The organism is Acinetobacter sp. YH01006, assembly GCF_013420445.1.
GTDB lineage: Bacteria > Pseudomonadota > Gammaproteobacteria > Pseudomonadales > Moraxellaceae > Acinetobacter > Acinetobacter pseudolwoffii.
On sequence record NZ_VOYB01000007.1, the window covers coordinates 115,344 to 156,499 of the forward strand.

General features: G+C 42.0%; 30 protein-coding genes (1 of these 30 only partly in view). 19 read left to right on the top strand and 11 right to left on the bottom strand.

The annotated features are described in order from the left end of the window. Both acs and FTT73_RS08285 read left to right on the top strand, forming a co-directional pair. Positions 1-1,458 carry the 3' portion of an acetate--CoA ligase gene (acs, locus tag FTT73_RS08280; protein ID WP_074383876.1) on the top strand. 489 nt of this gene lie to the left of the window's left edge, so only the last 1,458 of its 1,947 coding nucleotides appear in the window; its start codon lies beyond the left edge, outside the window; the stop codon is at positions 1,456-1,458. Between the two features lie 138 nt (positions 1,459-1,596). Further along, the gene (locus tag FTT73_RS08285) at positions 1,597-2,778 is read left to right on the top strand and encodes an acyl-CoA dehydrogenase family protein (protein WP_159516478.1); all 1,182 of its coding nucleotides are present in this window, start codon (positions 1,597-1,599) and stop codon (positions 2,776-2,778) included. A 65-nt stretch (positions 2,779-2,843) separates the two neighbouring features. On the opposite strand, the gene FTT73_RS08290 is transcribed toward FTT73_RS08285, so the two are convergent. The 4 genes from FTT73_RS08290 to msuE form a co-directional block, all read right to left on the bottom strand. After that, positions 2,844-4,259: a deoxyribodipyrimidine photo-lyase gene (locus FTT73_RS08290; protein ID WP_180191269.1), complete on the bottom strand. Its 1,416-nt coding sequence runs from the start codon at positions 4,257-4,259 to the stop codon at positions 2,844-2,846. Between the two features lie 120 nt (positions 4,260-4,379). Next, positions 4,380-5,000, bottom strand: coding sequence for a riboflavin synthase subunit alpha (locus FTT73_RS08295; RefSeq protein ID WP_180191270.1), 621 nt, complete (start codon positions 4,998-5,000; stop codon positions 4,380-4,382). A gap of 210 nt (positions 5,001-5,210) precedes the next feature. Continuing rightward, positions 5,211-6,293, bottom strand: a complete 1,083-nt coding sequence (gene sfnG, locus FTT73_RS08300; protein WP_180191271.1) for a dimethylsulfone monooxygenase SfnG — start codon at positions 6,291-6,293, stop codon at positions 5,211-5,213. Between the two features lie 29 nt (positions 6,294-6,322). After that, on the bottom strand, positions 6,323-7,057 hold the full coding sequence (gene msuE / locus FTT73_RS08305; protein ID WP_180191272.1) for an FMN reductase: 735 nt from the start codon (positions 7,055-7,057) through the stop codon (positions 6,323-6,325). Positions 7,058-7,434: 377 nt separating this feature from the next. Between msuE and FTT73_RS08310 the strand changes: the two genes are divergently transcribed. Next, on the top strand, positions 7,435-8,085 hold the full coding sequence (locus FTT73_RS08310; RefSeq protein ID WP_180191273.1) for a response regulator transcription factor: 651 nt from the start codon (positions 7,435-7,437) through the stop codon (positions 8,083-8,085). Positions 8,086-8,165: 80 nt separating this feature from the next. On the opposite strand, the gene FTT73_RS08315 is transcribed toward FTT73_RS08310, so the two are convergent. After that, positions 8,166-8,927 carry a hypothetical protein gene (locus FTT73_RS08315; RefSeq protein ID WP_005173201.1) on the bottom strand — a complete coding sequence of 254 codons (762 nt, stop codon included), beginning with the start codon at positions 8,925-8,927 and terminating at the stop codon, positions 8,166-8,168. Between the two features lie 410 nt (positions 8,928-9,337). Next, positions 9,338-12,829, bottom strand: a complete 3,492-nt coding sequence (locus FTT73_RS08320) for a PAS domain-containing hybrid sensor histidine kinase/response regulator (protein WP_100356969.1) — start codon at positions 12,827-12,829, stop codon at positions 9,338-9,340. 181 nt (positions 12,830-13,010) lie between these two features. Between FTT73_RS08320 and FTT73_RS08325 the strand changes: the two genes are divergently transcribed. The 4 genes from FTT73_RS08325 to FTT73_RS08340 all read left to right on the top strand — a co-directional run bounded on the left by FTT73_RS08325 (position 13,011) and on the right by FTT73_RS08340 (position 18,139). Next, complete coding sequence (locus FTT73_RS08325; RefSeq protein WP_005095096.1) at positions 13,011-13,343, top strand: DUF485 domain-containing protein; 333 nt, start codon at positions 13,011-13,013, stop codon at positions 13,341-13,343. Position 13,344: 1 nt separating this feature from the next. Further along, positions 13,345-15,051, top strand: coding sequence for a cation acetate symporter (locus FTT73_RS08330; protein WP_005095098.1), 1,707 nt, complete (start codon positions 13,345-13,347; stop codon positions 15,049-15,051). Between the two features lie 228 nt (positions 15,052-15,279). Beyond that, positions 15,280-15,993, top strand: a complete 714-nt coding sequence (locus tag FTT73_RS08335) for an ion channel (protein WP_005095099.1) — start codon at positions 15,280-15,282, stop codon at positions 15,991-15,993. Positions 15,994-16,168: 175 nt separating this feature from the next. Continuing rightward, positions 16,169-18,139: a choline BCCT transporter BetT gene (locus tag FTT73_RS08340; protein WP_180077985.1), complete on the top strand. Its 1,971-nt coding sequence runs from the start codon at positions 16,169-16,171 to the stop codon at positions 18,137-18,139. 68 nt (positions 18,140-18,207) lie between these two features. On the opposite strand, the gene omp33-36 is transcribed toward FTT73_RS08340, so the two are convergent. Then, complete coding sequence (gene omp33-36, locus FTT73_RS08345) at positions 18,208-19,122, bottom strand: porin Omp33-36 (RefSeq protein ID WP_257232862.1); 915 nt, start codon at positions 19,120-19,122, stop codon at positions 18,208-18,210. Between the two features lie 1,114 nt (positions 19,123-20,236). Here omp33-36 and FTT73_RS08350 point away from each other — a divergent pair. Beyond that, the gene (locus FTT73_RS08350; RefSeq protein ID WP_100534515.1) at positions 20,237-21,943 is read left to right on the top strand and encodes a diguanylate cyclase; all 1,707 of its coding nucleotides are present in this window, start codon (positions 20,237-20,239) and stop codon (positions 21,941-21,943) included. A 392-nt stretch (positions 21,944-22,335) separates the two neighbouring features. Here the strand turns inward: FTT73_RS08350 and uvrA are convergent, their stop codons facing one another. The 3 genes from uvrA to tenA all read right to left on the bottom strand — a co-directional run bounded on the left by uvrA (position 22,336) and on the right by tenA (position 26,827). After that, entirely contained in the window at positions 22,336-25,167 is a 2,832-nt protein-coding gene (gene uvrA, locus FTT73_RS08355; RefSeq protein ID WP_180077987.1) for an excinuclease ABC subunit UvrA, read from the bottom strand. A 181-nt stretch (positions 25,168-25,348) separates the two neighbouring features. Continuing rightward, positions 25,349-25,717, bottom strand: coding sequence for a hypothetical protein (locus FTT73_RS08360; RefSeq protein ID WP_005095110.1), 369 nt, complete (start codon positions 25,715-25,717; stop codon positions 25,349-25,351). A gap of 438 nt (positions 25,718-26,155) precedes the next feature. Next, the gene (tenA, locus tag FTT73_RS08365) at positions 26,156-26,827 is read right to left on the bottom strand and encodes a thiaminase II (RefSeq protein WP_180077989.1); all 672 of its coding nucleotides are present in this window, start codon (positions 26,825-26,827) and stop codon (positions 26,156-26,158) included. Between the two features lie 222 nt (positions 26,828-27,049). Here tenA and FTT73_RS08370 point away from each other — a divergent pair, with 222 nt between their 5' ends. The 7 genes from FTT73_RS08370 (at position 27,050) to FTT73_RS08400 (ending at position 35,718) form a co-directional block, all read left to right on the top strand. After that, positions 27,050-28,138, top strand: coding sequence for a DUF475 domain-containing protein (locus FTT73_RS08370; RefSeq protein WP_180191275.1), 1,089 nt, complete (start codon positions 27,050-27,052; stop codon positions 28,136-28,138). A 163-nt stretch (positions 28,139-28,301) separates the two neighbouring features. Further along, positions 28,302-29,666, top strand: coding sequence for an MFS transporter (locus FTT73_RS08375; RefSeq protein ID WP_034608840.1), 1,365 nt, complete (start codon positions 28,302-28,304; stop codon positions 29,664-29,666). Between the two features lie 51 nt (positions 29,667-29,717). Beyond that, positions 29,718-30,308 carry a single-stranded DNA-binding protein gene (gene ssb / locus FTT73_RS08380; protein ID WP_005095120.1) on the top strand — a complete coding sequence of 197 codons (591 nt, stop codon included), beginning with the start codon at positions 29,718-29,720 and terminating at the stop codon, positions 30,306-30,308. A 216-nt stretch (positions 30,309-30,524) separates the two neighbouring features. Then, complete coding sequence (locus tag FTT73_RS08385; RefSeq protein ID WP_087554244.1) at positions 30,525-31,697, top strand: site-specific integrase; 1,173 nt, start codon at positions 30,525-30,527, stop codon at positions 31,695-31,697. A 4-nt stretch (positions 31,698-31,701) separates the two neighbouring features. After that, the gene (locus FTT73_RS08390; protein WP_180191276.1) at positions 31,702-33,279 is read left to right on the top strand and encodes a site-specific integrase; all 1,578 of its coding nucleotides are present in this window, start codon (positions 31,702-31,704) and stop codon (positions 33,277-33,279) included. Next, complete coding sequence (locus tag FTT73_RS08395; RefSeq protein ID WP_180191277.1) at positions 33,276-35,249, top strand: integrase; 1,974 nt, start codon at positions 33,276-33,278, stop codon at positions 35,247-35,249. Before FTT73_RS08390 ends, FTT73_RS08395 begins: the two co-directional genes overlap by 4 nt. Further along, on the top strand, positions 35,242-35,718 hold the full coding sequence (locus FTT73_RS08400; RefSeq protein ID WP_087554594.1) for a protein kinase: 477 nt from the start codon (positions 35,242-35,244) through the stop codon (positions 35,716-35,718). The genes FTT73_RS08395 and FTT73_RS08400 overlap by 8 nt, the downstream gene beginning before the upstream one ends. Before the next feature lie 7 nt (positions 35,719-35,725). On the opposite strand, the gene FTT73_RS08405 is transcribed toward FTT73_RS08400, so the two are convergent. Further along, positions 35,726-36,205, bottom strand: coding sequence for a hypothetical protein (locus FTT73_RS08405; RefSeq protein ID WP_087554593.1), 480 nt, complete (start codon positions 36,203-36,205; stop codon positions 35,726-35,728). 102 nt (positions 36,206-36,307) lie between these two features. Between FTT73_RS08405 and FTT73_RS08410 the strand changes: the two genes are divergently transcribed. From FTT73_RS08410 to FTT73_RS08425, 4 genes are all read left to right on the top strand, one after another. Beyond that, the gene (locus tag FTT73_RS08410) at positions 36,308-36,514 is read left to right on the top strand and encodes a helix-turn-helix domain-containing protein (RefSeq protein WP_180191278.1); all 207 of its coding nucleotides are present in this window, start codon (positions 36,308-36,310) and stop codon (positions 36,512-36,514) included. Between the two features lie 69 nt (positions 36,515-36,583). Then, on the top strand, positions 36,584-36,925 hold the full coding sequence (locus FTT73_RS08415) for a hypothetical protein (RefSeq protein ID WP_087554592.1): 342 nt from the start codon (positions 36,584-36,586) through the stop codon (positions 36,923-36,925). Between the two features lie 19 nt (positions 36,926-36,944). Further along, positions 36,945-40,178 carry a hypothetical protein gene (locus tag FTT73_RS08420; protein ID WP_180191279.1) on the top strand — a complete coding sequence of 1,078 codons (3,234 nt, stop codon included), beginning with the start codon at positions 36,945-36,947 and terminating at the stop codon, positions 40,176-40,178. 189 nt (positions 40,179-40,367) lie between these two features. After that, entirely contained in the window at positions 40,368-41,141 is a 774-nt protein-coding gene (locus tag FTT73_RS08425) for an XRE family transcriptional regulator (protein WP_257232863.1), read from the top strand. Positions 41,142-41,156: the final 15 nt, after the last annotated feature.

Below are 41,156 nucleotides of genomic sequence, written 5' to 3' on the forward strand. Positions count from 1 at the left end.
TTTTCACCGGATTCTCTGGCCAGCCGGATTGAAGACTGTCAGGCCAAAATGGTGATTACGGCCGATTCCGGTATGCGCGGCGGGAAACCGATTCCGCTGAAAGCCAATGTTGATGAAGCCCTGAAACTGGCTGGTACAGACTCCATTCAAAATGTAATAGTGGTGCATCGCACCGGCAACCCGATTGAAATGCAAGAGGGGCGCGACCTGTGGTATCACATGGAAATCATGTCGGTGAATGACATTTGCCCACCGGAACCGATGAATGCCGAAGATCCGCTATTTATCCTGTATACCTCAGGTTCGACCGGCAAGCCCAAGGGCGTGATGCATACCACGGGCGGCTATCTGACTTATGTGAATTGCAGTTTCCGCGAAGTGTTTGACATCAAACAGGATGATATCTTTTGGTGTACCGCAGATGTCGGCTGGATTACCGGACATTCCTATGTGCTGTATGGCCCATTGTCGAATGGCACCACGACTCTTATGTTCGAGGGTGTTCCGCAGTATCCGAGCTGGGCGCGTACCGGACACATTGTCGATAAGCATAACGTCACCATTCTCTATACCGCACCGACAGCCATCCGCGCCATGATGCGTGAAGGTGATGCCTTTGTGCGGGAAAGTGACCGCAGCAGCCTGAGAATTCTAGGTTCGGTGGGTGAGCCGATTAATCCTGAAGCCTGGAACTGGTATTACACCGTGGTCGGTGAAAGTCGCTGTCCCGTCATTGATACCTGGTGGCAGACGGAAACCGGCGGTTTTATGATTACGCCATTGCCAGGCGCGACTGATTTGAAACCGGGTTCTGCAACACGGCCTTTCTTTGGGGTACAACCTGCGATTGTCGATGCGGATGGTAAGGAGCTGGAAGGCGAAGCTGAAGGCAATCTGGTGATTAAAGATTCCTGGCCGGGCCAGATGCGAACCATCTGGGGTGATCCGGAACGTTTTATCGAAGCCTATTTCTCGACTTATCCGGGTACTTATTTTACCGGAGATGGCGCGCGTCGCGATAAAGACGGTTATTACTGGATTACTGGCCGGGTCGATGATGTGCTGAATGTGTCCGGACACCGTTTAGGCACAGCTGAAGTTGAAAGTGCGTTGGTGGCCCATGAAGCAGTGGCTGAGGCTGCTGTGGTGGGTATGCCGCATGACATTAAAGGGCAGGGAATTTGTGCCTTTGTCACCTTACAGGCCGACGTGACCAGTTCAGATGAATTGCGTGCTGAACTGGTGAGCTGGGTGCGCAAGATTTTGGGGCCAGTGGCGACACCTGATGCACTGTACTGGGCACCCGCTTTGCCCAAAACCCGTTCAGGGAAAATCATGCGCCGGATCTTGAGAAAGATTGCAGCCAATGAGCTGGATAGCCTGGGCGATACCTCGACATTGGCTGAACCACAAGTGGTGGATCATCTGATTGCAGAAGTACAAGCCAATCCTCGTTAAATAGCTAAAGTCCACAAGCAAAATACCGGCTGCACGCAGCCGGTATTTTTAGATCAGGAATAAGCTCTGCATGCTTTCGAATATAGCGCAACGTCTTGATCTGCTAAGCTGCCCACATGCTGAACATGAGTTAAAATAATGAATGTACGATCACCATATTTAGATCAATCTCCTGTCGATATTGCCCAGAAACTGGCAGAACAATTTGCCCAAACTGCCGCAGTGCGAGACAAGCAGGGCGGTAATCCCAAGCATGAACGAGACCTGATCCGTAACAGTGGTCTGCTCGGCTTGTCTATTCCTGTTGCCTATGGTGGACAGGGTGCAGACTGGCGGACAATTTTTAAAACCATTCAGACCCTGGCGCAGGTCGATAGCTCTCTGGCGCATATTTATGGATTTCATCATTTATTGATTGCCACCGTACAGCTATTTTCCCAACCCGAGCAATATGGCAAATGGTTTGCACAGACTGCGCAAAATAATTTGTTCTGGGGCAATACTCTCAATCCGCTGGATCGTCGTACCACGGCAACTCAAGTCTCAGAGCATGAATATATTTTCCATGGTGATAAAAGCTTTTGTTCTGGTTCGATCGATTCGGATATGTTGCTGTGTTCAGGTTATAACGAAGCAGGAAAATTGCTGATTGGCGTGATTCCTACCCAGCGACAGGGTGTGAGCTTTCTAGGCGACTGGAACAATATGGGCCAGCGCCAGACTGACAGCGGCACCAGTCATTTTGAACAGGTCAACATTCACCGGGATGAATTGCTGCTCAATCCGGGGCCACTGAGTACGCCGTATTCCAGTTTACGTCCATTGATTGCGCAGCTGATATTTGTGCATATGTTTCTCGGTGTCGCCGAAGGGGCTTTTGAAGTTGCCAAACAGACCGTACAAACCCAAAAAGCCTGGTCAAAATCCTTGGCTGAACATGCAGTGAATGATCCTTTTACCCAAAAGCATTTTGCCGAGTTTTATGTGCAGCTGGAAAGCGTGCGTTTATTGGCAGATCAAGCCATTCAGACCTTGCAGAAAGCTTGGAATATCGGCCCTGATCTGACTGCCGAGCAGCGTGGTGAAGTCTCGATTGCGATTGCCACCGCCAAAATTGCCGCCACCAATAGCTCTTTATATATCACCCAGAATATTTTTCAGGTCATGGGTGCACGAGCAACGACTGCACAACTGAATCTGGACCGGTTCTGGCGTAATGTTCGGACTCAAACCTTGCATGATCCGGTGGATTATAAATATCAGGAAGTGGGAGAATGGGTGCTGACCGGAAAAGTGCCTGATCCAAGTTTTTATTCCTAATCCCAATATTAAAACAGCCTCTATATGAGAAGCTGTTTTATTATTTTTAAGATGATGGGTCTTTTTTAAAGCTGCTTAAAAGCCTCAATTGCCCGGACACGGGAAGATTTTAAATCCACAAGCGGTTTTGGATAGTTCAGTTCACGGTCAGGGTTTTTGGCATAGGGTTCATGAATGCTTTTGGCATCCAGATGCGCCAGTTCAGGCACCCACTGACGGATATAATCCCCATTCGGGTCGAACTTCTGTGACTGGCTGACCGGATTGAAAATCCGGAAATAAGGCACCGCATCCATACCCGTCGAAGCACACCATTGCCATCCGCCATTATTGGCTGCCAGATCACCATCAATTAGCTGCTGCATGAACCAGCTTTCTCCCAAACGCCAATCGATCAGCAGGTTTTTGCACAGGAACATTGCGGTAATCATGCGCACCCGATTATGCATCCAGCCGGTGGCCAGTAGCTGCCGCATCCCGGCATCTACAATCGGGATCCCGGTTTGGCCCTGTTGCCAGGCTGCCAAATCTTCAGGTGCATGCCGCCACTGGATTTTATCGGTATTTGCTTTAAACGGGCGATGTCTGGAAACGCGGGGAAAATCGAACAGGGTATGCTGATAAAACTCACGCCACAGCAGTTCATCCAGCCAGGTTTGTTGACCGAGATCATCGATCTGGAAATAGCCATGATGTTGTTTAAACAGCGCCTGAATGCACTGGCGGATCGAGAAAATGCCGATATTTAAATAAGGCGAGAGTTGACTGGTGCCATTAAGCGCTGGAATATCACGATCTGTTTGATAGCTGCTTAAGCGGTCTTCGATAAAATCATCCAGCATCTGTAGGGCATGAGTTTCATCTACGGGCCAAAGTTTTTCAGAATTTTCTATTGAATAGCGACCCGCAAACTTTTCCAGATCAAAATGTGTCAGCTCTGCAGGCAATTCGAGCAAGTCCTGAGACGCAATCACAGGATAAGCAGAAGGCACATCGAGAATCAGCCGCTCATAGCATTTTTTCTTAAAGGCACTATAGACTTGATAGGGTTGATTGGACTGATTGCGGATACTCGCCAATGGAAAGAGGGTACGATCATGATACAGCTCGACCCGAATCTGCTGCTGTTCCAGTCGTTGCTGAACCTTGAAATCACGCTGTAGTTCATTGACCCCAACTTCAATATGCGCATGCACGCTATCAATCTGCAAGTTTTGGCAGAGTGCTAACATCTCATCAGCAAGATTACGCCACAAGCCGACTTCTCGCACAATTAAAGCAATATTCAGTTGTTCTAGTTGCTGTTTAAGAACCTGTAGCCGTCGCAGATAAAAATCGATTTTAATCGGCGCATCTTGATGTAACTGCCATTGCTCAGGAGAAAGCACCACCAAAGCCACACAGGGGCCTTGTTGAGTGGCATGCCACAAAGCGGCATGGTCTTGAATTCGAAGGTCTTGGCGAAACCAGATCAGATGCATGGTACTTTCTTAAATCAGGGAGTTAGCCTGCATTTTAGGCAATCTGCTACCGATGGAATAGTATTAAAATATTAATATGATAGGAGACTGATTTTTGCACGTACCAGTCTCTTTATACCATTAAGCTTTGGCTTGATAAATATTTTCCAGAGTATCCACCAAAGTACGGGTCATCTGGTCAATTTCATAATTCACTGTATCGCCCACCTGGATGTGCTTCCAGGTGGTCAGACGCAAGGTTTCTGGAATCAGGTCAATCGAAATTTCACTGTGGGCACGATCGACACGGTTCACGGTCAGGCTGCAGCCATTTAGCCCAATAAAGCCTTTTAGGAAGAAGTACTTGATATTACCCTCTGGAATCTGTAAATCGATATGCAGGGTTTCACCGCGAGCTTCAACCTGGATGACCTTAGCCCTGCCTTCAATATGACCATACAGATTATGTCCACCGTTTTCTGCACCGACTTTGGCAGAGCGTTCAATATTCACTTCATCACCAATTTTTAAGGCTTTCAAGGTGGTAAGCGCCAAGGTGACATTGGAAATATCAAAATGAATCTGTTTCTGCGCCCGGTCAATCGTGGTCACCGTAAGACAGACACCATTTACTGCCACACTGGCGCCAATAAACACATCTGCAAAAAAGCTGTGCTGATCACTGACCAACAGAGTAATAAAACCATCGCCTTTGCGAATCTCGATGACCTGTTCCAGGCCTTGGACAATACCGGTATACATAGTTAAACGTCTATTCTTGCAATTGCATCCCATTGTAGGCAGGAAAGCTAAATCCGGCTAGCGCTTTACTGGACTGCTTGGTTTCTGTCCGGATAAAAAATCCCTCAAGCCGAGCCTTGAGGGGAAAATTTGCAATGTGCCGTCATTATTATAATATTTGGGCATAAGCACCACTTAGATTTAAGCGGATTTAGCCTGCACAACCTGCTGTTATTGTGCTTCTAGCTCACGCACCAATGGCAACACCTTTTCTCCAAAATATTCGACTTCTTCAACACAGTGCAAGAAACCGGAAAGCACCAGATCGACTCCAATATTTTTTAACAGCACAATACGTTCAGCAATTTGTTGCGGTGTGCCAATTAAATTGGTCTTGAAACCGTCGTTATACTGGACTAAATCTTCAAAACTTGATTTTGCCCAGTTGCCTTCGCCTTCAGTTGTCGAGGCACCGGCTTCACGTGTCGCTTCAGCAAAATTTTTCACTGCTTTGATATTGGCCTTATCAATAATTTCCTGTAAAACCGCTTTGGCTTGTTCTTCAGTATCACGTGCGATGATAAAGGCATTGACCCCAATTTTCACAGTGTGATTATTGGCTTGGGCTTTTTCGCGAATATCATCAATCTGTTTTTTCAGCTCTTCAGGCGTGTTGCCATTGGTGAAATACCAGTCTGAAACACGTGAAGCCATATCACGCGCCGCACGTGAACTGCCACCCTGAAAAATCTCGACCGGTTTATCCGGGAGCGGTTGTGGGCGTAAGGTATAGTCTTTAAATTGATAGAACTTGCCATCAAAATTAAAGTGATCCGTATTCCAGATTCCGCGCAAACTGCGAATAAACTCTTCTGAACGGGCATAACGCTGGTCATGCTCTGGCCATGCTTCGCCAATCGCATCAAATTCGCCACGGAACCAGCCACTGACCACGTTAATCGCAATCCGGCCATTGCTGAGCTGGTTAATGCTGGCCAATTGTTTTGCCGCAAGCGCAGGTTTCCACGGCCCGGGTAAAATTGCTGCAATTAACTTGATCTTGCTGGTTTGTGCGAGCAAGGCATGACTGAAGCTGACAGATTCATGCTGGTTTTCTGCACCATAGCTTGACGCAAAACGAATCTGGGTCAGGCCATATTCAAAACCGCTTTTTTCTGCTGCTTGTGCCAGACGCACGTTATATTCATAGCTCCAGTCGGTACGCTGTTCGATGGTACTGACGACAAAACCGCCACTGACATTCGGAACCCAATACGCAAATTTGATGTCTTGCTGTATTTGCTGTTGTGACATATTTCAACCCTCGAAGTGAAAATCGCTGATCAAGCAACTTGCGTTTGCGCTGATTTTTTACTGTGCAAGCGGGATTCTGCTGCATCCAGACTTGGTACAGCCGCAGAGGGCAAGACTTCTTCTTGTTCGATTTGTTTATTGATGCTCAAGTTCTGGTTGGCCTGTTGGGTTTTTGCTTTAACGACTTCGGCACGTTGTCCTTTGGCCGGTGCCCATTCCAGAATAGGCAGGGCACGTGCTACTGCCAGGGTAATACGATCGCGGAGCAATTCACTGTGAATGGTATATTCAGTAGTGAAATCACGATCAGTCGCATACACGCCAATCGGTAAAGTCTGAGCCTGGAAGAAGCTGAATAATGGACGTAATTGATGTTCGAGCACCAGCGCATGTCGGTCACTACCACCTGAAGCTGCTAAAAGTACCGGTACATCGACCAGTGCAGTCTGCTCGACAAAATCAAAGAAATGTTTAAACAAGCCGGTAAATGAAGCGCGATATACGGGTGTACCAACAATCAGCGCATCTGCAGCTTCGACTGCGGCCAGATCATCCTGAACGCGCTGCGGTAATTGATTACGATAAATCGCACCACCCAGGAGCGAACCAATTTCACTAAATTTAATAAAATGTACATGAATTGGTGTCGCTTCACCCAGTTCATCAATAATGGCCTGAACCAAGGCTTCTGTTTTAGACGGATGATTTAAACCACCCGATACGGCAACAATATTTAAGGGTTTTTGCGCATTAAAATTAGACATGTTTAGAACCTGAAAAATAGGAGTAATCTCGGAATGTCCTTATTAATCCCGATTCAGTGCCGGGCTGTAAAATAACGAAAAGCTGAAAAGTTATCTGATTTTTCGATATATGAAAAAAGCCTGGTTTATAAGCATTAATTTTAATATAAGTTTTTGATATGTAGATTTATATTGAATATAGCTAAGCTTTTTAATTTAGGAATACGTTATATATAAAAAAGTGATGAGAATTAAATAATTATTGAAATACCGCGAAAAATGGTGATTTTGAAGAAAAACTGCATATTATTTTAAAAATTGTAGAGTCTTGCATATCCTTAACCGGGTTGTGTGGTTAGAATAGGGGCTACCGTGCCAAGATCTCTCTCACGTTGCCTATGAATATTTTAATCGTTGATGATCATCCACTATTTCGTCATGCCTTGATTCAGGCTGTACGTTATAGCCTGCCACAAGCCCAGATTCATGAAACTGCGGCAGTCAATGAATTTTATGAACGTCTAGAAAATGGCCCCGAGCCTGATCTTGTGCTGCTGGATTTAAATTTGCCAGGCGCATCAGGTTTTTCTGCCTTGGTACACGTCCGCGCGCAATATCCGTCGCTGCCGATCATTGTCGTGTCTGCGCATGAAGAAGTCAGTATTATCCAGCGTGCCATTGCGCATGGTGCCATGGGCTATATTCCAAAATCTGCCCATCCAAGCCATATTGGTGAAGCGATTCGCGAAGTGCTGGAAGGTGAGATCTGGTTACCGCCAAATCTGCCAGCCAACACGAACTTTGACCCGCGTGCTGCCGATGAAACGGCTTTGGCGGAACGGATCCAGTCTTTGACCCCACAACAGTTCCGAGTATTGATGATGGTGGCCGAAGGCTTGCTGAATAAGCAGATTGCTTATGAACTGGACGTGTCAGAAGCGACCATTAAAGCGCATGTGACTGCAATTTTCCGTAAGCTTGGCGTACAAAACCGGACACAAGCGGTATTGGCCATTAATGCACTGAATATTGAAGACCGGAAAATGTAAGTTCTGTATATCCGCATGGAAAAAGGCCTCCTTGGAGGTCTTTTTTTATCTGAATAATTCAGTGAAAAAGCATGCATATATTAAGCAATATAATCCTGCTTGCGGGTGAAATCATCGCAGAATAACGGATTTAAAGCACATTGCAATTCATCGATCTGATCTTCGGTGACATAACCCTTGGATTTCAGATATTCGGCCACGCGATCATCTCGCAGGCTCAGGAAAGTCGCATCATAAACACCCAGATCGACAAAGAGTGCAGCCGTTTCCAGACTGTTAAAACGGTCCAGATAGACTTCATTGTCATACATCAGGAAGATATGATCATCGCGCGTGTTCGGATCGACATGTAAACGCTGCGCCAGCTCATGCGGGCAGGTTTTGATAAATAGTAAATCAGACAGCTCGTCAAACTGGCTGGTATCCAGACAGTTATCCTCGTTTTTGACTTTACCCAGCCAGGCCTTAAACACCAGGACGGCACCACCACGCAGCAACATGCTCCAGATCTGATGACGAGTTTGCACCGGCAGATCCGCCGTTTCAGCTTCTAAAGACTGAAGCAGTTTGTCTTCCTGCTCGGCAATCCGTTCAAACAGACCCAGTCCTTGCGGCTTGTAAGCATAAGGTTCAAAGACATCAAAATGTAATTCATCAAAGACTTGCAGTGCCAGGGGGACTGCACTCTGATACAGCGTTTCCAGCGCCTGATACTGTGCATCATTCAGCTTGCTGTATTTAAAGATCTGTGCCCAGTCAATGCTTGGCAATAAGGCATTGGCGCCATATTGACGGTGGAACTGCTGGGCCTGATTCAGGCCATGGTTTTGATCTATGTTCATGTAAAGAACTCCGATATGCAGAAAGATCAGCTACCCAAATAATCAAGGCATGTATGAGATGGAAACTGATCGTTTCTTATTCCTCTATTTTTAGAGCCAAGCATAGCTGATAAAAAATACGACTAAAGTTATAGTGCTGGAAAATTACCCTTTAATTATGAGTTAAAACAAATAGATAATTAATTGTAAATAAGTGTACTGCTGTACAGGTACAGATTGGTCATTTTTTGCCATGGTGAATTAGAAAATGAACATTTTGGTCAATTTATTCGGCTGTATTTTCGGCATATTTGCTGCTTTTAGCACATTAGAATAAATTTTATGCAAGCTAGGTAATTTTCTGTGGCAGTTGAGTATAAAAAATGCCCATTTTAAGCTTTAAAATGGGCATTCATGAATGCAATACAATCTTAGGAATCAGAAATTTTCAGTCCGGATAACCATGATCGTAAGGATGCAGGTTTCAGTGGTTTTTTCAGCAATACAATATTCAGCTCTTTCAGGCGCTGTGGCAATTCCGGATCGGAATCGGCAGTAATCAGCGCCACCGGAACATCATTGCGGCGCTGTTCCAGAATAAAGTCTAAACCGATCTTGTTCTGATTGAGATGCTGATCGACCAGCCAGACCTGAATATTTTCCTGCTGAATTAGCCTCAATGCCTGCTCTGGTTCGGTGGCTTTAAAGACTTGATAACCCCATTTGCTCAACAAGGTCGCCATCCCTTCCAGAATGGTTTCATCATTATCCAGACACAGGATTTTAAACGCCTTGGTTTTTAGTGGTACGGCCTGAACAGGTGCATCGACGACTTTGGGTGCTGCAATGACAGGCACTTCAATCATAAAACAGGAGCCTTTGCCCAGCGCCGAATACACATGCACAGGATAATCCAGCATGCTGGTCATGCGTTGCACGATGGCCAGACCCAGTCCAAGGCCCTGTTCACCCCATGGAGAGGTATGGCCGCAACGTTCAAACTCCTGAAACAGCTTGATACGTTGTTCTTCGGCAATCCCCGGTCCGGTATCCCAGACGCCAATGCGGATATGATTCGGTTTGGTACTGGAGCGTAAGACACCGACCATCACTTTACCTTTGGCGGTATAACGCAGCGCATTACTGACAAAGTTCTGGATAATCCGGCGAATCCATTGTGGATCGGTATCAATCCAGAACTGCGCATCATGCACACTGAATTGAATGCCACGTTGTGCCGCAATGGATTTAAACTGCAGTTCCAGATCACTGAGCAGGTCATGTAGCGGATAGGCCTGACGTTTCGGCTGAATGGTACCGCCTTCCAGTCGGGCAATATCCAGTAGCGCAGACAGCATGCTTTCTGCGCCATGCAAGGCACGATCCAGTTGCTGCAAGGTCTTGCGGTCTTCGTCATTTTGTACACTTTGTTCCAAGGCAGTACTGAACAGACGCGCCGCATGCATCGGCTGCAACAGGTCATGACTGGCGGCGGCAATAAAGCGGCTTTTCGACATATTGGCTTTGTCGGCCTGTTCACGCGCCAGTTGCTGTTCGGACAAGGCATCGGCCAGCTGTTGAGTACGATCCTGAACCCGGGCTTCCAAGACGGCTTCATTTTCACGGAAGGCAGTAATATCGGCGAAAGTGGTAACGAAACCACCCCCTTCGATCGGATTACCACGCATCTGAATGACCCGGCCATCTTTACGAATCCGTTCAAATTCATGGGCACTGCCGACCTGCATCCAGTGAATCCGCTTGCGGACATGTTCTTCGACCGAACCTGGTCCACATTCACCACGCTCGGCGTTATAACGGATCAGATCCGCGATTGGACAGCCGACATAGACAATATCGGTCGGATAATCGAACAGTTTTAAATACTGATTGTTCCAGGCCACCAGACACATGTTTTCATCGACTACGCTGACCCCTTGGGTCATGTGATCAATCATGGTCATGATCAGATTCTGGTTAAAACGTTGCCATTGCGAGGCCTGATCGAGAATATTGGCGACCTGACCCAAGGCCAGACCATTATTGACCATGGCCGTGGTCAGCAGGGTACGGGCCGAAGCTGCCCCGATGGTGCCGGCCAGATATTGTTCGGTAAAACGCCACCACATGCCATTGGCGCTGCTGTTTTCATTCAGTTCGACACTGTTTTGGGTGCAAAATTGCTGAAAAGCGCGTGTGGTCGGTCCTTCACCGGTAATCCGTTTGGCCAGGGTAATCAGATCGCCAACTTTTAAACGGGCCACATCCTGATGCGAATAACTGACTTCAGTTGAGGGACTCTGCGATGGCAGTGGCTTGGTTTCATAATAGAAGAAACTTTCAGCCTGAATCTGTTCGGCAATACTCGGACGAAAAATCCGCGAAACCCAAATATATAGGATTGTATTCAGGCCCAGTGCCCAGACCACCCCATGCGTCAGCGGATCAAACGATTCGAAACCGATCAGTGCTTCAGGACGTAACCAGTTCCAGCCAAAAGGGCCGTTAGTGAGCAGACTTTGGCTAAAGCGGTGATAGGCTTCTGGCAGGCTGCGCAGAATGGTGGGAAACAGCAGGGTATAGGACCACAAGGCAAAACCGGTCAACAGACCCACATATACGCCCTGCTTACTACCACCGCGCCAGTACAGGCCACCGATCAGGGCAGGGGCGAATTGTGCTACCGCACTAAAGGCCAACAGGCCAAAAACAGAAAGCTGATCAATATCATTAAAGAAGTTGAAGAACAGGAAGCCCATTAACATCACGCCCAGAATACAGATCCGGCGGGTAAATTTCAGTACCAGCGGCAAGCGTTTATCATGTCGGGAAATCAGTTTCAAACGCCATAGCGCTGGCATAATCAGATCATTACTGAGCATGATGGAAAGTGCCACAGAAGACACCAGCAGCATCCCGGTAGATGCGGAAAAGCCGCCCAAGAATGCCAATAAAGTGAGCCAGTCCTGATTATAGCTGAGGGGTAAGGACAGGACCGCCACATCTGGAATTGCCAGATATTGCGGCGCCGCATGCAATGCCCAGCTGGCAATCGGAATAATCGCCAGCGTGGTCAGAATCAGATAAACCGCAAACCAGCGCCGTGCACCGCGGATATGTTTTTCATCACGCAGCTCCACCACTGCCACATGGAACTGGCGTGGCAGGCAGATAACTGCCAGGGCTGCCAGCAAGGTCTGAACCCAGAAACTTTGCGGAACCCCAAACAGCTGGACATCACGGAAGGTGGTACTGATATCTGTGCTGATCTGTGCCATATTTCCTGGTGCTTCAAACATAAAGAAACAGGCGACTGCCAGCAGGGCAAAGAGCTTGACAAAGGATTCAAAGGCCACGGCCAGCATCAGACCGCCATGCTGTTCAGTATTGGCAATCTGCCGGGTGCCAAAGATCATCGCCAGAATGGCCAGTACACCGGTCAAAAACAGCACCCCATTGGTGGTGTTGGCAATTCCGGCAGATGGTTCCAGAATGACTGCGGCACTCAGGGCAATGGCGCGTAGCTGTAAAGCCAGATAAGGCACAATCGCGACCACTGCCAGAATGGTGACCAGCGATGCCAGCGGGCCACTTTTACCATAGCGCGCCGCGACAAAGTCCGCGATTGAGGAAATCGCATGATGCTGTCGTACCCGTCCTAATCGGCGCCAGATATCATAACCGACGGCAACGAATAACAGCGGGCCAAGATAGATCGGCAGGAAAATAATGCCTTCCCGTACTGCAGCGCCGGTAGCGCCATAAAAGGTCCAGGATGAACAGTACACCCCTAAAGTTAAACTAAACAATAGCATGCGCCCACGGGTACTCAGCCGGCTGGCATGTTTTTCCCCGTAAAAAGCGCAGATAAAGAGCAATGCGATATAGAGGGCAAGTACCCCTATGATGAGCCAACTGTTCATATAGCCTGATGTGTGCTGAGCATGCCGCTATGATAGCGCATCATGAACGCTGCAGTTTAAATTGGTCATTTTTTAACGACCAAAGTCTAAATTACAAGAACATAGGATTCTTGTTAAGTTGTAATAGTGATAATTCGAATTAAAAATAGTTAGCCCATGGTTGGGCTACAGGAGTGTAACTATGGATGAGGCACAAGTAGATCGAATTCTACAAAATCCAAAATTCAAAGAAATGGTCCGCAAGAAAAGTATGCTGAGCTGGACCTTAACCGGCATTATGCTATTTGTCTATGTGGGTTTCATGTTGCTGGTCGGCTACAACAAAGAGTTTTTATTGTCTTCGCTTTCAGGTGGTGTAACCACGTGGGGGATACCGCTGGGTCTGAGCATCATTGTCTTGTCATTCATTTTGTGTGGCGTGTATTCCTATATTGCAAATAACACTCTCGACCAACTGACGGCAGAAGCCATACGTGAAGTAGAAGCAATTGCTCATGAAAAAGGACCACATTAAGATGAAATGGAATTCTCTTATCGCCCTTGCTGCAACCACAATGACCTCAGGTCTGGCCCTGGCTGGACCTGATCTGGGTGCAGCAGAACAGCAGGCAACCAACTGGCCTGCGATTATCATGTTCCTGATTTTTGTTGGGGCAACATTGCTTATTACCAAATGGGCAGCCAAACAAACCACCAGTACCAAAGACTTCTATACGGCCGGTGGCGGTATTTCCGGTTTCCAGAATGGCCTGGCGATTGCCGGTGACTATATGTCAGCAGCCTCTTTTCTGGGTATTTCCGCGATGGTATTCCTGTCCGGTTTTGATGGCTTGCTGTATTCACTGGGTTTCATGGTGGGCTGGCCGATTGTATTGTTCCTGGTCGCAGAGCGTTTGCGTAACCTGGGTAAATACAACCTGTCAGACGTAGTGTCTTTCCGCTTGCAGGAAAAACCGGTACGTACCTTGGCTGCTTTAAGTTCACTGGTTGTGGTCGCGTTCTATCTGATTGCACAGATGGTGGGTGCAGGTCAGCTGATCAAACTTCTATTCGGTCTGAACTATAACATTGCAGTCGTGATCGTTGGCTTGTTGATGATGGCCTACGTAATTTTCGGCGGTATGTTGGCGACCACTTGGGTACAGATCATCAAGGCGGTAATGTTGCTGTCTGGTGCGACCTTTATGGCATTCATGGTCATGAAAGGCGTGGGCTTCAGCTTTACCAACATGTTTGAACAGGCGATTGGTGTTTATTCAAAAGTACATGATTTAAGCCTGACAGATGCCACCAAGATCATGGGGCCGGGTAGTCTGGCGTCTAATCCGATTGATGCGATTTCTTTAGGTCTGGCATTGATGTTTGGTACAGCAGGTCTGCCACATATCCTGATGCGTTTCTTCACGGTAAAAGATGCCAAAGAAGCGCGTAAATCAGTCGTGGTTGCTACAGGCTTTATTGGTTATTTCTACCTGCTCACCTTCATCATTGGTTTCGGTGCGATTCTGTATGTATCGAACAACCCGCAATTCCTTGATGTTGCGAAAATGGCAGTGACTGGCAAGCTGGAGCTGGTCGGTGGTAATAACATGGCGGCGGTGCACCTGTCTGATGCAGTGGGCGGTGACCTGTTCATGGGCTTCATTTCTGCAGTTGCATTTGCCACGATTCTTGCAGTCGTTGCTGGTTTGACCCTGTCAGGTGCTTCAGCAATTTCGCATGACTTGTATGCCAACGTCTTGAAGAAAGGCCAAACCACGCCTGAATCTGAACTACGTATGTCTAAAATTGCAACTTTAGGTCTTGCGATCTTCGCGATGATTCTCGGGATTCTGTTCGAGAAACAAAACGTAGCCTTCATGGTCGGTCTGGCATTCTCGGTTGCGGCATGTGCCAACTTCCCGGTACTGGTATTGTCTATGTTCTGGAAAGGCTTGACGACACGTGGTGCCGTGATTGGTGGTGTTGCAGGTCTGGTAACCGCAGTAACCTTGATTGTGCTGTCTAAAGCAGTATGGGTCGATACTTTGGGTATTTCTGATACGCCAGTGAACCCGTTCAATGGTCCTGCAATTTTTGCGATGCCATTGTCATTCCTTTGCTGCTGGTTGTTCTCTGTGACAGATAATTCAGCACAGGCTCAAGCAGAACGCAAAGCCTTTGATGCTCAGTTTGTACGTTCACAAACCGGTATCGGTATCTCAGGAGCATCAGATCACTAAGATTTGATATCCTGCAAAAAAAGTCCCGTAAGGGACTTTTTTTATGCCCTTATGCTCCAAATTTTTTAGAGCAAGCGCCGTACTGAATTTGGGTGCGCTAGATTTTACTTTGATTTTTTCAATCTTTGCATATAAATCGTACAGCTATATACTGCTTTAATCATGCTATGTTAAGCCTGATAAAATAACAATACATGCGTGCATGACTAGACAAACAAGAAGGGCAGTATGAAGCAATCTTTGCAGCAGTTCTGGCACAGTTTTACCCATCTGCCCTCAGCATGGCTGCTTTGTTTACAATTGCTGATTTTGATCTTGTCCATGTTGAGTTATGAAAACCTGCCCTATCGGGCAATCACCTGGATGCTCGGTGTCCTGGTGTTACTGGTCATTGCCAAGGTCATTCGCCAGACGCCGATGTTTACCATTTTAGGACTCAGCTTTGTGGCCGGCGCAATTCTATTTTCTTCACTGATTGTTTTGGGCCTGCGCTATACCTGGGTCTATGTGACGGCGAATCTGTTTGAAGCCAGTGCATATTTTAGTGCTGCTTATGGCCTGTTGCGTTATATGTTTCATGACCGCTATCTTACCAAAGATGAACTCTTTGCAGCTGGAGCGGTATTTACCTTACTGGCCTGGGGCTTTGCTTTTCTTTATAGTGTCTGCCAGTTATGGGTGCCTTACAGCTTTTCAGATCCTGACTTGCAAGCCCATCAGCCTTGGCTAGATTTGATCTTTCTCAGCTTTAGTGTCCAGTCCGCCACGGGCTTGTCGGATGTGATGCCGGTCAGTCCGCTGGCACGGATGCTGGCAATTATCCAGATGTTTGTCGGGGTGATGTATCTGGCGCTGATTGTATCCCGCTTAATTGCCTTGCAATATATCGCACGTCTACCTCATAAAAAGAACGTGAAAAATAGAGAAAACCCGCCTGAGTAATGAAGTTCATCCTTTTATTGTATTGGTTACAGTAACTTAACGGCTTTATTTTGTGTAACATCCTAAAATAGCAGGAGATCTAGCTTCCATAGACTGAATCTGTCTGATCATTTTGACCTTACCAATAATTATTTGACGCTGTTTGTCGATCCAATTTTTAAAAAATGGAGGAGGTATGCCTTCCACAAAACCATCCTGGTTTGCCAATATCAATCCAAATGTTTTTATTAGTACTGTCGCCATTATTGCGATATTTTTAGCGTTGGTCGTATTTGCACCCGATGCTTTTTCAGTTTTCACCCAGCAACTGAACCAGTGGATTACCACCTCCTTTAGCTGGTTCTATGTATTGTCGGTGGCGATATTTCTCATCCTTCTGGTTTATATTGCCCTATCGGATATGGGCAAAATCAAACTGGGACCCGACCATAGCCAGCCGAAATATAGCAGTGCCTCCTGGTTTGCGATGTTATTCACCGCAGGAATGGGGATTGGACTGATGTTCTTTGGCGTGGCCGAACCGGTGATGCATTATGTCACGCCACCTGCCGGTGAACCGGAAACTGTACTGGCTGCACAACAATCTATGCGGGTCACCTTTTTCCACTGGGGCTTACATGCCTGGGCTATTTATACGCTTGTTGGCCTATCCTTGGCTTATTTTGCTTACCGGCATCAATTGCCTTTAAAAATCCGTTCGGCCTTGTATCCACTGATTGGTCAAAAGATCTATGGTCCGATTGGAGATGGCGTCGATACCTTTGCCACCATTGGTACGGTATTTGGTGTGGCCACCACGCTTGGTTTCGGGGTGACCCAAATCAATTCAGGTTTGAACTATTTGTTTGGCATTGAACAGGCACCCAGTACTCAGGTCATTTTGATTATTGTGGTCAGTGCCATGGCGGCGACTTCCGTATTTTTTGGATTAGACAAAGGAATTAAACGTTTATCTGAACTAAATTTGGTACTTGCACTGCTGTTGCTGATTTTTGTTTTTGTGGCAGGTCCGAGTATTTATCTGTTACAGACGACTATTCAGAATGCCGGCCAGTATGTTTCAAATCTGTTCAGTATGACCTTTAATCTGTATGCCTATCAGCCAAGTGGCTGGATTGGGGGCTGGACCATCATGTACTGGGCCTGGTGGATTTCCTGGTCGCCATTTGTCGGGATGTTTATTGCCCGGGTCTCGGAAGGGCGCAGTATTCGTGAATTTATCGTGGGTGTATTGCTGATCCCGACTGGATTTACCCTGATCTGGATGGGCTTTATGGGCAATGCTGCGCTGTATAGCATTATGCATGAAGCCAATACCAGCTTGCTAGAAGCAGTTCAGCGTGATTCATCTGTGGCTCTATTCGAATTTTTAGCTAATCTGCCTTTTAGCTCAGTAACCAGTATCATTGCGACTTTACTAGTGATGCTGTTCTTTGTGACTTCTGCCGATTCAGGGGCATTGGTGACTGATTATCTGACAGCAAAAAGTGAAAATTCACCGACCTGGCAGCGTCTATTCTGGACCGTGCTCATGGCTTTGTTAGCCATCATCCTCTTGCTGGCGGGTGGCTTAGAAGCCTTGCAATCGGCCACGATCATGAGCGCCTTGCCATTTACCTTCATTATGCTGCTGATGTGCTGGGGATTAATCAAAGCCTTACATCTGGATGTTACCAAAATGCATGCGCTGCAAGCCGCACGGATTACCCCGCGTGCAATTCAGAATCCGCGTAGTTGGCAACAGCGATTAGGCCTGATTATGCATTATCCGCATACCCAGGAAGAGGTGCAGCAGTATATTCACAATACGGTGAATAACGCATTTCTCAGCTTTCAAAGTGAATTGAAACGGCGCCGATTACATGTAGCGATTAGCCCGCTAGAAGACGGTATACAGCTCCGTGTTGATCATCAGGATGAAATTAATTTTATCTATCAGGTCAATGCCACTCAGACTTTAAGTCCAAGTTTTATGTCTGAACTGGAGAATGCGGGCGTAGATTCCTATCAGGCAGAAGTCTTTTTAAGAGAAGGCGGGCAGGGCTATGATGTGATGGAATGGACGCAAGAAGATCTATTGCAGGACATCATTGACCAATATGAACGTCATTTGCACTTCTTGAGTCTGGTACGTACGCCTGAGTAAATGAAGTCATAAAACAATAAAAAAGGACGCAATATGCGTCCTTTTTTGATTCAGAATCTAATCAGAAATTAGAAACGGAATTTGGCATTTACGCCGATCGTTTGAGTATCACGAACTTGAGCAGTTTGCGCAAGATTTGCTTCGTAGTTAGCATTTACATAAGATGCGCCAACTGCAACAGCAGGAGTAATGAAGTAGTTTACGTTCGCGCCCCAAGCTTTGTCTGGAGAACCAGCAAAGCTAGATTCCATATAAGAAGCACCAACGCTTAACTGTGGGTTAAGGAAAAGAGTTGTACCTAAGTTGTAGGCAGTATCTTCACCATAAACTAAACCGCTTTCAAAACCAATTGACATGTTAGTACCGTCGATTGCACCAACGTATTTAGTACGTGCAGTGATCGCATCTGTCTTATCAGCAATTGTTGCAGATTCAAGAGCAGCTTTAGCAACGCCGTTAGACACAATATTGAATGCATCTAAAGAAGCTTGGTCAGCAACGCTGGTATAACCAACAGCAACTAATAAGTTAGGAGCAACTAAAGCACCAAGTTCTAATGCATAACGGTCGCCTTGATCGTCAGTTGCGTTAGCAGTTTTGCTATCAGCAATGGTATGGCTATAAGAAGCGCTTGCATAAACAGGCACAACTGAAGTTGGAACGTAAGCTTCACCTTTTACGCCGTAAGTATGATTTACAGTACGTGAACGTCCAGCTTCTTCTTGACCATTTTCGCCATAGCTATACGCTAGAGCAACATTAGACGCTTGGTTTAGGAAGGCAGCTTCAGCTAAAGGACCTTTAGACGCATCTACATCTTTGAAGTAATAAGTACCTTGAACAGCACCAGTGAAGTCTTTGTCATTTGCAGTGTTATCGATGTACTCTGACTGACCTTGAACTTCGAATTGATATGCTTGAGCACCGGTCATCGCTAATAATACAGCAGTGGCTAAACCTAGTTTTTTCATGATATTTACCATTTTGTTACAAAAGATGTACAACATAGAACGTATTGTATTGTAACAATTTATTAAGTCAATCCGCTTTGAATTTAGTATTTTTTCGTCTTAAAATAATGTATTAGTTTTGTGTAATATTCATCTATTTAGCTTGAAATTGAATTTTATGTAAAATTTGTTTTATAACAAAAAGCTAGAGCTTAAAAATAGAACACTACGTCAAAGATTAAGAAGAAAATGTGTGGATATTATTATTCATTAATTAAATTGATTATTGATTTTTTATCGTAAAATTCAATTTATGTTTTAAGGATAAATTCATAAATATGTCAAAAAATATAAGATGAATTATATAATTCATCACGCTTTATTATAAATTGTACAAATTTAATGCAGAATTTCTCTAGAATTGTAATAGGTGTCTCTTTTTTGAACCAAAATGTGATGCTTTTTAATCTCGACTAGGCCAATCGGCTTTACATTGTTAATAGATTTTTACATAATATCAGTATCAGGTTAAAGTTCATGTTTCATTATGATTTAACGTGATTCTCCACAATTTTTTTATTGGCCCAGCTTTCCCCAAGGTTGGGCTTTTTTTTATCCGCATTTTTTATTTACTTTCTATTCATCTTCTAAGATAGAAACTGTTCTGTAGCAATGAACTTCAGCAATAAAGATAGTAAAAATAAAGCACTAAAATGGTGCATATTAATTCATTAATAGATGACCTAAAAATATAAGCACTAAAAAAAACCCCAGTTTTCATAGAAAACTGGGGTTTTTTCGCCAAAATTTGCGGGTAAACTAAAATATCTGCTGAGGAATAATTTAACTCGCCCTAATGCGGTGCATTATGCACCCAATTGTTGCATGTGTAAATAGTGCGGAAAGCAAGTTTTGATATTTTTTTTAATGCTTAAAAGTCCTGTATTTGTGTTGTATTTTTTGTAGGATAAAACCCATAAAACTTTAGCCTGAATTTAAAAAGTAGCGCTTTTAAAAATTAAAATCAAAAAAATATAGAAAAAACATTAACTAAGTTGAATTACCTACTTTAAGAGTATTTCATTTTATTTGTATAATAATCAATCTATTTAGCTTTGCTTGTCATATTGGGGCGTAATACAACAGCATGAATACCTTACGCTCTGAGTGGATCAGTAAACGTTTGTACTGGTCGATGTCGATTATTATTTTATGTTTACTTTGTATCTGTATTCCCTTAATTGTGAGTAGCAGTCAAAGTTATTTAAAATCCAGACAAACCTATCAACAATTGAATGCATTGCAGCAGGTCGCTGACCTGGCAAATAAAATTTCGCGTGAGCGTGCGCCTGCCAATAAGGCCATGTCCAGTTCGGTGCAGGAATTTGCCCAGCATCAGCAAGAGTTAATCAGCTACCGTCAACAGGTGGATCGGCAGCTCTCCCAGACGGCTGATGTCTTGACGGAGGTCGGTTTTAACAACCTGAGTCAGCAACTTTCACAGCTTGAGAATAGTTTGAAAAAAGGGCGTGCACAGGTTGATGCTTATACCCAGATGCCGCGTCAGCTGCGCAGTGCTCAGGAACTTGATCAGGCGATTCTGGCGATGTTTGCTGCCTGGGAAAGTTGCCGTGAACTTTTGCGTGACGTGGCGGTGGCTTCAGATAGCTCATCGACCCCTCTGAATAACTATATTAGCCAGATTCTATTTTTATCAGATTTACGTGATCAGGCCGGTCGTGTGGCCTCGTCTATCATGGCACATGTGACTTTTGAAGCTCCGCTTCCCACTGAAAATATTACCCGCTCTTTACAGACCCAACATCAGGTGCGTTATTTGTGGGCCTTGATTGATACCATTCAACCTGTTCAAGATAAGACTGAGGAATTCATCCGTTTACATCGGCGGGTAGAAACCGAGTTTATTCAGCAAGGCTTACCGATTGTGAGTGAGCTGATCAGTGACAGTCTGGAGCAACGTGACTACCGTTTGAGCGGAACAGAGCTGACTGAAGCGATCGTAGATAAATTTGCGACTGTGGTAGACCTGCAAACTTACCTGCTGCAATATAGCAGAGATGCCGCTATTCAAGAGATGAACAGCAATATGCAGCGTTTGATCTGGAGCGTGTTGGTATCGCTGATTTCATTGCTGACCGCGATTTCAACCATGATTTTTGCACGTAAACAGGTTTTTCTGCCGCTAATTCAGGCACGCCGCATGTTGTTGAGTTTGTCTAAAAACTCGGGTCGTCAGAAAATTGATATGCGGCTGCGTGAAGTGAATCATTCTGATTCTTTATTCGCTGCCATTCAGAAATTGCAACAGATGTTGCAAGAACGTGATGCGCTAGAGTTCCGTTTAAAGAATATTGCCCATTCCGATTCTTTGACCGGATTATCCAACCGTTTCGCGCTAGAAGAATATATCCGTTTTCTGGAAAATCAGCCGGGCCAACTGAGCCAAACCTGTTTGATGATTATCGATATTGATCATTTTAAACAGGTGAATGATCGGTATGGGCATATTGTGGGTGATCAGGTGATTCAACTGGTGGCCGAACGTTTAAAGGCCAATGTTCGGGCGACGGATTTGCTGGTGCGCTATGGTGGCGATGAATTTCTGGTACTGATTGAAAATATTGAGATGGATCAGGCACTGATCGTTGCAGATAAAATCCGGGCTGAAGTGGCTGAGCGCTATATTCTGACTGCGCTAGGAGATGAGATCCAGATTTCGGTCAGTATCGGGGTGGCGATTGGGGCTGTTTCCTGGATGGCTTTGTTGTCAAATGCCGATGATGCTTTGTTTAAAGCCAAAGCGAAGGGACGGAATGTGGTGGCTGAGGTTTAGTCTAAAAGATTCCTTCTCTACTTTTGACTGCACAAAAGTAGCCAAATGCATTTGTTCGACTGATGCTAAGTCCCTTTAGCACAGTCAAACGGGCAACATCCATGTTGCCAGTCATGTGATTTAATTTGGATGATCTTTAGACTTAAGTTGGTCATGTTCATGCCAAATTATTTCCAATGCATCAGACTAAAAAGACGCATGAAAACTGGCAGCCAATTCATTCTTCAATAGATAAGTATTTTGATGCCTATGAAGGTTATATCTCATCTCATGATGCTAAAAAGGTAGATGATCAAATATTGGCACAATTGGCTGAAGAAATTCGTTCAATAGGATCATGAAAAATAAAAAGCCCTCCTTGATAAAAGAAGGGCTGATAAATCTTGGATAGCTTATTTCAATAACGCTTTCAAAAACTTACCCGTATGTGACGCTTTGACTTTCACGACTTCTTCAGGTGTACCTTCCGCGACAATCATACCGCCACCAGAACCGCCTTCAGGGCCAAGGTCTACGACCCAGTCTGCGGTTTTAATTACATCCAGGTTGTGCTCAATCACCACAATGGTATTACCTTTGTCACGTAGCTGATGCAGGATATCCAGCAGTTTGGCAATATCATGGAAATGCAGACCCGTGGTCGGTTCATCCAGAATATACAGGGTTTGACCGGTATCGCGTTTGGCCAGCTCACGCGCCAGTTTGACCCGCTGTGCTTCACCACCAGAAAGAGTGGTCGCAGACTGACCCAGACGGATATAACCCAAACCTACCTGATGCAATGTTTCCAGACGACGGTGAATGACGGGAATGGCATCGAAGAAATGCATGGCATCCTCAACGGTCATCTGCAACACATCGGAAATATTCTTGCCCTTATAGTTCACTTCCAGCGTTTCACGGTTATAACGTTTGCCATGACAGGCATCGCAAGGCACATACATATCCGGCAGGAAATGCATCGCCACCTTGATCATGCCGTCGCCTTCACAGGCTTCACAGCGACCACCTTTCACGTTAAACGAGAAACGACCCGCGGCATAACCACGTGCTTTGGCTTCCGGAGTTTGTGAAAACAGTTCACGAATCGGGGTAAATAAACCGGTATAAGTGGCCGGATTGGAACGTGGGGTTCGTCCAATCGGACTCTGGTCAATATCGACGACTTTGTCGAGGAACTGCAAGCCATCAATCGATTCAAACTTTTCCGATGTTAAAGTGGTTGCACCATTCAGTTGGGTCGCCGCCAAAGGTAACAATGTCCGGTTAATCAAGGTCGATTTACCCGAACCCGATACCCCGGTAACACAAGTCATAATGCCCAAAGGAATGGTCAGATCGACTTTTTTCAGGTTATGCCCAGATGCACCCATCAGCTTGATCTGTTCTTCAGGTTTAGGTGGCTGAATCCGTTTTTTCGGCACTTCAATTTTTAACTTGCCAGACAAATATTGTCCGGTCAGCGAGTCAGGATTGGCCAGAATTTCATCATAAGTCCCTTCAGCAATCACATGTCCACCATGTACACCTGCACCCGGGCCAATATCAATAATATGATCGGCGGCACGAATTGCATCTTCATCATGCTCGACCACCAAGACGGTATTGCCCAAGTCTCGCAGACGGATCAGGGTTTGCAGCAGACGGTCATTGTCACGCTGATGCAGACCAATTGAGGGTTCATCCAGCACATACATCACGCCCATCAGGCCGGCACCAATCTGGGAAGCCAGACGAATACGCTGTGCTTCACCGCCCGACAATGTTTCGGCAGAACGCGACAGGCTGAGATAATTCAGACCGACTGAGACCAGGAAGTGCAGACGTTCACGGATTTCCTTGAAAATCTTGTCGGCGATTTCTCCGCGTGCGCCTTCTAGGTTAATGTCCTGATAATAGCTTTCGGCATCACCAATCGACATGCGGGTAATGTCGGCAATGGTCTTGTCCAGAATTTTCACATTCCGCGAGATTTCATTCAGCCGTGAACCATCACAGGCATCACAGGCAGCATTGGACAGATACTGCGCCAGATCATCACGCACATAATTACTTTCAGTTTCACGGTAGCGGCGTTCCAGATGCGGCAAAATCCCTTCAAACGGAATCACCCGATTATGACGACGGCCACGCTCATCGATATAACTTAGATCAATTTTTTCTTTGCCGGTGCCGTACAGGAATTTTTTCTTGGTGTCGGCATCCAGTTCATTCCACGGCGTTTCTAAAGAAAAACCAAAATGCTCGGCGACTTTCTGGATCATGCCGTAATAATAAGGACGCTGACGGTCCCAGCCACGAATCGCACCCTGACTGACACTGACTTCAGGATTGGGAATCAGTTTATCGGCACTAAAATGACTGCGGGTGCCGAGACCATCACAGACCGGACAGGCACCAAAAGGGTTATTGAACGAGAATAAACGCGGTTCCAGTTCTGCGACAGCGCGGTCACATTCCGGGCAGGAATGCTTGGCAGAAAATACCCGATCATCATGTTCATCCTTCATCCAGGATAAAATCGCAATATCGCCACCGAGGCGCAGTGCAGTTTCAAAACTTTCTGCAATACGGTTGCCCAGATCATCACGGACTTTAAAGCGGTCGACCACGACTTCAATGGTATGTTTTTTCTTTTTGTCCAGTTCTGGTGGCGGATCAATTTCCATAATCTCGCCATCGACGCGGGCACGGACAAAACCTTGACTCTGTAACTGCTCAAATAAGGCGGTATATTCACCTTTACGCTCACGCACCACCGGGGCAAGCAGCATCAAGGCTGTGCCTTCTTCCAGCACTTTGACTGCATCGACCATTTCCGTGACGGTTTGTGCCACCATCGGCAGGTCATGTTCTGGACAGAAGGGCGTACCGACACGTGCATACAGCAGACGTAAGTAGTCATAAATTTCGGTAATGGTACCCACGGTAGAACGCGGGTTATGGCTGGTCGATTTCTGTTCAATCGCGATGGCTGGACTGAGACCTTCAATCGAATCGACTTCCGGTTTTTCCATTTGTGAAAGGAACTGGCGTGCATAGGCAGACAGCGATTCCACATATCTGCGTTGACCTTCGGCATATAAGGTATCAAAGGCAAGCGAGGACTTACCTGAACCAGACAGTCCCGTAATCACCACAAACTTGTCGCGTGGTATATCAAGGTTCACATTTTTCAGGTTATGGGTACGTGCGCCTCGAATACGGATGTGGCTTTGGCTCATGCAAGGATCCTAGAATATTCATCAAAAACCCTTATATGATACCGGATGAAAAATGTTCAAGTGCAAATAAAAGTATTTTAAACGTCAAGTTATGTCGGTGATTGGTCAATTCATCACAATACCGAGAAATATCACAGTAGATCGCTTCACTGTTCAGAATGACTAGACGTGAGGGAAGTTCTTAACAAGCTGCTGCATAGCGGCGTTCAAAGATCGATTCAACATCCTCAAAGCAGGTGTCACGTGGTATATCATGATGCAGACGTGCATAGAAATTAACTTCATTTTCCAGAATTTGCAAAAAGCCCTCATAGTCTTGTTCGAAAAAATCCAGGTCGAGCAAATCATTACGACGGGCCTGATGACAGCGGTACTTTTCAATAAATTTCAGCAGATGTTTCTGGATATGCGTGTTGGTATGGTAAATCAGGTAAGTTGCTGCTGAACCACAATCCAGACAGCCCTGTTCCAGATAAATTTCTTCATTATTCAACCAGCAACATTGCACCGTAAAAAATGCCCGAATCGCCTCGGTACCTAAAGTGTCCATATCTGATGCCTCTTTCTGGGACTAAACCATTAAATGATAATTATTCTCATTTATTATGCGGCAATTTGTGGCGAATAGCTAGGTTTAGCTTACTCGCCACTCAGCAGTTTTGTTGTTCTTTTCCCAGACTAAGCCGTTTTTATGATCAATTGATGACAATAGATCCGATTTTAATCGATAAGATAAAGAAGCCCAATCTTCAACAGTAATACTGATCAGTTAAGGCGTTTAGAAATAGACTCTTTAATTTTTTAGTCATCCACGACGGAGTCTTAAGGTTTTAAATTAAAAAACCTGTAAATCAGTTGTTACTTTGGTTTTGCCCAGTGGGTGACTTTTCCAGCTATTAAATATAATTATGAATTTAAAAAAGAAAATGCCAGTCAATTTCTTAACTGACTGGCATTTCGGTCTTAAACAGGACTTTTTTTGTGCATCTTATTGGTCCAGACCAGGCCACTGGCGTTGCTCAAAGGCGCTGTCCCAGAATAACCATTCCAGACGGGCCGCATGCGTATAAGCTTGGTGCATTTTTTCCAGCGTATCGGCATCAACGCGCGCCGCAACACGGTCAATGGTCGCAATTACATTACGCACAGCCGTGTGGAATTCTTCGCCTGAATAGGTATCCACCCAGGCCTGATAAGGATTATTCAGTGCAGAATTATCGACTATATCTTTGCCGACTTCTGCATAAATCCAGAAACATGGCAGTAACGAGGCCAGCACCACCGGGTAGCTTTCTGACCAGGCAGTTGAAGTGAGATAAGAGGTATAATGATGGCAAGCCAGCGTCAGAGGAGTAGTTTCGAACTGGTCTTTGCTAATGCCAAAATCCTGCATAAAACCGTCATGCAGGCTACGCTCCACCACAATCGCAATTTTGGCGGCTTCAGCAAACTGAATCACATCATCTGCCTCAAATGCTTTGGCGGCACAGACTGCCAGTGCACGGCCATAGGCCAATAAATAATGTGCATCCTGAATCACATAATGACTAAAGGCCTCACGGCTTAATGTGCCTTGTGCCAGTTGCTGATTAAAGGGCAGAGCCAGGGTCTTCTGATAAAGCCCTAGATTACGTTGCCATAGCTCTTGTGAAAAACTCATGCGGAAATCCTTCGCAGTTCAAGTTAAACCATGCAGCACTATAGCAAAGATCGGGCTGTTGAAAAGAACGGCAGATTTTAGAAACAGAAAATAAGCTAAAACAGCTCAGGAAGTGCTTTGGTTTATGCGCTAAAAGTTTCATAATTATCCCAACTTTTTTCCATTCATATTGCTGTCCTCTGGTCGCAATATATTTATTTAATTTATCCAAGGTCGTTGTGTATGTTGAAACATTTTGGTTTCTCAATTGTATTTACGATCGTGTGTCTTGGTTTGTCTGCATATTGGGGCTATACCCACGGGCCTGAAGCAGGCTTAAAGACCATGTTTACGGTACTGACCATTACAGCCATTCTTGCTGTTATGGAAGTGTCGTTATCGTTTGATAATGCTGTGGTCAATGCCTCGGTACTACGTCATTGGGATCATTTCTGGAAAATGCTGTTCCTGACCGTGGGGATTTTGATTGCTGTTTTCGGTATGCGTCTGATTTTCCCGATCGTGATTGTGGCGGTAACGGCAGACATGGGCTTTGTTGAAGTGATTCAACTGGCATTGAATGATCCGAAAGAATATTCCACACGTTTAATGGAACATCATCCGGAAATTGCGGCATTTGGTGGCGCATTCTTGTTAATGGTGTTCTTAAACTTCTTCTTAGATAATGAAAAAGACACCCACTGGTTCCGTCTGATTGAACGCCGTTTAGCAAATTTAGCCAGCGTCCCGGCTTTGTCAGTATTCGTAGCATTGGTGGCTTTGCTGATTATGGCAGCCAATGTCGACGAAGCGAAGCGTCTGGTGGTGACCATGGCAGGAATCTGGGGTATCGTGATTTATATTGGTGTTCAGGTCTTGAGCCATTTACTCGGTGGCGAGCCAGAAATTGATGAACATGGTAATGCCGTTGGTCATGACAGCAATGGCGTTCCAACAGGTGTCGTCAAAGCGGGTATTGGTGGTTTCCTGTATCTGGAAGTCCTCGATGCCTCTTTCAGTTTTGACGGCGTGATTGGTGCCTTTGCGATTACTTCAGATGTTGTCGTGATCATGCTCGGTCTGGCCATTGGTGCGATCTTTGTCCGTTCGATTACGATTTATCTGGTCGAAAAAGGCACTTTAGATGCTTATATCTACCTGGAGCATGGTGCGCACTACGCGATTGGTGCACTGGCATTTATTATGATTGCCAGCGGTACAGGTTTACATGTTCCTGAAGTGGTGACCGGTTTGATCGGTGTGGCATTTATTGTCTGGGCGGTTATCGCATCCATTCAGTACAAAAAACGTCAGGCAGCTCTGGGTCAATAAGTCCATTTGACTGAAATGGCAGTATAAAAAGCGTAGCTCCGGCTGCGCTTTTTTTATTTTTAGATCAGCATCATCTTTATTTCAAATAAAATTCATGTCTTCTTCATGAGCTGAATGTCCTATAATCTGGGCTCCAGATTAATTAACCCAATCGCCATAATTTATGATGAATGCTTTAGAACGTCGTTCAACCTTTGCCCTGAGCAGTATTTTTGCACTGCGCATGTTGGGGTTGTTTATGATTATCCCGGTGTTTTCTGTGGCAGGGCAGGCCTATGACGATGCAACGCCTGCACTGATCGGTTTGGCGGTCGGGGTCTATGGTTTGACTCAGGCCTTATTACAGATACCATTTAGCCTGATTGCAGACCGCTACAGCCGTAAGCCTTTGATTGTTTTAGGACTGCTGCTGTTTGCCTTGGGTGGTGCGATTGCAGCCATGTCTGACAGCATTTATGGCGTGATTATCGGTCGTGCCATTGCCGGCGGTGGCGCAGTATCCGCTGTCGTCATGGCCTTACTGGCCGATGTCACGCGTGAAGAAAACCGCATGAAAGCCATGGCAATCATGGGCATGAGTATTGGTCTGTCTTTTGTGGTGGCATTTAGTCTCGGGCCTTGGCTGACAGGTCTGGTTGGCATTTCGGGATTGTTCTGGGTCACCACGGTGATGGGATTGGCTGCCATTGCGATGCTGTTTATGGTGCCTAAAGTCACGCGGCATCATAAAAACTTTCAACAGGGTTATCTGACCCAACTGAAACAGGTGCTCCAGATTGGCGATCTGAATCGTCTGCATGTATCTGTGTTTACCCTGCATTTATTGCTCACAGCCATGTTTATTTATGTGCCTTCGCAGCTGATCGAGTTTGCAGATCTGCCACTTTCTAGTCATGGTTTGGTCTATTTACCCCTGTTGGTGCTAAGTCTGTTCTTTGCTTTTCCGAGTATTATTCTGGCAGAAAAATACCACAAAATGCGCGCGATTTTTCTGGTGGCGATTAGCGGTATTATTCTGGGTTTAATGGTGATGGTCTTTGGTTTTGAATCCAAATATATCTTGCTCATTGGCCTGGGTCTGTTCTTTATTGCCTTTAATGTGATGGAGGCCTTATTGCCTTCCTGGCTGTCTAAAGCTGCGCCAATCCAGTCTAAAGCGACGGCAATGGGCGTGAATGCTAGCAGCCAGTTTTTGGGTGCCTTCTTTGGGGGAATGATCGGTGGTCAATTGTTGCTGCTCAATAATACCTCGATGGGCTGGAGTATCCTGACCGGGATTGCGATTGTTTGGCTGCTGATGAGTTTCGGGCTAGCTCAGCCACGCTATCTTTCATCACTGGTGCTGCGTTTGCCGGAAAGCAGACAAACTGACGAATGGACTTCTCAGCTTTTGGCGATTCGTGGTATTGAAGAAGTCGTGGTGATGGCTGAACAGCAAGTTGCCTATATAAAAGTCGATAAACAGCAGATTGATGATGCTTCGCGACAACAATTAACGCACTTGTTAGGTAAAGAGGTAGCCATTTAAGCATAACTCTTATAAAGTAAAATACAGAAATATATAGGAAGTAAACAGCAAATGCGTGGTGTAAATAAAGTCATTTTAGTGGGTACTTTGGGTAAAGATCCGGAAACCAAAACTTTTGCAAATGGTGGTTCTCTCACTCAATTTTCGATTGCTACCAGCGATTCGTGGACAGATAAAAGTACCGGTGAACGTAAAGAACAAACGGAATGGCACCGTATCGTGTTGCATAACCGTTTAGGCGAAATTGCGCAGCAATATCTGCGTAAAGGCTCTAAAGTATATATTGAAGGTTCATTACGTACCCGTCAGTGGACTGATCAAAATGGTCAGGAGCGCTATACAACGGAAATCCGTGGTGATCAAATGCAGATGCTGGACTCGAATCGTTCACAAGGCGAGCAGGGCGACAACAGTTTTAACCAGCCACGTTTTAATAACAATAATCAGGCAAGTAACAACCAAAGTGGCGGTTATGGCAATAATCCCCAGTCGGGTTATGGTTCAGCGCCGCAGCAAGGTGGTTTCAATAACAATCAGGGTGGTGGTTATGGCAACAATAATCCGAGTGGTTTTGCGCCGAAATCTGCACCTGCACCAACAGCAGCGCCTGCAGCTGATTTAGATGATGATCTTCCGTTTTAGATCATATATCCAATTAATTTGTTAAATTATTTGAAGTATAACTGTTTTAAATATATTTAATATTAATCACTTAAATAGAAAAATAGCTTCTTTTATTTTGTTAATAATTGAGGCTATTTTTTTAACTATACAAAATGTTAAATTAAAAGTGCATATATAATTTATTTTGTTAAGTTACTGTGGTAAAAGAAAGTATCAAGTTGGGAAGTTTGTTAAATGGACGTAGAGGTAATCTTGCATAGTTCTGGGGAGTTGTTGCCTATACTCTTGGATGATGATGGTATGCCAATACCTTTACCAAATGAGTTTATTCTCTCCAAAAGGCATGCAAGTTCTAATACGCTCATTAGGAACTTAAGAGAGATAAAACTATTATACGAATGGTTTCAAATTCATAAGATTGACTTATATGAAAGGCTAATCAAGAAGAAACCTTTTACTGAAGCTGAAATTATAGGAAGTCTTGTAGAGTTTCTAAGAAAAGATCATGACAAAAGACATAAAACAATAAAGATTGCAGTCAAGCCAGATACGTTTAATCAAAGACTCATCACGATTAGACAGTTTCTAGACTGGTATATTGAGATGTACATCGGGACGTTACCTTTTACATCAAATCACTATCAATACTACGTCACATATAAGACTAGACTTATTTCCTTACTTGATCGCTGTTTTATAAACTCTCCACCAACCAATAAAAGCCTTAGTAAAGGTTTAAGTAGTAGTGAGCAATCTAATTTTATTAAGGTGATTAAACCAAAAGTGGGAAGTCAAAATCCAATTGAATATAGAAATTATATTATGGTGATGTTGATGCTTTCTTTTGGATTACGCCCTGGGGAGCTATTGAGTTTAAGAGTAGAAGATGTACAACTCGGAGGTATATCTTCCATAAGAATACATCGTCGTCCACCAGATGTTAACGACAAAAGAAAGCAAAGACCTCAAATTAAGAGAAATGGACGTACATTATCAATCAATGATAAAGCTCTTGCGAAAGAGTTAGATATCTATATTACAAAATGGAGAGAGAAGTTAGATCAAAGAAATCAAACTTCTATTGAATGGGATTACTTGATTCTGAATCAAGATGGTAAACCTCTTTCAATTCCTTCAATTACCCAATATTTTCAAATTTTGAAAGAAAAGCACTCTAAATTTCTACCTGAAAATTTCAGTCCAAAAACTTTAAGGCATACTTTTTCATCTTCAATGGAGCGCTTGCTAAGAGAAGCTGGGGTTGAGGAAGACAATAGAAAAAAAGCATTAGCTTATTTGAGGGGAGATAGTTCGTTGTCGTCACAAGATGTTTATACATTCAAAGAAACAGAATTAGAAGCGAATAAGTATTTAGGGCAATATCAACGTGAAATCTTTGGAATCTAAAACTATGCAACAAGATCTATTTGCTAAAGAAAATGGTTGGAGAGAGATTCCTAATTTTATTATTAGTCGTGAAGGGAAGCGAGTAAATACAGCAAGTGATTTATGGAACTTGCCATATGCTATTGATACCTCTAGCTCTAAATTAGATTTTTCAAAAATTCCAAATGAAAATTTTAAATGGGTATTGAAATCTTTCATAATAGAAAAAATTGAAAAAGTATCTACTCATGCGGGTTTACAGCATTTTCAGGATATTTGGGTAAAGTTTTTCCGAAATAATATAGAAGCTATAAATCTTGCTCAAGATATTGAAGAAACTCTAATTTCAGTTGTTGAAAGTGCCATTAATTTAAGTCGAGAAGAGCACAAACTATGGACATTGTATAGACCTATCCAATGGTATTTATATGGTGCTGAGTATTATCCCGAGTTAGGTTTTTCGACAGCTTATGCCAGTATTTTAGAAACTATGTCAATTCCTGGGAATCCTAAAGGTGAAGCTGTACGGATGGAAGATCTAGACTCAGGGCCTTTGAATCATAGTCTAGAGCTTCCTTTACTTATTCAAGCTTTGAAAAAAGATCAGAGCAAGGAATTTGAACATTTACAAGAAAAAGCTGCTATTGCTCTTTCAATTGCTTATGGTCGAAATCCAGCTAATCTAACTTATTTAAGACATTCTGATCTGGTGAATTTAACCCCCGAATCAGATCATCCTGTTTACGTCCTAAGAATTCCACGCATTAAAAAGAGGCTACTCAATCCACGGGATGATTACATTGAGGAGTTTCTTGATCCAGCTTTCGCAGAATATATTTATGACTTAATCAAAGCCAATAATGAAAGTAATACTGTTCTCTATCATGAGGGTAAAAAGCTAGCAAATCCTCAGCCAATTTTTTTAAATACAAAAGGTAATGAAGCTGCGATATTGTCTGGTGATTATGAGAATGCTTATAACTTTTCTTCTTCAATGATCACTTCTTTAATTAAAGGATTCGTTAGACGGCACAATATTATTTCTCCTCTAACAAAGGAGTTAATGCATGTTACAGCTCGAAGACTTAGATATACCCTTGCAACAGGTTTGGCTGCTGAGGGAATCAGTAAAGCTGCTTTAGCTAGAATTTTGGATCATACTGATACGCAGCATGTACACGTTTATTTTGAACTAGCGGGCAAGATCGTTATTCAGCTTGATAAGGCAATAGCTAAGGGATTTTCTCAATATCTAAGCTTTTTCTCTGGACATATTATTAACTCGTCAGAAGAAGCAACTAATGGTGATAACCCTGAAAAATATTTAGTTTTTAAGGGGAATAAAATTGAGAGTGAGGTAGAAGACATTGGTGTATGTGGTGAATCTTCTATATGTCATTTAGATCCCCCCTTTTCTTGCTATTTATGTCCAAAATTCCAGCCTTATAGGCATGCTGACCACGAATATGTGCTTGAAAGTCTACTTAACAGCAGGAATGAGCGCTTAGAAAAATATGAAAATGCTCGTTTAGGAATTCAATTGGATGAAGTTATTTTTGCTGTAGCACAGGTAGCAGAAGCTTGTAAGAAGGAAGATGTATGAGCACTGAAAAAGTTCCAAGAAAATCAAAAGTTATTCCTTTCTTAACAAACTTACAAATCGACAGACAAGTGAACTTTAATAATCTTGTTGCCAAGGCAAAATTATTAAAGCTAGATGGATTTGAACTTATTGAATGGAATGAAGAGCTATGGGAAATAACAGGAGGACGTTTGTTGCAACAAAGCGGACGAAATAGTCTTTCAGTTGCAATAAACTTTAGTTACCCCCCTAAATTAGGGGAAGAACGTATCGGAAGTGATTGGGAACAACTAACAAAAGCCTTATTTGTGTTGAGGTTACATGCCAAACAACAAGGTTTATCAAATCAACGAAGTTTTCTAACAGTTGCCGGTTACATTGGCTATTTTGCAAATCAGTACAACGTCTCTATTTACGATATTAGTAGAGAAGATCTAGATCGCGCATGTAATCGAATTTCCAAAGATTATTCAGAGTCATTTGCTTATAGTCTTCATAAATTAGTTGCGGAGTTTGCAGGACATCTCGATGCAAATGGTCTATGTAAGAACTTATTAAATTACAAATATTCTAAGCAAAAAAGACCAGCGTCTGCAAATGCTATTGGTACTAAACGATTAGATGATCCAAATACTTTGATAACTAATGAAAAGGTATTAGCACCAGTAGTCTTTAAAGTGCTTGGGCAGCTATATCAAAACGTACCAAAAGATCATAAATACCGTTTTTATATATTGTTATTAACTTTCTTCGCTTGTACGGGGCGGAGATTTTCAGAGCTTTCTTTATTACCAAATCAAGAAATTCAAATTGATAAGGATGGTGTAGCTTATTTGGAATATTTCCCTAGAAAAGTATCAAGAGGTAATACTTTCACTCCTAAAAGAAAATTGTACCTGCCTTCACAAACTTTAGCTCTATTAAGAGAAATTATTTCAGAAATTCAATATCTTACTGAAGATTGTAGAGATACGGCTTTAGAAATGCATCGATCACAAGGCATTGATGGGAGATTCTTGAAAAATTGCCCTGACCAACTGTTCTCCAAGGATTTAGAACTATTAAAGATCAGTAAATCTATATTGGGCAAAAACAGCCGATTATTGAAGGAAGGTTATGTATTTGAAGATGAAAATTCAGGTCAAATGTATACAACTGTTCAAGGCCTGAAAAAGTATTGTAGCCACAATTTCAATCCCCAAAGTTTAAGAGCTGTACATATAGATCAGTTTGGAAAAAGTTATTTTCTACATGATTTAATATTTTTACGTTATTACACGATGTCTAGTGGTAAGAGTGTTGCTTCTTGGCTAACTGTAGAATGCTCTCATTCAATGCTAACGACATTCTTAAGATATATTGATGATCTAGTAGCAGAGTATGTTGGTTTAGAAGATATACCTGAATTTACTACACATGATTTCAGGCATACTCTAAATACAATGTTGGATGAAGGTGGTTTATCTGATCTTTTACAAACAGAATGGTTTGGACGCTCAGATCCTAATGATACCAAGGCTTATCAACATACGAGTCCTGAAAAGAAAGCGCTTATGATTAGAGAACAGTTAAAAAATGGCGAAGCTAAAGGAATACTAGCTGATCAGATTTTTAATCTTCCTATCAATGTACAAGATGCTGTGTTGGCTGCTAGGGTTCAAGCTGTGCATGATGTTGGAACTGGATTATGTATCCATAATTTCTCACAATTGCCTTGTGAGCGGCATTTACAGTGCTCTGCTGACTGTAAGGACTATGTATGGATTAAAGATGACAAACAGCGCTTAGATGAGCAAAAGCGTATTCTAGCTATAACAGTACAGGCACAAGAGACAGTACATCAGCAAATGCAATCTACACGCATTAAAAAAAGTGTGGATTGGGAATTACACAATAAGAAAAAAATTAATGTTTTAACAGAACAATTGCAAGATAACGGTGTCGTTGAGTTTGATCCAAAAGCTTATTTAGAGGAAATCTCAAATGCCTAGTAAATTCCAGCGTATGACAGAACAGGATGAAGCAAGAATTACTCGTGAACTCAATAAATGGGCAATGGGGTATTTGGGTTCTAAATTAACTTGGGCTATTTTGGAAGAGCGATTCAAATTTTCTCGTCAGTCAATGCAAGCAAAGCCAGCAGTTAAAGCAGCTTATGATGTCGCCAAGCGGTCATTGTCCAAAGGTGAGATCACTTCAAAAGAAGTTTTAGATAAAACTGTTGATGAATTAAATGCTGAAGTAGCAGCTTTAAAAATACAAATCAGCAACTTTGAAGAGAAAGAGAAAAAATGGAAAAAGAGATGGCAGCAGATTGCCTATCATATTCGTCAAAAAGGTATTCAAATAAGTGATATTGATAAGCCTGTTCATCCTGAAACAGCCTTACCCAGTCATACAACTACTGAAAAGACTCTGAAAGAATTTGATAAAGAAATCCCTTTCTCTGGACGAATTTGATATTTATCTAAGATGCGATAACGCTCTGAAGAGCAGAGCGATATGCTTTTAACTCAAGAAGTTGTGATGAGCAAACTGCTTTTGCATCACATATTTTGTTTGAGATATTCGGAAAACTGAGTTCTAGTTTTCTATATTTTTCAACTTGTTTTTCTAAAAACATAATTTCAGAACTGACTTTTACTTCCTCTAACTTGATTTTAGAAACATCAGATTCTTCTTTGTTTAAGAATCTGATTTCATTGATTTTAGGTGTTTCTTTAAACAGAGAAAACCTAGGATGTTGCAGGTTTAAATCTTTCTCTAAAAAACCAAATTCAACAAGTTTTCGTAGTATTCGATACATACGTTGGCGATTAAAGCGGTGACGTTCTTTTTTATTCAATTTCATTTGTTTCCAAAAGTCATTTGCAGTCCAGTTATGGATTGAATTTGATTGGATGACAGGAAGAAATACTTCGAACAAAGGCATTTTAAGAAGTTGCATGGTGAAATACGCTTCAAATTTACAATAAAAGAGGATTATAAGCCGTGGATATATAGTCCTCAAATAGTGATAGTTCTGTTTTTTGAGCAGTTGATTCAAAATATGTCAGAACTTACAGTTTCTTTTGGTTTAAAGATTCGGGAACAGAGAAAACTAAAAAAGCTATCTCAAGAAAGACTTGCGTTGTTATGTAATATAGATCGTAGCTATATGGGGCGTATTGAAAGGGGGGAAGTAAATATTACTTTGGAGAAACTTTATGAGTTGGCAAAAGCTTTAGATGTTTTACCTAAAAATTTACTTCCTTAATAGCTTGAAAAAAATAAAAAAAACCATATTAAAAATAGATTGTAAACTTGATAAAAAGAGAAAAGAAATATGGAAGCATTTTTAACAGCTACGATTCTGTCAGGAGTTGTATATGACATTGTCAAAACATCTGCAAAACTAACGTTAGACAATTTTAAGACGAAAGTAAAAGGTTGGTTGATTGATGATACTACTGCACAAAAGGTAGTAGATGAAATTAACCAAATCGATAATATTGATGAGCTTAATGAGACAGGAATAGCAAGAAGAATTGAGCAAAATCAGGACTTGATGTCTTTATTAAAGGCAATAAAAATTGATCAGTCTTTAACGCAGGTTACCCAGATTCATTCAGGATCAGGCGACAATGTTGCAGGTGATAAACATGTAACTTATAAATCAGACAAATAGTTAGAATCTAGGGGCTACTATGACAGAATCTATCACACAAACACATAATGGATCGGGTGATAATATATTGGGTGATAAGATTATCAATCAGTCCATGCAGGCGGTTGATTTTGTCAAAGTTGCTTATAACTTATATTATTTAATTAATATAGGATCATTTGATAAGGCGGAAAGCAAGCTAGAATCAAATATTCATATACCTTCAAAATCAGCAGGAGTTGTCGAACTTTTGGAAGTATTGACTATCTACCTAAACTCCAAAAGAAGTCTAAGAGTTGAAGGTGATTTAAATGCTATAAAAAGGGCAATACGTTTAGGTTCGCCAGAATTCTTAGATCTTTATAAATCAATTTTGGTAGAAATGACTTATTTAACTTCTGAAAGTGAAGCATTAGAGGTATATAATAATTTTTCAGAAGATCGATCTGTTTATTTAGAGAACATCAAGCTTCGTTATTTCGCTGATGAAGACGAGTTAAAAGAAATATTCCCTAAAAAAATAATGGTTTTGGATGAACTAGGTTTGTTATTTTTGGCTAGAGGATTAGCTAGAGTAGAAAAGAGAAAAGAGGGTCTAATCGTATTAGAAAAAATAAAAGATGATGATAAAAATTTAAAAATTCTTAAGTTGGCAATTTCATATGATGATTTATCGGATAAGCTTGACAGGCCATTAGATTATTTAGAAGAAAACATTGTTGAAGAATTTTTTTCAATTGCTTTTTCATTTCTTGAATTAATTAAGGATGAGAGTGAGATTAGTCAGAATGCACTGAGACTATTGACTAACCTTGTTATTAAATCAAATTTTTCAATCTGTAATATTTTGGATGTGGCTGTAAAATTCATTGATGCTATTAGACCAATAAGTAGTGAAGTTGCTGATGCTTTAGAAAATTACTCAGAAAAAAATGTAGAAATTAATCAGGATATATTGAGTAAAATAAATGATTTGAAACCCTTAAAGTTGGAAGAAGCTATTCTTTGTCTAAATACAGTAGCTTTAAATAAAATTAATTTTAAGGTCTTAATAAGATGGATTTCTCAATGTGGGGAAGTTGAAGATGAGAATAAATTTGATAAAGATTTATTAATTTTAGTTTTAAGATCCTTTGTTTTTAAAGATAAAAAAAATGTTAATGAGTTTGAAGAAGAATTTTCTAAGTTTTTAGATTATAAAGAAAGGAAATTTAGAAGCATACACCCATTCTATATAATTACTCTTTGTGAGAATTTATTCGTATTTAAAAAACAGCAATTTTTGAATACAAATAGATTATTGGAAAAAGTTGTTTCTAAAAAGCCTTCTCAATCAAGAGTTTATTTGTATTATCTTTATTCTCTAATGAATTTAGAAAAATATGACACTTTAAAGTCTCATATAGAAAATATTGATTCTGATAGTATTAATCCTGACTTTTTAATATTAAGAGCGAGATATTATGGTGTTATAGGGGATTATGAAAATTCAAAAAATGATTATATTAGAATTGTTGATTATTATAAGGATAATTTAAATATTTGGTTAGATTATTTGCTTTTAAGCTTGAAACATGAAAGTGTTGATCAAACAAGAGAAATACTAGATGATATTCCTGAAAAAATTTTAACACCAAGAGCTAAAAATATTTTCAGATTTATTTATTTGGTTTACACAGAGATTGATTCTGTTTATGCAGAAAAGTTAATAACGAAATTGTTTTTGATGGAGCCTAATTTTGTTGCTCCGTATTTGTGTAATATGCACTTTTCCCTAATTACTAATAAAAAAGAGCTTGTAATTGATTTAGTTTATGAAAATATTTATGCTGGCGTAATTTATGAAGATGAAGGTGAAAGAAAGCAAAAACTGATTGTCTCTGATGAATTTTTTGATTGCTTACATTTTGTTAATGCCAATTGTAATTTAGGTATTTCTTTGCTTGAAATGGATATTGATGAGGAACGTATTGTAAATTATCAAAAGATAAAATTAATTGAGAAACAACCAATTTATGTAACTATTTTCCAGATAGCATTACAAATAACTAATGATAATAGACATAATTCTTCAGATTTTACTTTTTATCCATTTAAGGTTAGGGATAACTTTGTTGTAGAGGATATGAAAGAAATTTTAAAACGCTTTTCTGTAGATGATACTACAGAAGAGTTGATTTCTGATCCTGATCTATCGATGTATATAAAAGGTAGCTTATTTAAAAACAATGATGAGTTTGAGACTGTTTTAAAAATATTGCAGAATAAGAAAGCCAATTTCTGTTTATCTAATCCTATTGGTAATACGGTAGCTTGTGATGCACTTGTATTAGATGCCTATTCATTCACTTATTTATGCTTTAATGATAACCACAAAGCACTAATTGCAGCAGGGGTTAAAGTTTTTCTAACAAATGAAACTTTTGATGTTATTTCTGCATGGATAAATAAGGTTACTGATGAGGAGTTTTTATCTATAGCTTTATCAGAAGAATCCTTAATAAAAACAGATGCAAATACTATTTCAACTAGTTATTCAGCTTTTATTTATCAACTAAACGATCTACTTAGTCATTCAATAGTAATTTCTCCAAATATTATTGATTTACCTGATTTCGCCAATGAAATAAGAGATATTTTGAGCCCTTCAGTTTTATCTACTTTAAGACTTTCAATTGCAAATGATATTCCTTGGTTATGCTTGGATTCAGCACTAAGGACAATATTTGTTAAGCAGGATGATGTTAAAGTTGTAAAGTTACATGATTTCTTGAGCTTTATTGGAAATTATACGGACTTTGAGAGTCGTAAAATATCCATGATTCAATGGTCAAACTTTGGACTTTTTACTGTTTATGGCTATCAAGACTTAATACAACTAGCAAAATCAACTGATTCAAACGATTGGATATTATTAACAAAGTTATTGAATGAAACCCCTTTGGGCTTTAATAATTACGAACAAGCTTTGGTTGTGTTATCGGCTATTCTAAAACTAACACTTTGCAAATATTTGAAAAAAAATAACTTGATAGAAATAAAGTCATTAGAAAACCTAATTTTTGCCTGTATCAATAAATGTATGCAAAGCATTTCTGGGAAATTTAGAGAAGATCGTCTAGCGACAGTGATTGTTGAAGTGATTGATTCGATAAGGTTTTCAGAATATTTATTCAAAATATTCTGTAATTTTCTTGGTCAGTATGCTGTAGGGAACTTTTTAAATATAGCTTATATTAATGAAAGAATTGAGATTTTAATGAATGATGTATGAAAGTGAGTTGATCCAACTGGTAATCAATTACTTCTACAAATCTGATTGTTGTTCACTTCGTTAAATACAGTGTGTTTTTTAGATTGGAAATATCTAGATTTATCTAAAATTATCTGAAATTTATCACTTGTGTCAGATCACTTTTCGCATATATTTAACTTATTGTTTAAATTAGATTCGGTTGTCACAATGAGTGAACAATTACAGCAAAAAGCAAAAGCTCCTCGTAAAAAGTTCAAATTAACAAAACAGTTAATAAAGATTGCTTTGGATAATGGTCATACTCAAATCGGTATACAAAAGATGTGTAGATTGAGTAGTCAATCACAAGTAAGTGACTGGAAGAATGGGGTTAAATTAGCTTATGAAGATCAAATAAAGCCTCTTCTGGATTTATATGGTCATCAACTTAGGAAAGTTACCTCACAACTCTATCAGGTTCGCAAGTCTGAAGAAGAAATTCAGTTGGAAGAAGAGAATGGTACTGAAGAACCTTTTCCAATAAAGTTTGTTTTGGTTGAAGGTAAAGTGATTTTACGTGAAAAATTTATAAATCCTCAACGAGACTATCAAGGCAGAATAAAGCGAAAAGATGCACAAGCTATTCTCTCTATTCATGAGCAAGGTGATAACAAGTTTAGATGTGTAATTCAGCGATTAATTACTTTTACACCTAATAAGAATCATCCAGCCCATCATGAAGTGAGTGCAAATTTTTTAGCTGACATTACAGAACCTTTAGATATAAATGAGGTGATTCAGTTTGTGCGTAATTATCGGGATGAGTCTCTAGAAAATGAAGAATACTTAATAAATTTTTATACGCTGGATTATTTATTATTAAATTCATTCTCTGTACACGACAAATTTCACAGAACCCTTATCCTATCAGGATTCTGCTTTCTTAAAATTGCCAAAATTTCCTTAAACTCTTCTTTTTTCCCAAAACCAATTAAACGCTGAATCGCCATTTGAACA

Coding starts and splice junctions, on each gene's coding strand:
- FTT73_RS08285 (WP_159516478.1), top strand. CDS start 1,597: ATGAATGTACGATCACCATATTTAGATCAATCTCCTGTCGATATTGCC.
- FTT73_RS08290 (WP_180191269.1), bottom strand. CDS start 4,259: ATGCATCTGATCTGGTTTCGCCAAGACCTTCGAATTCAAGACCATGCC.
- FTT73_RS08295 (WP_180191270.1), bottom strand. CDS start 5,000: ATGTATACCGGTATTGTCCAAGGCCTGGAACAGGTCATCGAGATTCGC.
- sfnG (WP_180191271.1), bottom strand. CDS start 6,293: ATGTCACAACAGCAAATACAGCAAGACATCAAATTTGCGTATTGGGTT.
- msuE (WP_180191272.1), bottom strand. CDS start 7,057: ATGTCTAATTTTAATGCGCAAAAACCCTTAAATATTGTTGCCGTATCG.
- FTT73_RS08310 (WP_180191273.1), top strand. CDS start 7,435: ATGAATATTTTAATCGTTGATGATCATCCACTATTTCGTCATGCCTTG.
- FTT73_RS08315 (WP_005173201.1), bottom strand. CDS start 8,927: ATGAACATAGATCAAAACCATGGCCTGAATCAGGCCCAGCAGTTCCAC.
- FTT73_RS08320 (WP_100356969.1), bottom strand. CDS start 12,829: ATGAACAGTTGGCTCATCATAGGGGTACTTGCCCTCTATATCGCATTG.
- FTT73_RS08325 (WP_005095096.1), top strand. CDS start 13,011: ATGGATGAGGCACAAGTAGATCGAATTCTACAAAATCCAAAATTCAAA.
- FTT73_RS08330 (WP_005095098.1), top strand. CDS start 13,345: ATGAAATGGAATTCTCTTATCGCCCTTGCTGCAACCACAATGACCTCA.
- FTT73_RS08335 (WP_005095099.1), top strand. CDS start 15,280: ATGAAGCAATCTTTGCAGCAGTTCTGGCACAGTTTTACCCATCTGCCC.
- FTT73_RS08340 (WP_180077985.1), top strand. CDS start 16,169: ATGCCTTCCACAAAACCATCCTGGTTTGCCAATATCAATCCAAATGTT.
- omp33-36 (WP_257232862.1), bottom strand. CDS start 19,122: ATGGTAAATATCATGAAAAAACTAGGTTTAGCCACTGCTGTATTATTA.
- FTT73_RS08350 (WP_100534515.1), top strand. CDS start 20,237: ATGAATACCTTACGCTCTGAGTGGATCAGTAAACGTTTGTACTGGTCG.
- uvrA (WP_180077987.1), bottom strand. CDS start 25,167: ATGAGCCAAAGCCACATCCGTATTCGAGGCGCACGTACCCATAACCTG.
- FTT73_RS08360 (WP_005095110.1), bottom strand. CDS start 25,717: ATGGACACTTTAGGTACCGAGGCGATTCGGGCATTTTTTACGGTGCAA.
- tenA (WP_180077989.1), bottom strand. CDS start 26,827: ATGAGTTTTTCACAAGAGCTATGGCAACGTAATCTAGGGCTTTATCAG.
- FTT73_RS08370 (WP_180191275.1), top strand. CDS start 27,050: ATGTTGAAACATTTTGGTTTCTCAATTGTATTTACGATCGTGTGTCTT.
- FTT73_RS08375 (WP_034608840.1), top strand. CDS start 28,302: ATGATGAATGCTTTAGAACGTCGTTCAACCTTTGCCCTGAGCAGTATT.
- ssb (WP_005095120.1), top strand. CDS start 29,718: ATGCGTGGTGTAAATAAAGTCATTTTAGTGGGTACTTTGGGTAAAGAT.
- FTT73_RS08385 (WP_087554244.1), top strand. CDS start 30,525: ATGGACGTAGAGGTAATCTTGCATAGTTCTGGGGAGTTGTTGCCTATA.
- FTT73_RS08390 (WP_180191276.1), top strand. CDS start 31,702: ATGCAACAAGATCTATTTGCTAAAGAAAATGGTTGGAGAGAGATTCCT.
- FTT73_RS08395 (WP_180191277.1), top strand. CDS start 33,276: ATGAGCACTGAAAAAGTTCCAAGAAAATCAAAAGTTATTCCTTTCTTA.
- FTT73_RS08400 (WP_087554594.1), top strand. CDS start 35,242: ATGCCTAGTAAATTCCAGCGTATGACAGAACAGGATGAAGCAAGAATT.
- FTT73_RS08405 (WP_087554593.1), bottom strand. CDS start 36,205: ATGCAACTTCTTAAAATGCCTTTGTTCGAAGTATTTCTTCCTGTCATC.
- FTT73_RS08410 (WP_180191278.1), top strand. CDS start 36,308: ATGTCAGAACTTACAGTTTCTTTTGGTTTAAAGATTCGGGAACAGAGA.
- FTT73_RS08415 (WP_087554592.1), top strand. CDS start 36,584: ATGGAAGCATTTTTAACAGCTACGATTCTGTCAGGAGTTGTATATGAC.
- FTT73_RS08420 (WP_180191279.1), top strand. CDS start 36,945: ATGACAGAATCTATCACACAAACACATAATGGATCGGGTGATAATATA.
- FTT73_RS08425 (WP_257232863.1), top strand. CDS start 40,368: ATGAGTGAACAATTACAGCAAAAAGCAAAAGCTCCTCGTAAAAAGTTC.